Source organism: Actinomyces israelii (assembly GCF_030253495.1).
Lineage (GTDB): Bacteria > Actinomycetota > Actinomycetes > Actinomycetales > Actinomycetaceae > Actinomyces > Actinomyces israelii.
Map to the genome: position 1 here is coordinate 1,259,640 of NZ_CP124548.1, position 57,671 is coordinate 1,317,310.

Sequence of the window (57,671 nt, forward strand, 5' to 3'; positions counted from 1 at the left end):
GACAGATCGGGGACGACGGCGACCCGGAGAACGCCCGCGAGCTCTCCTTCGACGGCATGAGGTACCTCGACCGCGTCAGCGTCGAGGGCGTCGTGAGCCCCGAGGACCTGGCCGGATCCACGGGGGCGGCCGGATCCGGCGCCGCGAGCTGAGGGCGGCCCGGCCCCGGCGCGGCGGGCAGGGGCCGGGCCGCCCGGCGTCGGCACGCGGACCCGTATGACCGGGATTACATGGGCGGCGAAACCATCGTCCGGGTCATCACCGGTCCGCCACCGTAGGCTCGTGCCGTGGGCTGCGCCGCTCGCGGCCCGAGTGACACCTCATCCTCTAAGGAGTCTCCTATGGCCAACGCGCCCATTAACATCGCCGTCACCGGTGCGGCAGGAAACATCGGCTACGCCCTGCTCTTCCGCATCGCCTCCGGCGCCCTGCTCGGCTCCGACCAGCGCGTCAACCTGCGCCTGCTCGAGATCCCGCAGGCCGTCAAGGCCGCCGAGGGCACCGCCATGGAGCTGTTCGACTCCGCCTTCCCGACCCTGGGCAGCGTCGACATCTTCGACGACCCGAAGCAGGCCTTCGAGGGAGCCAACATCGCCTTCCTCGTCGGCTCCATGCCGCGCAGGGCCGGCATGGAGCGCAGCGACCTGCTGTCCGCCAACGGCGGCATCTTCGGCCCCCAGGGCGAGGCGCTGAACGCCGGTGCCGCCGACGACATCAAGGTCCTCGTCGTCGGCAACCCGGCCAACACCAACGCGCTCATCGCCGCCTCCCACGCCAAGGACATCCCGGCCTCCCGCTTCACCGCGATGACCCGCCTGGACCACAACCGCGCTCTGGCCCAGCTGGCCGCCAAGGCAGGCTGCCACGTCACCGACCTCGACAAGGTGACCGTCTGGGGCAACCACTCCTCGACCCAGTACCCCGACATCACGCAGGCCACGGTCAAGGGCGCCCCGATCACGGACATCCTCGCCGACCGCGCCTGGGTCGAGAAGGACTTCATCCCGACCGTCGCCAAGCGCGGCGCCGCCATTATCGCCGCGCGGGGCGCCTCCTCAGCCGCCTCCGCCGCCTCTGCCGCCATCGACCACGTCCGCGACTGGTGCCTGGGTGTCAAGGGCTATTCCTGGACCTCGGCCTCGGTCATGTCGGACGGCTCCTACGGCGTGCCCGAGGGGATTATCTCCTCCTTCCCCTGCGTCTCCGAAGGCGGGCAGTGGACGATCGTCGAGGGCCTGGAGATCGACGAGTTCTCCCGCACCCAGATCGACGCCTCCGTGGGCGAGCTCCTGGGCGAGAAGAAGACCGTCGCTGAGATGGGCCTGGTCTGACGGTCCCGAACGGGGCGGGCGCCGCCCTGCGCCGGTAGCTCGCTCGGCCGTCGGGGCGGCCGGGCGGGCTGCGCCCCCGGCCGCGGGGCCGACCGCCCCGACGTCGTCGTGAACGCGAAGAAGGCTCTCCCGGGGGCTGCGCCCTCCCGGGAGAGCCTTGCGTCGGTCCGGCTGCGGAACCCGGGCTGCCCGCACGACGTCGGCCGGGTGCGGCGGGGTCGGACTCGGATAGGGTCGGGCCATGGCACGACGCAGCTCCAAACGTCCCTATCGCGCCGGGCACCGTCCGCTCGACCCGGGGCGACTGGGCGCCATGCCGCGTACCCAGGTCGGCCCGGGAGGCGCCGACTTCACCGTGCGTCGCCTGCGCGGCAGCGACAAGCCCTACACCTGCCCCGGCTGCAATCGGAGCATCGCGCCGGGCACGCCGCACGTCGTCGCCTGGTCGAATGAGTCCCTCTTCGGGCCCGATCGCGGCCTGGAGGAGCGTCGTCACTGGCATACGGCCTGCTGGGAGCGCCGCCTGTGGTAGGCGCCTCACGAGGGCTCCGCCGGGCACCGTCACGGCAGAACAAGGAACTGCGGGGTCCCGAACGGCGGGGCTGGTTGACTTCAGCCGGACTTACTGACAACTTATGACCTGTCTCAGGATGCGGAAGCCAGTGATGAGGCGCACACTAGGAACATGGCCGTCCCTATCCGCCTGCGCATCACTTTGGACCCGGACTCCTCGGAGCCGGTCTTCGCACAGATCTGCTCCGCGATCCGTGTCGATGTCACCTCGGGCCGGCTGACCGCTGGGGTGCGTCTGCCGACCACGCGCGCCCTGGCGGCCGAGCTCGACGTCGCCGTCAACACGGTCGCCAAGGCATATCGCGAGCTGGAGCTCGAGGGAGTCGTCGAGGGGCGCGGCCGCCACGGCACCTATGTCATGGACCTCGCCGACACCGCTGCCGAGCGGGAGACCATGCGCTTCGTGACGACCATGCGCAACCTGGGCATGACTCGCGAGGAGACGCTGGCCCTTGTCCGCCGCGCCTGGTCGTGACGCGGCGGACAAGGGCCGCCGGCTCGGCTCAGCGGCGCTTGCGGCCGCCCATACCCATCAGGTCCTCCTGAAGGGACCTGGAGTCATCGCCGTCGGCGCTCGCCTCGGGGGAGCCTGCGCTCTGTGAGGACTCGGGGGAGCCGGCACTGCCCGCGCTGCCCGGGGTCACGTCGGACAGGCCGGCGGCCTGCGGGACGCCGGTTGCCAGCGCAGCGCTGATGACGTCGGAGAACTCCGGGGCCTGCGGCATGACATTGCCGAGCACGCTGCGCATCTCCTCGAGGTAGCTGGCGACCGAGTCGCGCTGCCGCTCGAGCTCCTTGATCTGGCGCATCATGGAGGTCTTCTCGACCTCGGCGTCGGCGCGGGCGTCCTCGAGCAGGGCGGTTGCCTCGAGGCGAGCCTGGTTCAGGGTGTCCTCGGCCAGGCGCGTGGCCTCCTCCTGGCGGGAGCGGAGGGTGTCGTCCACCTCGGAGCGGACGGCCTCCGCACGGGCGAGGGCCTCCTCAAGCCGGGCCTCGGCCTGCGCGGCCTGCTCCTGCGCCTGCTGGTTCATCTCCTCGATGTGCTGACGCGCGGCCTCGTGGGCGGCCGAGTCCTCCTCGGCCGCCGTCTCGTGCGCCGCGGCGATCTCGAGAAGCGCCTGCTGGCGCAGCTCCGTGGCCTCCGACCGGGCGGCCTCGGCCTCGGCCGTGCTCGTGCGCCGCAGCGCCTCCGCCTCGCTGCGAGCGGCGGACAGCAGGGAGTCGGCCTCGGCGCGCGCCTTGTCCACCGTGATGCGGGCCTCCTCGGCGGCGGTCGCCGTCACCGAGTCGGCCTGGTCCTGTGAGGAGCGCCGCAGCGCGTCGGCCTCGGACTCCGCCGCCTCCCTGGTCTCGCTCGCCTCGCGCTCTGCGGTCACGGTGAGCTCGGCGGCGGACTTCTTGGCCGCGGCCACCGTCAGCTGCGCCTCGCGATCGGCCGACGACCGGGCCTCGGTCGCACTGGCCTTGGCCTCGGAGACGATCTGGTCCGCCTTGCGCTGCGCGGAGGCGACGAGCTCGTCGGCCCGGGCCTGGGCGTTGGCCAGGATGGTGGATGACTCGGCCTCGCTGTGGGATCGCAGCTCGGCGGCCTCCCGTCGAGCGTCGGCGACCATGGTGGCGGCCTCGGAGGAGCTGCGCTCGGACAGGTGGGCGGCGTTGGCGCGCGTACGTGCCAGGAGCGCGTCGGCCTCGGCATTGGCCTTGGAGAGCACCGACGTGCTCTGCTCCTCGGCGCTGCGCAGCAGCTGCTCGATGCGCGAGCCGAGCCCGGCGTAAGTAGGCTTGTCCGCCTCGCGCAGGCGACGCTGAGCATCGGCAAGCTCGCCGGCGAGCGTCATAGCCCGCTGATCGAGACTGGCGACCTCACGTTTGGCATCTCCCAGCTGGCGGGATAGCGCCTTGATGCGTTGGTCGACCTGGGTACGGTCGTACCCGCGCATGGTGATGGCGAACTCCTCAGAAGACCCCTCGGCCACGTCACTCCTCCTTCTGGCGGGCCGCCACGGCCCGCTGTCACCCAATCGTAGCCATGAGGGTATCGCTCGCGCCTAGGTCCTGAGGACTTGATGGTGGGCGAATTATGCTTCGTTGGCGAAGAGAATCCGGTGCGACACGCCGGGGAGACGGCTCCTGCGCCGAAGGGACGGGAGTTCGCGGGGCGGCGTCGGCCCACAGCGCCCGCGATTTCCCCCCGACTTTGAGGAAGGTCACGTCGCGAGCCGGCGGCCGCCGAGCGCGATCGTCGTCGGCGGCCTGTCGCTGCGCCGGGTCGGCGCCGATACTCCGCCTACGACGCCGGTGCGGCATCGTAGGGGCGGGCCAGACCCGGACGCCGTCAGCCGCTGTCAGTCGCTGTCAGTCGCGGCTAGACGCTGCGAGATAACGCTGGGCACGGTTCTTCCGCTGAGGGCGCAGGACCTGTGATCTTCGGCGAGGCTCCTCGCACGGACGATAGGAACATGCGATTCTGGGCGACGTCTGCATCCAGGCTCTGTGGCACTCACACCTGGTGCAGAGGCCGGTGACAGCGGCGCCATGTCCACGACCTTGAGGAGAGTCACGTCGTGAACCGACGGATCTTGAGCGCGATCATCGCCGTCCTTGGCCTGGTCGCCATCGCCTTGGCCGTCTGCTCCGCCACGATCTGGCGGCCCGGCACGACCGCGGAGGCGACTCTCGCCTCGGCCCCCACCCAGAACTACGTCGTCACACAGCCGGGTGTCCTCAACCGGGTCGACTCCGAGACCACTATTACCGCGACGGCTGCCTCTGACGACCAGCAGGTGTTCATCGCCGTCGGGCACTCGGCCGACGTCAATGCCTGGCTCGCCAACGACCCTTACGTGTCCGTCACAGGCCTGGACAGCTGGACGGCGCTGTCCGCGACCGATGTGACGACCAGATGCGGTGACGAGGCCGCGCCTGCGTCGTCGTCGGCTCCCAGCGCCTCCGCCGAGGCGTCGCCGACGAGCGCTCCGAGCACCGACGAGAACGGCTGCACCGTCCTGGAGGCCTCCAGCGCCGATCCGAGCACATCCGATCTGTGGGTGGCCACCGCTACGGGCACGGGCACTGCCACGCTCAACTGGGACGTCAACGACACCGACCTGGTCATGCTGGCGGCCACCGACGGCTCCTCGCCGGCGCCGAACATCTCGCTGTCCTGGCCGCGCAAGGTCTCGACGCCCTGGCTCATTCCAGGACTCATTGTCGGAGGGCTCCTGCTTCTCGTTGGCGTCTTCCTCTTCCTCATCGACATCCAGATGCGTCATGCCGACCGGCAGCGGCGTGCCCGCTCTGCTGAGCGCGCCGCCCGGCTTGCGCAGGCCGACGGCGTGGCCACGGCGGGAATCCCGCAGATCGGCGACCCCAACCGGCCTCTGTCGCGCAGAGAGACGCGGGAGAAGGAACGGGCGGCCGCCGAGGGAGAGGAGTGGATCGACCCGCGCACCGGTCGCGTCTACCTCGGCGGCGTGGAGGCGCCCGATGTGCCTCAGGCCTCTGAGCAGGAGACGACCTTCTACGGCGAGTCGCCCGACTACCAGGACTATCAGGGAGGATCGGCCGACGAGGGCGTTTTCCCGTACGGCGGTGGTGTCGTGCCCGGGATGAACGCCGGTGCGACGTTCGAGGACACCGGCCAGTCCGAGACACAGACGCAGCAGGCCCTCTCCGACTTCTCCGGGTCGAGTTACCCGGACTATGACTACGGCGGCCGGCCCGAGGGGCAGCAGGGCTTCCCCGACACCAGTGGCCAGCAGCCCGAGGGGCGGCAGGGCTTTACCGGCCTGGGCTACCCGGACTACGGCACTCAGCCTGGTCAGCCCGAGGGGCAGCAGGGCTTTACCGGCCCGGGCTACCCGGACTACGGCACTCAGCCTGGTCAGCCCGAGGGGCAGCAGGGCTTTACCGGCCCGGGCTACCCGGACTACGGCACTCAGCCTGGTCAGCCCGAGGGGCAGCAGGGCTTTACCGGCCCGGGCTACCCGGACTACGGCACTCAGCCTGGTCAGCCCGAGGGGCAGCAGGGCTTTACCGGCCCGGGCTACCCGGACTACGGCACTCAGCCTGGTCAGCCCGAGGGGCAGGCGTTCTCCGGGTCGAGTTACCCGGACTATGACTACGGCGGCTGGCCCGAGGGGCAGCAGGGCTTCCCCAACACCAGTGGCCAGCAGCCCGAGGGGCAGCAGGGCTTTACCGGCCCGGGCTACCCGGACTACGGCACTCAGCCCGAGGGGCAGCAGGGCTTCCCCAACACCAGTGGCCAGCAGCCCGAGGGGCAGCAGGGCTTTACCGGCCCGGGCTACCCGGACTACGGCACTCAGCCTGGTCAGCCCGAGGGGCAGCAGGGCTTTGCCGGCCCGGGCTACCCGGACTACGGCACTCAGCCCGAGGGGCAGCAGGGCTTTACCGGCCCGGGCTACCCGGACTACGGCACTCAGCCCGAGGGGCAGCAGGGCTTCCCCAACACCAGTGGCCAGCAGCCCGAGGGGCAGCAGGGCTTTGCCGGCCCGGGCTACCCGGACTACGGCACTCAGCCCGAGGGGCAGCAGGGCTTCCCCAACACCAGTGGCCAGCAGCCCGAGGGGCAGCAGGGCTTTACCGGCCCGGGCTACCCGGACTACGGCACTCAGCCTGGTCAGCCCGAGGGGCAGCAGGGCTTTGCCGGCCCGGGCTACCCGGACTACGGCACTCAGCCCGAGGGGCAGCAGGGCTTTGCCGGCTCGGGCTACCCGGACTACGGCACTCAGCCTGGTCAGCCCGAGGGGCAGCAGGGCTTTGCCAGCCCGAGCCACCCCGACACCAATGGACAGTCCGATCCCTTCTTCCCGGCCCAGGGCTGGCCAGCGGAGCACAGACGGCTTGATGCCGCGCCTGAGACGCCCACCGGCTCCGAGTCCGACGAGGAGAAAGCATGATGACCAGCCGCCGAGCCTTCCTGACGTCCGCTGCTGCGACCGTCGTCGGTGCCACGCTCACGGCGTGCTCACAGGAGCTCCCGCCGGCGCCCGCGGTGGGGACTCCCACAGCGCATTCGGTCCTGGACAGCACGCGCTTCACCACTGTCCTCGAACGCATTCAGACCGGCCTGGACGCCGCAGACGCCGCAAAAGACGCCAAGCTCTTGTCCGGTTACCTCACCGGGCCGGCCCAGCGTGTGCGCACCGAGGAGTACACCCTGGCCTCGGCGGCAAAGGACGACAGCAAGATCGAGCACTTCACGACCCAGAGCCAGGCCGGTACCGCAGGGCTGACCACGGGCTTTCCCCGCATTGCCCTGGCGGTCACCGACGCTGAGGAGGACAAGGTCCCTTACCTGCTGGCGATGACCCAGAACGGGGCTCGCGACAACTTCGAGCTGTGGGCCTGGGTGCAGCCGTTCGTTCCCGTCAGCATCCCCGAGACAACGGCCGTCTCGGCGGGAAGCGAACAGGTGGATGGTGACACCGACGGGCTGCTCTCCACGCCCCAGCAGGTCCTGGACGCCTACATTGACGCGCTGAACAACCCCGATGGGGACAACGGGAAGACCTTCGCCGATGATCCTCTGCGCCAGCAACTGGCGTCGCTGCGCAGCAAGGACGTGTCCGTGGCCGGCGAGATCACGGTAGCTGCTCGCGGCGGCTCTGACGGCTTTCGTGGCGTGCGCACCAAGGAGAATGGTGCGATCGTGTTCACGACGATCACCTACGACGTCGTGTACAAGCGCACGGTTGCCAAATCCACGCTCAAGATGCCGGCGGACGTCGCCTCCCTGCTGGGGACGGGCACCGAGATCGCAGGAGAGGTGGCGACAACGAACGACGTCATGATGGCCTTCTCGATCCCGCCTGCCGAACCCACCGAGGCGTCCGGCAACCAGCCGGTGCTTCTGGGGCAGAGCCGCGTGCTGGCGTCGGCCTCCAAAGACGACTCCAAGTCACCCGGCTGAGCCAATAGACTCAGGACCCCGCCTGTCTCGCCACCACCCCACTGTTCCTTCCACCCATTAGCGGGCTGGCTCAGCCCGGGAAAGGCTCACCATGAGCATGTTCGGCGCCGTGGACCTGTCCACTCTTGCATCCCAACAGGGTGCTCCCGCCACAGGGAGCCCGTCGGGCGCCGGGAGACCCGCAGGGCGCCCTGCACCCGGCTCCGCGGGCTCGTCCTCGGTCTCGGCCACAGACTCTACGGTCTCGGCGCCGCTGGTGGTGGACGTCGACGCCGCCTCGTTGCGCAGTACCGCCGAGATCTCCATGCAGGTGCCAGTGGTGGTTGTCCTCCACACCTCACGCTCCCAGGCCTCCACGGCCCTTGCCGACCAGCTCGGGACACTGGCCCAGGAGTACGCCGGCCGCTTCCAGCTGGCGCGTGTGGACGTCGACGCCGCTCCGGAGGTCGCCCAGGCGCTCCAGGCCACAGCCGTGCCCACCGTCGTCGCCCTGGTCGCCGGACAGCCGGTGCCGCTGTTCCAGGGGGCGATCCCTGCCGGCCAGCTGCGGGAGCTGCTCGATCAGCTGCTCGAGCTGGCGGCTCGCAACGGCGTCGCCGGGCGTCTTGCGCCGCAGCCGGCGGATGAGGCCGAGCCGGCTGAGCCTGAGGAGACCGAGGTGGAGCGTCAGGCGCGCGAGGCCATGGAGCGGGGCGACTACGCGGCCGCCGAGAAGGTCTACGACCACGCCATTGCGCAGAACCCGGCGGATGGAGAGCTCAAGATCGCACGGGCCCAGATCCGCATGCTCGGGCGCATGGACGGCAAGGATCCGTACTCCCTGCTGACCGCCGCGGACGCTCCCGGGGCGAGCCTGGAGGATCAGCTCGCCGGGGCCGACGCCGCGGTGGCGCTGGGGGACGTGAATGTCGCGTTGGGGCGCGGTCTCGAGGCGGTGCGCTCGCACTCCGGCGAGGAGCGGGAGACCGCGCGGCTGCGGCTGCTCGAGCTTTTCGACGTTATTGGCTCCTCGGCTCCCGAGGTGGCCCGTGCTCGTCGCCAGCTGGCCAGCATTCTGTACTAACCGGGTCGACTGGCCCGTCCGCCCCTCGCGCACCGGTCCTTAGGTTTTCCGTAGATTGAATTAATGCGGACTCGACCAGCGGCTGGGTCTTCCGGGGCCTTGCAGGTTGTTTCACGCGCTGCAGGTGGATACGCGTCGTGCGTGCCGCGCCCCTGGGCCAAAGGCCATTCTGGCGATTTCGCATTGCCTGTGATAGGGGCGTGCGAATACAGATCTCGACGCGGAACTCGACCGATCTCGGCGAAGGAGGCATGGTGCGTCGTCGTCGGGTGCCGCGCCCCCTGGATGGCGCGCGGCGCCCCCCCACCTTGTCGGTGGGGGGCGCCGCGCCGGAGTACCAGGCGACTCGGCCTCAGGCGATCGGCTCAGGCTGGATGTTCCACATCTTGGCGTAGTCGCTGATCGTGCGGTCCGACGAGAAGCGGCCGGAGCCGGTGATGTTGACCCACACCTTGCGCTGCCAGGCGCGCTGGTCTGCGTAGTCGGCCGCCATGCGGTCCTTCGTCTCGCGGTAGGCGGGGAAGTCGCCCAGCACGTAGTAGACGTCGGCTGGCTCGTAGGAGGGCTCCAGGAGGCTGCGGCGCAGGTCTGCGAACCAGCCGGAGCCGTTGTCGTCCAGGGTGCCGTCGATGAGGGCGTCCAGGACCCGCTTGAGGCCGGGGACGGTCTCGTAGGCGGCGCGCGGATCATAGGTCGCGCGCAGGGCGGGGAGCTCGTCCTCCGTGGCGCCGAAGATGTAGGCGTTGTCCTCGCCGACCGCGTCCAGGATCTCGACGTTCGCGCCGTCGAGGGTGCCCAGCGTGAGCGCCCCGTTCATCATGAACTTCATGTTGGACGTGCCCGAGGCCTCCTTGCCCGCCATCGAGATCTGCTCGGAGACGTCGGCTGCGGGAATGATGTGCTCGGCGGGGGAGACATTGTAGTTGTGGATGAACACGACCTTGATCGTCTTGGAGACGACCGGGTCGTTGTTGACCAGGTCGGCGACCGTGTTGATCAGCTTGATGATCGCCTTGGCCCGCACGTACCCGGGGGCGGCCTTGGCTCCGAAGACGAAGACCCGCTCCGGCACCCTCAGGCCGGGGTTATCCTTCATGCGGAAGTACAGGTCCAGAATGTAGAGCGCGTTGAGCAGCTGGCGCTTGTACTCGTGGAGGCGCTTGATCTGGACGTCGAAGATCGCGTCCGGATTGATCTCGATGCCCTCGCGTGCGGCGATCCAGGCGGCGAAGTCGACCTTGTTGGCGTGCTTGATCTCGGTCAGCCGGTCGAGAACGGCGTCGTCGACTCGCGTGTGGCTCTCCAGGAGCGAGAGGTCCTTCACCCACGCGTCGGAGCCGGTGACCTCATCCAGCAGGGCGGACAGGCGCGGGTTGCACTCGCGCAGCCACCTGCGCGGGGTGACCCCGTTGGTCTTGTTGTTGAAGCGCTCGGGCCAGATCGCGTACCAGTCCTTGAGGGTGTCGCGCTTGAGGATATCGGTGTGCAGGGCGGCGACGCCGTTGATTGCGTAGGAGGCGTAACAGGCGATCCAGGCCATGCGGACCTTGGAGCCCGAGATCGGCGCCATGTAGTCGATCCTGGCCCCGTCGACGCCGCGGGCCGCGAGGTCCTCGCGGAAACGGCGGTCGATCTCCCGGACGATCTCCATAATGCGCGGGAAGAGCTGTTCGAAGATCGAGGTCTCCCAGGTCTCCAGCGCCTCGGCGAGCACCGTGTGGTTGGTGTACGCGAAGGTCCTGGACACGACGGCCCAGGCGTCGTCCCAGCCCAGATGGTGCTCGTCCATGAGCAGCCGCATCAGCTCGGGGATGGCCAGGACCGGGTGGGTGTCGTTGAGCTGGACGGAGTTGAACTCGGAGAAGCCGGTGAGGTCGTCCCCGTGGTGGGCCACATAGTTGTCGACGATCTCCTGCAGGGAGGCCGAGCAGAAGAAGTACTGCTGGCGCACGCGCAGGACCTTGCCCTCGTAGGTGGTGTCATTGGGGTACAGGACGCGGGAGATGTCCGCGGTGCGTTCGCGCTCGACGATGGCGTCGGTGAAGTGCTGGGAGTTGAAGGCGTCGTAGTCGAACTCCTCGGTGCTCTCCGCCCGCCACAGGCGCAGCGTGTTGACGTTCTTCGTGCCGTAGCCGACGATCGGCATGTCGTAGGGGACCGCGCGCACGACCAGGTCGTTGTAGCGCACGATCCGCTGCGCCTCCTCGCGGCGGATGACGAAGGGGTAGCCCTCCTCCATCCACGGGTCGGGGTGCTCGGTCTGGAAGCCGTCAGAGAAGAGCTGCTTGAACAGGCCGTAGCGGTAGAGAATGCCGTATCCGGCGACCGGGAGGTCGAGAGTGGCGCAGGAGTCGAGGAAGCAGGCCGCGAGGCGCCCGAGGCCCCCGTTGCCCAGGGCGGCGTCGGGCTCCTGCTCGAGGATGTCGGACAGGTTCTGGCCGAAGGCGCCCACGGCCTTCTCCGCCTCCTTGACCAGGCCGAGGTTGGTCAGGTTGTTCAGGAGCGCGCGCCCCATGAGGAACTCGGCGGAGAAGTAGTGCTCCATCCGGCCGGTCCGGTACGTCTGCTCGGTCGCGTGCCAGTTGTCCGCGATGGTGTCGACGACGGCGGCGGACAGGCCCTGCCACACCTCCATCTGAGTCGAGGCCTTGGCGGGGTGACCCGAGATGGACCGAACGTGGGAAGGCACGGTCTGGATCAGGTTCTGCGTCATCATTCTTCCCTTATCAGATTGCATGGAGCTGCTGTTGCAACGGGATTGCAACGGCCGCACGAGGTGTACAACGAGGGATCGGGCTGATCGGCGTGGGAGCACCGACGACCGGGCTCCTCCGCGGACGCCTTGAGCCTAGCGGTCCGGGTGTGGGCTCGCTCGTTGAGGCGGTGTCATTCCCGACACGGGAGGCGTCGCGATTCGGTCATGGAGCGCGGATGGGGCGATCTACCCCGGCGCCGGCAAAGGCTCGCTGATCTCGGCGCTTGGTGCGGAAGCGAACCGATCTCGAGCCGGAACTGGACCGATCTCGGTGCGGAATACGACCGATCACGGCAAAAGAATGGGCCGACGGCGGCCGGTAATCCGGTCGCCGTCGGCCCGCCCGGGCTGCCGCGGCTCTACGCCGTCCTCGTGCAGCCCGCGTCAGCCCCGCGCCCTCGTCAGTTCTGCGACGGGCGCAGGAACAGTGCGCCGAGCGGGGGCACGCGCAGCCGCACCGAGGCGGGGCGGCCGTTCCACGGCAACTCCTCGGCCTCGACGTGCCCCGAGTTGCTCACGCCGGAGCCGCCGTACTCGGGGTCGTCGGTGTTGATGATCTCGTCCCAGCCGCCGGCGAAGGGCAGTCCGACCCGGTAGCCCTCGTGGGGGGTGCCGGCGAAGTTGACGACGCAGACCACCAGGTCGGCGCGACCGTCGGGCCCCGTGCCCTTACGCAGGTAGGACAGGACGTTGTGGTCGCCGTCGCCCGCCTCGATCCACTCAAAGCCCCGGTGGGAGAAGTCGTCCGCCCACAGCGCGGGGGAGTCGGTGTAGAAGCGGTTGAGATCGCTCACCAGGTGGAGCAGGCCCTGGTGGCCGGGGTCGTCCAGGATCCACCAGTCCAGCGAGTTGTCCGCGTTCCACTCCGTGCCCTGGCCGAACTCCTGGCCCATGAACAGCAGCTGCTTGCCGGGGTGCGACCACTGGTAGGCGAACAGGGCGCGCAGGCCCGCCAGCTCCTGCCAGTGGTCGCCGGGCATCTTGGACAGCAGGGAGCCCTTGCCGTAGACGACCTCGTCGTGGCTCATCGGCAGGATGAACTGCTCGGAGAAGGCGTAGACCAGGGAGAAGGTCAGCTCGCCGTGGTGGTAGCGCCGGTTGATGGGCTCCTCAGCCAGGTAGCGCAGGGTGTCGTTCATCCACCCCATGTTCCACTTCAGCCCGAAGCCGAGCCCGCCGTACTCGGTGGGGGCGGTGACGCCGGGCCAGGCGGTGGACTCCTCGGCGATCATGACCGTGCCGGGGTTCTTCCGGTACGCCGTCGCCGTCGCCTCCTGGAGGAAGCTGATCGCCTCGAGGTGCTCCCGGCCCCCGAACTGGTTGGGGTGCCACTGGCCCTCCTTGCGCGAGTAGTCCAGGTACAGCATGGAGGCGACGGCGTCCACGCGCAGCCCGTCGGCGTGGAACTCCTCCATCCAGTACAGGGCGTTGGCCACCAGGAAGTTGCGCACCTCGTTGCGGCCGAAGTTGAACACGTAGGTGCCCCAGTCGGGCTGCTCGCCGCGCTGGGGGTCGGGGTCCTCGTACAGGGCCGTGCCGTCGAAGCGGGCCAGGGCCCACTCGTCCTTGGGGAAGTGGGCCGGCACCCAGTCCAGGATGACGCCGATGCCCGCCTGGTGGAGCTGGTCGACCAGGTAGCGGAAGTCGTCGGGGGTCCCGAAGCGCGAGGTGGGCGCGTAGTAGCCGGTGACCTGGTAGCCCCAGGAGCCCGCGAAGGGGTGCTCGGCCACGGGGAGGAACTCCACGTGGGTGAAACCGGCCTCCTTGACGTAGGGCACGAGCTCGTCGGCCAGGCCCCGGTAGCCCAGCCCCTGACGCCAGGAGCCGACGTGCACCTCGTAGATGCTCATGGGGCCCGCGTGGGGGTCGGTGGCGGCGCGCTTGGTCATCCACTCCTCGTCGCCCCACTCGTGGAAGCGGTCGGTCACCACGCTTGCCGTGGCCGGGGGCACCTCGGTGGCGCGGGCCAGCGGGTCGGCCTTCTGGTGCCAGGAGCCGTCGTTGAAGCACAGCTCGAACTTGTAGCGGGCGCCCACGCCCACACCGGGGATGAACAGCTCCCACACGCCGGATGACCCCAGGGAGCGCATAGCCGAGGCGGTGCCGTCCCAGTAGTTGAAGTCGCCGACGACGCGCACGGCGCGGGCGTTGGGGGCCCACACGGCGAAGGCGACGCCGTCGACCTCGCCCATGGGGCCGGAGTAGTGCTTCAGGTGGGCACCGAGAACCTCCCACAGGCCCTCGTGGCGGCCCTCGGAGATGAGGTAGGTGTCCATCTCGCCCAGGGTCGGCAGGAAGCGGTACGGGTCGTCGACCGTGGTGGTCTCCTCACCGTAGGTCACCTTGACTCGGTAGTCGGGGACGGAGTCGCCGGGTACCACGGCCACCCACACCCCGTCCTGCTCGTGCTCGGCGGGGAAGGCGCCCTCGGTGGTGACCACGGCGACGGCGTCGGCCAGGTGGCGTACTGTGCGGATGGTGACGCCGTCCTCGCCGACATGCGCGCCCAGGACCTCGTGCGGATTGTAGTAACGCGCATAGGCGATATCCGCGAGGACCCAAGGATCGACTTGGACAGGCGTGCGGGCGGGGACGGGCTCGGGTGCGGCGACATCGGTCATGGTCACACTCTTCCATGTGATGGGCGGGTGAGGGGAGTCTTTGTGCTGAGATTTATTGGGACGTGCTGGGAGTGGCGGGCGATGGGGTCCTTTCTCCCTCCACTCACGCCGTTGCGGGAGTGTCGAGGATGCGCTGCAGGCCCCGTAGGGGGATCTCGATCCAGTCGGGGCGGTTGCGGGCCTCGTAGACCGCCTCGTAGAGGGCCTTGTCCAGCTCGAGCGCGGCCAGCAGGGTGGTCGCGACGCGCCGACCGGTTCCATCGCGCTCGGGGGATGACTCCTCGTAGGCGCTGAGATAGGCCGCGCGCACGGCGTCGAGCCAGCCGCGGTCGGCGACCCCGCCGACCGCGGCCGCGTAGTCGAAGGAGCGCAGCATTCCGGCGACGTCGCGCAACGGCTGATCCGCACGGCTGCGCTCGGCCAGGGGGCGCAGCGGCTCCCCCTCGAAGTCCAGGACGAACCAGCGGCCCTCGCCGGCCTCGGGGCCCGCGACCTCGTGAAGGACCTGCCCGAGGTGGTAGTCGCCGTGGATGCGGGTGGCCGGGTCGAGCCGGTCGAGTCCGGCCACCCGGGCCGGGACCTCATCGACCGCCTCATGAAGGCCGGGCAGGCGCTCGGCCAGTGCCGGGACCTCCTGGAGCGCCCAGGCGGCGCGTCGGCGCAGGGCTCGTGCCAGCTCGGCCGGCGGCTGCGGCGCGCCCGCGCCCAGGGCCGCGGCGAGGTGCCGGTGCATCTGGGCGGTGGTCGTCCCCAGATCCGCCGCCAGGGCCAGTGCCCTGGCGCGCACCGGGCCGTGCGGCCCGTCGTCATCAGCGGCCAGGGAGCAGAACAGCTCGAAGCCGTCGTCGGCGCGGGGGATGAAGGTGCAGGCCACCGCCGAGTCGGTCGAGTTGCGGGCGCCGGTGGCCGGATCGTGCCACTCGAAGGCGGACCAGGCCACCGGCGCGGGCACCCGGTCCCAGCCGTCTCCGGCCAGCGCCACCGAGACCTCCACGTCGGGGTTGCGCCCCGGTGCCAGCACCCGCAGGAGCTTGACGATGAGTCCGCCCGTCGCGGCGTCCTCCGGGCCGCCCGCGTCCCGGTCGGATGCCGGGGCGGGCAGCACGACGCTGGTGTTCGACTGCTCGCCGGTGATCACCCGCAGGCGCTCGGCGCGCTGGGCGATGGCGCGCGCGCCGGTGCCGTCCAGGATGGTTCCCGCCTCCAGGACGGCCTGCGCCCAGGCCCGCCAGAAGGCGGGGTGGTGGGGGCCGTCGATGAGGGAGGTCTCGGCGCCGTCGGGCCCCGTGACGGTCAGCCCCTCGCCGCCGGGGGCCTCCCCGTCGACCCGGTAGCGGGCCAGCGCTTCGCCGGTCTCGAGCACCAGCGGCACGTGGACGAGCACGGACGGGGCCCCGGCGCGGGGAACGGCCACCAGCAGATCGCGCACACCCGGGGCCAGCTCTCGGTCGCCGATCAGGGTCAGGTCGCGGGGCTCGGGCGAGGAGCCCCCCTTGAGCGGGTACCAGCGCCGCCGCGCCATCCACGGGGCCAGCGCCGCCAGGAGCGACGCGTCGGCGGGCCAGACCGGGGCCGGGCCGGCTCCGCGCCGGACTGGTTGGGTGAGTTCAGGGGGATCAGTCGATTCGGTGGGTGTCATCGTCCATCGCCTCCTTGCGTTTCGGGATCGACAGTCAACCAGTAGTAGCCGCGGGCGCCCAGCGTGAGTGTCAGGCGGCCGTCCGGCCCGACCGCCGGGAACGCCGCCCCGCCCAGGACGTCGGCGGTGGTGCGGCCCGCCAGGTCGGGCAGCGAGATGCTCACGCAGCGGGGCGAGTCGGCCAGGTTCGCCACGCACAGCAGCGTCTCCCCGGGCTCTCCGCTGGGGCCCTCCGCCTCGTGGCGCGTGTGGGCCAGCACGGCGTCGTCGGAGACGTCCCGCAGGAGGAACTTCCCGCGGCCCAGCACGGGGTGGGCGCGGCGCACGTGGAGCATGCGGCGGGTCCAGTGTAGCAGCGAGTCGGGCCGCCGCAGCTCGGTGGACACCGTCATGTGCCGGTACCCCGGCACCTGGATGATCGGCAGGGTGAGCGCGCCGGGGTCGGGAACCGAGGAGAAGCCCATGTTGGGCGACTCGTCCCACTGCATGGGCGTGCGCACCGCGTCGCGGTCGTCCAGCCAGATGTTCTCGCCCATCCCGATCTCGTCGCCGTAGTACAGGCACGGCGAGCCCGGCAGCGACAGCAGCAGCGCCATGGCGAGCTCGGTCTCGGCCCGCGAGGCGTCCAGCAGGGGGGCCAGGCGCCGGCGGATGCCGATATTGGCGCGCATGCGGTCCTCGGGGGCGTACCACTGGTACATCATGGTGCGCTCGTCGTCGGTGACCATCTCCAGGGTCAGCTCGTCGTGGTTGCGCAGGAAGGTGCCCCACTGGCCGTGGGGCGGGATGTCCGGGGTGGCCGCCAGGACGTCGCGTACCGCCCGCGAGGAGCCCTCGCGCAGGGCGTAGTAGATCCGCGGCATGACCGGGAAGTGGAAGCACATGGTGCACTCGGGGACCTCGGTGGTGCCGAAGTACTCCACGACATCGACCGGCCACTGGTTGGCCTCGGCCAGGGTGATCGTGCCGGGGAACTCCTGGTCGAGCATCTTGCGGATTCCGGCGACGACGGCGTGCGTGTCCGGCAGGTTCTCGCAGTTCGTCCCCTCGCGCTCGGTCAGATAGGGGACGGCGTCCAGGCGGAAGCCGTCCACCCCGGTGCGCGCCCAGAAGCGGATGATGTCGTGCACGGCCTCGATGACGGAGGCGTTGTCGTAGTTGAGGTCGGGCTGGTGGGAGAAGAACCGGTGCCAGAAGAACTGGCCTCGCTCGACGTCGTAGGACCAGTTCGACTCCTCGGTGTCGATGAAGATGATCCGGGTGCCGGCGTAGCCGGAGTCGTCGTCGGCCCACACGTAGAAGTCGCCGAAGGGGCCCCCAGGGTCGCTGCGCGAGGCCTGGAACCAGGGGTGGGCGTCCGAGGTGTGGTTGAGGACCATGTCGATGACGATGCGGATGCCGCGCTCATGGGCCTGGTGCACCAGGTCGCGGAAGTCCTCCATGGTGCCGTAGCGCGGGTCGATGTCCGTGTAGTCGGAGATGTCGTAGCCGCCGTCGCGCATGGGCGAGGGGTAGAAGGGCGGGATCCAGATCGCGTCTATGCCCAGCCACGCCAGGTAGTCCAGGCGGGAGGTCAGCCCCTGGAAGTCGCCGATGCCATCGCCGTCGGAGTCCGCGAAGGAGCGCAGCAGCGCCTCGTAGAAGACGGCGGTGCGGAACCACTGCGGGTCCGGCGACAGCCCGGTCCGGGGCTGGGGAGGCAGGTCCGGCACGCCGGGGATGAATGCCGGTGGCGCATAGGGATTCCCCGTCATGGCGGGTACGCTCGATATGCCGGCGACGGGCGTTGCCAGTGGCGCGGGATGGGCGCCGAGACCGGGAGCGATGCCTGATGCCGGGGTGACGGGAACGGACACGGTGACCTTTCGAGAGTGACCTTTCGGGATGGGCGGTGGGCGGGGGCGGGCCGTGGGGCGTGGCCGGGGCGGGATGCCCCGGCCACGCGCCGGGCCGTCGTCAGAGGGGCTCGACGTGCAGGACGTGCGCGACCCGGCCGGCGAAGGGGTCGAAGCGCACGTAGTTGGTGCCACTCCACTCAAAGCTGTCACCGGTGAGCTCGTCGGTCACCCGCAGGCAGGGCAGCGAGCCGTCGGTGTCCGTGGGCAGCCCCAGCTGCGGCAGGTTGAGGTAGACCTCGCCCTCGCGGATGTTGTGCGGATCCAGGTTGACCACGGTCAGCACGATGTCGTCCCTGCCCGTGGGGGAGTGCGCGGCGTCGACCCGCTTGGAGTAGGCGATGAGGGTGTCGTCGCTCGTGCCGTGGAACCAGACGTCGCGCAGCTGGCGCAGGGCGGGGTGCGCGGCGCGAGCGGCGTTCAGGCGCGTGAGCAGGGCCGCGATGCCGTTGGCGCGCGCGGCGGCGAAGTCGCGCGGCTTGTACTCGTACTTCTCGTTGTTGAGCTGCTCCTCGAAGCCCGGGCGCGGGGTCGACTCGGCCAGCTCGTAGCCCGAGTAGATGCCCCAGGTCGGGGACATGGTGGCCGCCAGGACCGCGCGCAGCTTGAAGGCCGCCACCTTCCCGTTGGTCATGAAGGGGGTGAGGATGTCGTGGGTGGTCGGCCAGAACGCCGGGCGCAGCACGTGGGCTGTCTCCTGGGAGAGCTCGACCAGGTAGTCGGTGAGCTCCTGCTTGGTGTTGCGCCACGCGAAGTAGGTGTAGGACTGGTGGAAGCCGATCTTGCCCAGGGTGCGCATCATGGCCGGGCGGGTGAAGGCCTCGGCCAGGAAGAGCACCTCGGGGTTGGTGGAGCGGACCTCGCGGATGAGGCGCTGCCAGAACGTCAGCGGCTTGGTGTGCGGGTTGTCGACGCGGAAGATCGTCACGCCGTGGCTGATCCAGGTGCGCACGACCTCCAGGATCGCGGCGTAGATGCCCTCCGGGTCGTTGTCGAAGTTCAGGGGATAGATGTCCTGGTACTTCTTGGGCGGATTCTCCGCATAGGCGATCGAGCCGTCGGCCAGGACCGTGAACCACTCGGGGTGCTCCTTGACCCACGGGTGGTCAGGGGAGCACTGAAGGGCCAGGTCCAGGGCGACCTCCATGCCGAGCTCGCCGGCCCGGGCGACCAGGGCGTCGAAGTCGTCGAAGGTGCCCAGGTCGGGGTGGATGGCGTCGTGGCCGCCTTGCGGCGAGCCGATGCCGTAGGGGGAGCCGGGGTCGTCGGGGGCGGCGGTCAGGGCGTTGTTGCGGCCCTTGCGGTTGGTGGTGCCGATGGGGGAGACCGGGGTGAGGTAGAGGACGTCGAATCCCATGGAGGCGATGCGGTCGAGCCGCTCGGCGGCGGTGCGCAGGGTGCCGGTGTGCCAGTGGCCCTCGGAGTCGGAGCAGCTGCCCAACGAGCGCGGGAAGATCTCGTACCAGGAGCCGGCCAGGGCGCGGGAGCGGTCCACCTGGAGGGGGTAGGTGGCCGAGGGGGAGACGCAGTCGCGCAGCGGGAGCCGGTCCAGAGCGGTGACGACGGCGTCCGCCAGGCCGGCCTGCAGGCGCTCGTCCACGGAGTTGGCGGGGTTGCGCATCACCCACACGGCGGCATTGAGGGCCTCCACGCCCTCCTCGTCCCGGCCCGGCACCGCGGCAGCCCGGTCCAGGACGCGGGCGCCCTCCTCCAGCATGAGCTCGACGTCGATGCCGGCGGGGACCTTGATGCCGGCGGCGTGGGCCCACGTCGCGTAGGGGTCGGACCAGCCCTCGACCCGCAGGCCCCAGTCGCCGGGGGCGTCGGCGGCCAGGCGGGCTTCGTAGCGGTCCAGGCCGGGCATGATCTCCACCATGCGGGCGCTGGGGCCGTCGGTGCCGTCGGGGCGCACGAGCACGGCGGTGGCGCCGAAGCGGTCGTGGCCCTCGCGGAAGACGGTGGCGCGGATCGGGATCACCTCGCCGGGCACGGCCTTGGCCGGCCAGCGCCCGTCCTCGACGACGGGGAAGACCTCGGTCACTGGAATACGGCCGATCGGCGCATACGGCGCCGGTTGCGGCGCGGCTGCGGCGGTGGCGGGGGCAGGGGGCTGGGGCGCGGCGTTGCGCGTGGTGTTCGCGGTCACAGACCAAGCCTACGGGGTCATGCCGGTTCAGTCACTTCGGCCGGCGCATTCCCCGCCGAGATCGGTGGATCTCCGCGTCGAGATCGGTTCACCCCGGCGCCGGGAGCGATGCGGGAGCGAGCACGCAGTCGTAGCGCCGCCTGCCCGGCCAGCGCGGGTCCGCCGGGGCGGGGCGGTCGGCGAAGCCCGCCCGGCGGTAGAAGCCGATCGCGTCGTCGTCAGTGCTCGCCCGCACGGCGGCGCGCGGGTGGCGCCGCCGGATCCCCGCGATGAGCGCGCCGGCGAGCCCGGTACGCCGGCGCCCCCCGGCGGTGGCGAGGTACTCGATAGTCACCGCCTCCGGCCGCGGACCCCGCCCGGGGGCCACCGTCCGGTCTGGGGCCGGCGGGGGGGGCCGGCGGGGCGGGGCGTAGGCGGCCAGGGCGACGGGGACGCCGCTGTCGAGCGCCGCCAGGACCGTGAGCCGGGGCAGCACGTCGGACACGACCCGGTCCAGGCCGGCGTCGTCGAAGTCGGTAGCCAGGCGCAGCAGCTCGCGCACCTCGGGGCCCGTCAGCTCCGAGGCGGACAGGTCGCGCAGGACGACGTCGGTCACGGGCGGACGCCGGCGGCACTCAGTAGGTCATGCGCATGGCGGTGCGCACGGCGTCCAGCGTCCGGTCGGCCACCTCGTTGGCGCGGGCGTTGCCGGCGTGGAGGACGTCGAGCAGGTAGGCCTCGTCGGCCTCCAGCTCGGCGCGACGGGAGCGGATCGGGGCGAGGAACTCGTTGACGGCCTCGGTGGTGAGCCTCTTGAGCGCGCCCGCCCCGCCGTTGCCAATGCGCTCGGCGACCTCCTGCGGGGACCCGGCCCCGCACAGGGAGGCCATCATGAGCAGGTTGGCGACCTCCGGGCGGGCGGCGGGGTCATAGGTGATGTGCCGCTCGGAGTCCGTCTTGGCCTTCCTCAGGGCCCGGGCGGTCTCGTCGGCGCTCATGCGCAGCTCGATGGTGTTGCGGCGCGACTTGCTCATCTTCTCCCCGTCCAGGCCCAGCAGCACCGGCGCCTCGCCCAGCAGCGCCTCGGGGCGGCGGAAGACCGGGTGCTCCTCGACCGCGCGCCCGTAGCGCCTGTCGAAGCGCTGGGCGATCAGGCGCGCCTGCTCCAGGTGGGGGAGCTGGTCCTTGCCCACCGGCACCAGGTTGGCCTGGCAGAAGAGGATGTCGGCGGCCTGATGGACCGGGTAGGTCAGCAGCAGCCCGCTCATGGCGCGCCCGTCGGTGGCCTCCAGCTCGGCCTTGACGGTCGGGTTGCGGTGGAGCTCGGCCTCGGTGACCAGCGACAGGAACGGCAGCATGAGCTGGTTGGCCGCAGGCACGGCCGAGTGGGCGAAGACGGTGGAGCGCCGGGGGTCCACGCCGACCGCCAGGGTGTCCGCCACGAGGGACAGGACGCGCTCGCGGAGGGGGCCCACCCCGTCGCGGTCGGTGATGACCTGGTAGTCGGCCACGAGGATCCAGGTGTCGACGCCGCGGTCCTGGATTCTCCGCCAGGAGTCCATCGTCCCGAAGTAGTGGCCCAGGTGCATGTTGCCCGTGGGGCGCACGCCGGTGAGCATGCGGTAGCGGCCCGGGTGCACGTCCAGGTCCGCCTCGATCTCGGCCGAGCGGGCGATCGAGCGGGCCAGGGAGGCGTCGTCGGCGGCGTTGGCCAGGGCCTCCTCGGCCGCATTGGGGGTCTGCGTCATGGCCTCATCCTAGATGACCGGTTCCGACCGGTTCCGACCGATTCCGACAGGGCGCGGGCCGGGCCCGGCGGGGCGTCAGTCGTCCGCGGGCTGGGCGGCCAGGGCGCGCTCGACCTCCTGACGCGCCTGCGCTACGCGCCCGGCGGTGAAGGCGTCCTCATGGGCCACCAGGGCCAGGCCGTCCAGGATCTCGGTGCCGTAGTGGTGCCCGTGGCCGTGGGGGACGTTCATGGCCCGCGGCAGGTCGGCGCTGACCTGGAAGAAGGTGATGTAGGGCATCCAGCGCATGGCGGGGGAGCGGTCGGTGCCGGCCCGCTCCCGCAGCCAGTCGGGCTCCGGGGCGCGCACGAGCCGGGGGGACCACCACACCACCGGGTCGCTGGGGTGCTGGATGTAGAGGATGCGTTTCTCGCCCCAGGTGCCGTCCCCGAAGAAGGTCTCCATCTCGTCGCGGTCCTGGGCGAAGCGGACCGTCAGCCCCGCCGAGTAGGTGGGGTCCACCTCCCGGGTCCCCGGATCCCGGCGGGTCACGAGGTCGCTCCACAGCCGCGAGGAGTTGGGCGGCCCCACCCACAGGACGCCGTCGACGCTGCCCAGGACGTCGGACAGGTCGGAGAAGGCGGCCTCGCCCGCCACGACGCCGAGGGACTCCCCGTACAGCAGCAGCCTGGGGCGGTCGTCCTGCGGCAGGGTCCGCCACCAGTCGACGACGGCCCTCACCAGCTCCCTGCCCGAGGCGCGCGCCTTGTCGGTGTCGGCGATGAACTGCACGCTCGAGGGCAGGTAGGAGTACTGGGCGGCGGCGATGGCCGTGTCACCGTCGTAGAGGACCTCCAGGGACAGGGCCGCGATCGGGTCCACCCAGCCGGTTCCGGTGGTGGGGGCGATCATAATGGCCGAGCGGGAGGCCGCCCCGGTGCGCTCCAACTCCTCGACCACCAGGGCGGCGCGCTCGGCGTCGGTGCCGGCGCTCTTGAGGCCGGCGTAGACGCGGATCGGCTCGGCGGCGGGTCGGGAGGTGACCTCCTCCAGGCCCTGGGCGCTCAGACCGCGCCCCACGAAGCGCTTGCCGTAGGCGCCCAGGGTCTCCCACGGCACCAGCGAGTCCGGCGACCCCGAGCGCTCGGCGGCCGCGGGCCGGTCGGCGTTGGGGGGATCGGCGTCGTTGCGCACGGAGAAGACCGCCTCCGCGCCCCCGATGATCAGGCCCGGGATGGCCTGGTGGATCAGGGTGAAGACGAGCACGATCACAACGATCCAGGACGACACCGAGCGCACCGGCAGCGGCAGGCGCTGGGGGAGGCGGCCGCGCAGCCAGATCTCCAGGTGCAGGAAGCAGCGGCCGATCGCGACCAGCAGCATCCACAGCCCGAAGCCGACGGGGAAGACCAGCAGGTACTGCGCCGGCGTATAGGCCCGGGAGCCCGTCAGGGCGGCGACCTCCTGCTGCCAGCGGACCGCGCGCAGCAGAATCCCGTTGAGCGCCAGGATCACCACCAGGCTCAGGGCGATCTCGACGCGCCGCCTCCACCTGGGCCACCACGCGGGCAGGCTCAGGCCGCCGGCCTCCCACAGGACCCGGACTACCTTGCGGATCCAGGCGCGCCAGTTCCAGGACACCCAGACCCCCAGCAGGTAGCCGGTCCCCGCGCACAGCCCGCAGGCCGCCCCCTGGAAGAGCAGGTCGCGGGGGAGCAGTGAGGGCGTCAGGGCCAGGACGAAGAACACGGCGCCCAGGACGAGCCCGGTCGGGTCGGGGCGAAGGCGGTCCCAGACGCGCGTGACGAGCAGCGGTCTGGACGGTGTCGGCGGTGTCGGAAGCTTCACGGATCGAGGTCCTCAGGGGTCGGCGGCTGAGGGCTGGGGGCCGGTGCCAAAGATATACGCGTCGCTCCGGGTTCTCCCTGATGCGACTCAGGGTGGCGCCTGTGAAAGACTCCCGCCATGCCCAGGCACGTGCAGGACGACGCTCCCCCCGCCGCAGGCCCCGACGAGGCCGCTTCGGGGCAGCAGCGCCAGGACGGCCCCTCGCGCGGTCGGGGCGGTCGCGGGGGCGCCGGCCTGGTCGAGCACGGTCCTGTCCCGACCCCGTCGTCACGGCGCGCTCCCTGACCAAGGTCTTCGGCCGCGGGGAGAACGCCGTGACCGCGCTGGACGGCGTGGACGTCTCCATCGCCCGTGCTCGTTTCACCGCGATCATGGGGCCCTCGGGATCGGGCAAGTCCACGCTCATGCACTGCCTGGCCGGCCTGGAGTCAGCCGCCTCCGGGACGATCGCCCTGGACGGGCAGGAGATCACCTCCATGAGCCGGCGGCGCCTGACCAGGCTGCGCCGCGAGCGCATCGGCTTCGTCTTCCAGTCCTTCAACCTGGTGCCCTCCCTGACGGCCGGGGAGAACATCACCCTGCCCCTGGACGTCGCCCGCCGGAAGGTCGAGCGCAGTCGCTTCGACCAGGTCGTCGAGGCGGTGGGGCTGTCCGATCGCCTGTCCCACCGGCCCGCCGAGCTCTCCGGCGGCCAGGTCCAGCGCACCGCCTGCGCGCGCTCCCTCGTGGGACGCCCCGCCGTCGTCTTCGCCGACGAGCCCACCGGGAACCTCGACTCCCGGGCCACCGAGCAGGTCCTGAAGGTCCTGCGCTCCAGCGTCGACGACTTCGACCAGAGCGTCGTCATGGTGACCCACGAGGCCGAGGCGGCGGCAGCGGAGTCCTGACGGAGAAGATCGACGGGTCGGCGGCCGAGCAGATCGCCCAGGTCGACGGCGTCCGCGTCGCCCACGCGGCCTCCTCGCTGAGCGGGACGCTCGTGGGGGCCGACGGCGCCGACACCGCTGCCGTCCGCCAGCAGATCACGAACCTGCTTCCCGACTCAACGCGCCTGCAGACCCGCGCCGGGCGCATCGACGAGCAGAACGCCCACGTCGAGTCCATCCTCGGCTACGTCCAGACCTTCCTGCTGGTCTTCGTGGTCCTGGCGATGTTCGTCGGCTCGTTCATCATCATGAGCACCTTCGCCATGAGCGTGCGCCAGCGCCAGAAGGAGTTCGCCCTCCTGCGGGCGGTCGGGGCCTCGCCCGCGTCCGTGTTCGCCACGGTGCTGTTCCAGGCCGTCGTCATCGGCCTGCTGGTGACCTTGGTGGGCGCCCTCCTGCCCGCGCGGGACGCCGCCCTCACCCCGCCGGTGGAGGCCATGCGGGGGACCGCGGGGGCGCGAGAAGCCCCTGCGGGTCCGCGGCGTCCTCGGGGCGCTCCTGGCGGCGGCGGGCCTGGCGGGCGTGGTCGCCGCCTGGGTTGGCGACGACCTGTCCCGCCGCACGACCGTGCTGGGCGCGGGTGCGGGCGCCCTCATGCTCGGGCTGCTCGTCTGCTTCCCGGTGCTCGCCCACCGCACCATCGCGGTCCTCGCCATGCCGCTGCGCCTCCTGCGCCCAGTCGGGCGCCTGGCGGCGCGCAACCTCGCGGCGGCGCCCCGCAGGACGGCCGCGACCTCGGCGGCGCTGGTGATCGGCATGGCGCTCGTGCGCGCCAGAACGATCATCGCCTCCTCCGTGCGGGCCTCGATCGCCGACATCGTCAACGACTCCATGCGGGCCGATCTCCTGGTGCGGGCGCCCGCGACATTGGGACTGCTCACCCCTCTTCCCGCCGAGATGACCGAGCAGATCAACGCGCTCGACGGCGTGAGGGAGACCACCGGCCACACCGTGGCCTCGGTGGCCACCACCACGCCGGACGGCGGCGAGAGCGTGGGCTACATGGTCGCCGTCGACCCGCAGCGCTACCCCGACTTCTACGACCCGAACGTGACCGCCGGCTCGCTGGACTCCCTGGACGACGCGCACGTGGCGGCCTTCGCCGACTCCGGCCCGCAGATCGGCGACCAGGTCGCGGTCACCGAAGCGGCCGGCTCCGTGACGGTCACCGTCTCGGCGGTCGCCGACTCCAAGGGGCTCACCGGCGTCCTCTACGCCACCCCCGAGGTCGCGGCCGCCGTCGGCTCGTGGACCGCTCCGGCGCCGACCGACCCGAACGAGGTTCTGGACTCCCCGCAGGGCCTGCTCACCTCCCTGGCCGACGGGGCCGACAGGGCCGACAGGGACGCCGTGCAGTCCCAGGTCCAGGAGATCGTCGCTCCGGCGTACGTCTTCGAGGTCCTGGACGCCGGTGAGCTCTCCGACCAGGTCGGCCATCTGGCCGACCAGATGCTCGCCGTGGCTCTACGCGCTGCTGGGCCTGTCACTGGTCACCGCCGTCTACGGCACCTTCCTGGGCGGGGCCACCGGTGTGCTGCTGGCCGGGGCCCTGCGCGCGATCCTCCGACCAGGGCCTGACCGAGCTGGCCATCCCCTGGCCCCAGCCGGCGATCATGCTCGTGGCGGCCGTCGTCGTCGGGGCTCTCGCCGCCCTGCGGCCGGCGCCGGGCCGTCCGGCTGCCTGTCCTGAAGGCCATCGCCGCCGAGTGAGCACTGGATGAGCGATTCCAACGGGGGTGCGGAGCTCGCCGGTCGGAGCGCGTTCACGTTCCGGCTCGACACCGGTCGGCAGGGCCCGGCGGCCCGCGCCTGCCGGACCGGCAGCCGATCGTCTCACTGACCAACTGGCTCCGGGGCGCAGCGACACACAGCGGGCCGTCAGACCAGCGGACCGGGCTCCCCTGGGTGGACAGGTGGAGCAGACCCTCGATAATCGGCTCCGATGGGGCGTGAGCCGGGAGGGCGCTGCGCCCGCTCGCGCCTTCCGCCTCTCCCCGCCCGACCCGCACCACGGAATCCTGGAATCCCGGAATCACGCCGATTCCCGTCGTGCCCGAGATCGTAGGCCGTCGTGGAGGTGCGTGGGGTGACCACGTCTCCCACCCGCCCGGACAGGGCCGGGTCGGAGGGGCTGCCTACCATGGGTCCCGCCATCGGGAAGAAGGAGACCGGCATGGACGACGAGGCGGCACCGTGAGCGAGCGCGAGCTGATCGCCCTGGGCACCGGCAGCCTGGCACCCACCCGAGAGCGCAACCAGTCCGGCCACCTCCTGCGCTGGGGGGCCGCCGGCGTCCTCTTCGACCCCGGCGAGGGCACCCAGCGGCAGATGACCCTCGCGGGCGTCCCGGCGCGGCGCATCCGCATCATCTGCCTGACCCACCTGCACGGCGACCACTGCCTGGGGCTGCCCGGGGTTCTCCAGCGCCTGTCCCTGGACCGGGCGCCCCACCCGGTGACCCTCGTCTACCCGGCATCCGGCCAGGAGTACGTGGACCGGCTGCGCGCGGCCAGCATCTACCACGACGAGCTCGACCTGCGCCCGCTGCCGGTCGAGGTCGGCAGCGAGCCGGCCGAGGTGCTGCGCGCGCCCGGCCTCATCCTGTCCGCCGCCGCCCTGGACCACCGGGTCGACGCCATCGGCTACCGGGTCCAGGACCCGCCCGGCCGGGTCTTCGACCCCGGCGCCCTGGCGGAGCGGGGCATCACCGGGTCCCTTGTGGGGCGGCTGCAGCGCGAGGGGCGCCTCGAGACCGACGGCGCCGTCACCCGCCTGGAGGACGTGACCCGCGAGCGCATCCCCGCCTCCTTCGCCCTGGTCCAGGACACGCGGCCCTGCGAGGGCGCCCGGCGCCTGGCCGACGGCGTCGACCTGCTGGTCATGGAGGCGACCTACCTGTCCGACCTGGCCGACAAGGCCCGCGAGTACGGGCACTCCACCGCCCTGGAGGCCGGGCGTCTCGCCGCGGCGGCGGGCGCCAGCAGGCTGGCCCTGACCCACTTCTCCTCCCGCTACCGCTCCACCGAGGCGCACGCGGCCGAGGCGGGGAGGGCGCACGGCGACGTCGTCGCGCTCGCGGACCTGGACCGGGTGCGGATCCGCTGAGCCGCGGGCGCCCCGAGGGGCCGGACCGATCTCGACGCGGAAGTGAACCGATCTCGAGCCGGAATACGACCGATCTCGGCGTCAGGGGCGGGGCGGGGGCAGCGGGTCGGCCTCCACGGGCTCGAGCACCTCGCCCGACAGGTAGATCCGCATGCTCAGCGCGTCCAGGGTCGTCGTGTCCCCTGGGCGGTCGTGGCGGCACTCGGCGGAGCGCCGCGGCCTGTCCTTCGTGGGCCTGACGACGCGGGTGCGGGCCGCCCCGCGGCTGACCCGGTGGGCCAGGGCGAAGGCCGAGGTGTGCGGGCGCGGCACCGCCCAGGTGGAGTCCCAGGACAGGTGCCAGTCCGTGCCGTGGCCGTCGGGCAGCGTGACATCGACCTGGTCCAGCCAGCCGTTGATGACCACCAGCAGGTCGTTGTCCGTCAGCGGCCCGCCGTTGCGCAGCATCTGGACCACGCGCGTCCACGGGTCGTGCCAGGCGTTGGTGCTCATGGGGACGCCGTCGGCCCGGTACCAGGACAGGTCGGGCAGCGTGTCGCCCTCCGGCACGGTGCCGGTGGCGAAGTTCTCCGGCCGCAGCACGGGGTGGGAGCCGCGCAGCCCGATGAGGAACCGGGCGGTGGCCAGCAGGTCGTACTGCCACGGGGCGAGGTCCCAGTCGTACCAGGAGATGGGGGAGTCCTGGCAGTAGGAGTTGTTGTTGCCCTCCTGGGTGCGGCCCATCTCGTCGCCGCCCAGCAGCATCGGCATGCCGGCGCTGATGAACAGGGTGCCCAGCACGTTGCGGGTGGAGCGGCGCCGCAGCATCTCGATCGGCCCCCCGCCCATGCCCTCCGCCAGCGGCCCCTCGAAGCCGTGGTTCCAGGAGCGGTTGTCCTCGGTGCCGTCGCGGTTGTCCTCCCCATTGGCGAGGTTGTGCTTGTAGTCGTAGGAGACCAGGTCCCGCAGGGTGAAGCCGTCGTGGGCGGTGACGAAGTTGACGCTGCCCAGCGGGCCGCGCCCGCCGGGGCACTCCCCGTAGCTGAAGGTGTCGGCGCTGCCCGACAGGCGTGTGGCCAGGTCGCGCAGGTCGGAGCCCGGCCGCCCCCTGGACATCTCCGAGGCGTCGCGCAGCCAGAAGGAGCGCACCGTGCCGCGGTAGCGGTCGTTCCAGTCGTGGAAGGGCAGGGGGAACTCGCCGGTGCGCCAGCCGCCCGGCCCTATGTCCCACGGCTCGGCGATGAGCTTGACGGAGCGCAGGACCGGGTCGGTGGCCATGCCGATGAGCAGCGGGTGCCGGCTGTAGAACTCCGAGGCGTTCCGGCCCAGGGCGACCGCCAGGTCGAAGCGGAAGCCGTCGATGCCCATGCTGTCGGCCCAGTACCGCAGCGAGTCCAGCGCCAGCTGGACGGCGCGCGTGGAGCGGAAGTCCACCGTGTTGCCGGTGCCTGTGACGTCGATGTACTGGGCGGGGCGGTGGGGGGCGTGAAGGTAGTACTCCAGGTTGTCCAGGCCCCGCAGGGACAGGCTCGGCCCGCCCACCCCCGACTCGCAGGTGTGGTTGTAGACCACGTCCATGATCACCTCGAGGCCGGCCTCGTGCAGCAGGGAGACCATGCCGCGTACCTCGTCCAGAACCGCCTGGGGCCCGGCGGCCTGCGCCGCGGCGGTGGCGTAGGTGGGCTCGGGGGCGAAGTAGGACAGCGTCGAGTACCCCCAGTAGTTGGTCAGGCCTCGCTGGAGGAGGAAGGCCTCGGAGAAGGAGGCGTGGATGGGCAGTAGCTCGACGGTGGTCACGCCCAGCGAGCGAAGGTGCTCGATCGCGGCGGGATGGGCCAGGCCCGCGTAGGTGCCGCGCAGCTCGGGCGGGATGCCGGGCATGTCGTGGGTGAAGCCCTTGACGTGCGTCTCGTAGACGACGGTGCGGCCCTCGGGCACTCGGGGGCCGGGCACGACCGTGAACTGCTCGCCGGTGACCACGCCGAGGGCGACGTGCCCGGCCGAGTCCAGCTCGGAGGGGACGAAGGGCACATAGGCGGGGGAGAGGTCGTCCTCGACGGCGTGCGCGTACAGTTCGGGCCCCAGGGACGGCTTCCCGTCCAGGGCGCGCGCGTAGGGGTCGAGCAGGAGCTTGCGGGGGTTGAACAGCAGGCCCTCGGAGGGCTCCCAGGGACCGTGGACGCGGTAGCCGTAGCGCTGCCCGGCCCTCACGCCGGGCACGTGGGCGTCCCATATGCCGAGCCTGGGGCCGCGCAGGCCGATTCTTTGCTCCGAGACGGCGGTGCCGGTAGCATCGGTGTCGGTCAGGCACAGGTCGACGGCGGTCGCGTGCGGCGCGACCACGGCGAAGTCGGCCCCGTCCCCGCTCAGGGTGGCGCCCAGGCGGGTGCGGTCCGATGCGCCGGAGGCTGCTCGGGTGGCCGGCTGAGGCTCTGACAAGGACGACATGGGCTCCATTGTCGACGTACATCCGCCGGGCGGCCACTCGAGGCAGACGTGGGACACGCCTCGCCGCCCGGGCCGGGGGAGCCGCACGGGCCAATGCGCGTGACCCAGCGCTCACCGGCGCGGCTGGCCGGGTATGGCAATCTTGGACGCATGAAAATCGTGGTCTGCATCAAGCACGTTCCCGACGTGCAGTCTGAGCGGCGCATCGAGGACTCCCGCCTGGTCCGGGGCGAGGACGACGTCCTCAACGAGCTCGACGAGAACGCCGTCGAGGCCGCCGTGGCCCTGGTCGAGGGGCTCGGCGGGGAGGTCGTGGCCCTGACCATGGGCCCTGAGGACGCCGAGGACGCCATCCGCCGCGCCCTGCAGATGGGGGCCGACTCCGGCGTCGTCGTCAGCGACGACGACCTGGCCGGCTCCGACGTCGTGGCCACCGCGCGCGTGCTGGCCGCCGCCGTCGGACGCATCGGCGGGGCCGGGCCGGGCGACGGCGGCACCGGGGACGTGGACCTGGTGGTCACCGGCATGGCCTCCCTGGACGCCATGACCTCCATGCTGCCCGGCGCGCTGGCCGCGGCCCTGCACGTGCCCGCCCTGACGCTGGCGAGCTCCCTGGAGGCGGGCGCCGGGGAGGTCACCGTCACCCGCACCACCGGTACGCTCAGCGAGGTCCTGTCCGCCCCCCTGCCCGCGCTCGTGTCCGTGACCGACCAGGCCAACGAGCCGCGCTACCCCAACTTCGCCGCCATGCGCGCCGCCAGGAGGAAGCCCGTGGACACCTGGGACCTGGCGGACCTGGGCCTTCAGCCGCGTCCCGCCGCCGTCGAGGTCGTGGACGCCGAGTCCCGGCCCGCCCGACAGGCCGGCACCATCCGCACCGACGCCGGTCAGGCCGGGCGCGAGCTCGCCGCCTGGCTCGTGGACTCCAAGCTCGTCTGAGCGCGCGCACAAGACGTTGAAACCCCGCGCATGCGGGGATGACCGCCCCCAAGGAGAAGATCATGCCTGCCATGTCCGAGGCTCTTGACGCCCCCGTCCTCGTGCTCGCCGACCTCGACGGCGACCGCCCGGCCGACACCGCCCTCGAGCTCGTCACCGCCGCCCGGGCGCTGACCGCCGGCGACGTCATCGCCCTGACCCCGGGGCCCCTGGAGGCCGGCGCCCCCGCCCTGGCCGCCGCGGGCGCCACCCGCCTGCTGGTCGCCGACCTGGGCGGGGAGCGGGCCCAGGCCGCTGCGGCGGCCGACGCCGTCGTCGCCGCCGTCCACCAGACCGCCCCCGGAGCCGTCCTGGTCTCCGGCGACTACCGCGGCAGGGAGGTCGCCGGGCGCGCCGCCGTCCTCCTGGACTCCGCCTGCGTCGGCGACGTCGCCGACCTGCACGTGGCCGGCGGCGCCATCCGCGCCTCCCGGCTTGTGCTGTCCGGCTCCTGGTCCACCACCATGGCGGTCGCCGCGAGCGCCGGGCGCCCCCCGGTCCTCGCCGTGCGGCCCGGGGCGGTCGAGACCGCCGACAGCGCCGCCGACGGCGCCGCGCCGCTGACCGCCGAGGCCCTCGACGTCGCGGTGAGCCCGGAGGCGGCCGCCGTCCGCCTCGTCTCGCGCGAGCGCACCACTGCGGCCGCCGGGCCGGACCTGGCCGGGGCGCGCACCGTCGTCGTGGGCGGACGCGGCGTAGACGGCGACTTCGACCTGGTGCGCTCACTGGCCGAGCCGCTGGGCGCGGCCGTGGGTGCCACCCGCGTGGCCTGCGACGAGGGGTGGATCGAGCGGTCCGCCCAGATCGGCCAGACCGGCGTGTCCGTCGCCCCGCGCCTGTACATCGGCCTGGGCGTGTCCGGGGCCGTCCACCACACCAGCGGCATTCAGGGCGCCGGCACCATCGTGGCCGTGTGCGACGACTCCGAGGCCCCGATCTTCGAGATGGCGGACTTCGGGGTCGTCGGCGACGTGGCCGAGGTCGTTCCCCAGCTGGTCGACGAGCTCGCCCGTCTGCGCGGCTGAGCGCCCGGCGCCAGTCACCGGTCAGCTGTTTGTCCAAGGAGAGCAATGACCGCCAGGCCCGCCGCCACCGAGTCCTCCCAGCCCGACGACCCGGGGCCCGAGGGATCTGCGGCTCCGACCGCCGAGCTGCGCCCGCCCGCCGAGGACCGCTGGGCGGCCGAGCTGGCCGCCCTGGCCGACTCCGACGCCTCCTGCGGCGCCGAGATCCCCGACGGCTGGCGGCTGTCGCCCCGCTCGGTGCGGGCTTTCATCGTGGGCGACGAGCGGCTCGGGGTGACCCGCAAGTTCTACGGCGACGACCCTCTGGTCGATCGCGCCGTCGTCACGCTGCTCGGGCGCCAGGGGCTCATGCTCGTGGGCGAGCCGGGCACCGCCAAGTCCATGCTCTCCGAGCTGCTCGCCGCGGCGGTCAGCGGGGCCTCGACCCTGACCGTCCAGGGCTCGGCGGGCACCACCGAGGACCACATCCGCTACTCGTGGAACTACGCCCTGCTCATCGCCGAGGGCCCCTCGCGCCGGGCCCTGGTCCCCTCCCCGGTCTACCAGGCCATGGAGTCCGGCCGCCTGGTGCGCTTCGAGGAGATCACCCGCTGCCCGCCCGAGATCCAGGACACCCTCGTGTCGGTCATGTCCGAGAAGCAGCTCATGGTGCCCGAGCTCGGCGACGGCTTCCGCGTGGCCGCCGCCCGCGGATTCAACGTCATCGCCACCGCGAACCTGCGCGACCGCGGCGTCCACGAGATGAGCGCCGCCCTGAAGCGGCGCTTCAACTTCGAGACGGTGCGCCCCATCGCCGACCGCGCCTTCGAGGCCGAGCTCATCACCCGGGCCCTGGAGGCCGAGCTCGGCCCCGACCGGGCCCCCATGAGCCCGGAGGTCCTCGACGTGCTGGTCACCGCCTTCGCGGACCTGCGCACCGGCGCCACCGCCTCCGGCTCCCCGGTCAAGCGCCCCGACGCAGTCATGTCCACCGCCGAGGCCGTCAACGTGGGGGTGGCCGCCTCCATGAGCGCCTGCTACTTCGGCGACGGCACCGTCCGCGCCGCCGACGTCGCCCGCCAGCTGGTCGGCGTCGCCCTCAAGGGGGAGGCGGAGGACGCCCGGCGCATGCGCTTCTACGTCGACTCGGTGGTGCGCGAGCGCGCCCGCGCCTCGGCGCACTGGAAGGAGTTCCTCGCCGCCTCCCAGGGACTGTGGGAGTGACGGCCCGCGCGACCGGACCCGCCCCCGCGGCGACGGCCGCGGGGCCGGGCCGCGCGGGCGTCCCGCCCCGCCTGCGCCGCGCCCTGCGCTCCCAGCGGGCCTGGGGTGAGGCGGGCGTCCACCTGGTCCCCGTCCGCCATCACTCCCCGGCCTGCGCCCTGGCCCTGTCCGCCCTGCTGGAGGAGGTCCGCCCCGCCGTCGTCCTCATCGAGGGGCCGGCCGAGTACACCGCCCTGCTGCCCGCCCTCCAGGACCCGGACACCGTCCCCCCGGTCGCGCTGCTCTCACTGGCCGACCGCACCGCCTTCTACTACCCGCTCGCCGAGTTCTCCCCCGAGTGGGTCGCTTTGCGCTGGGCCGGCGAGCACGGCGCCGAGGCCGCCTTCATCGACCGTACCCCCGGCCCGCACGGCGACACCGATAACGCCGACGACGCCGGCGCCGCCGCCCGCACCCTGCAGGCCGAGTACCACCTGGCCCGCTCCGCCGCCCTGGACGCCCTCGCCCGGCGCCTGGGCTGCCGCGACCACGACGAGGTCTGGGAGCAGCTCTTCGAGGACCGCGCCACCGCCGACATCCGCGCCTGGCGCGACTTCTTCGCCGACACCCTGGCCTGGTCCGCCCTGGCCCGCCTGGACGCCGAGCGGGAGGTCCTCGACACCGACGGGACCCACGCCCGCGAGGCCGTCATGGCCGCGGCCCTGCGCCGGCGTGCGGAGGAGCGCGGGGAGGAGAAGGCCGGCCTCAGGGGCGGGCCCCTGGTCGTCGTCACCGGCGCCTTCCACACCCCGGCCCTCCTCGACGCGCTCGACGCCGCCCCCGAGGCCGCCTGGCTGCCCGAGCCCGAGACGCAGCCCGACCCGCGGGACCGCCCGGAGAGCTGGCTCATCCGCTACGACTTCGCCCGCCTGGACTCCCTGAGCGGCTACGGGGCGGGCATGCCCTCCCCGGGCCTGTGGCGGCGCGCCTGGCGGGCCCGCACCCGCGACGCCCGCCCCGGCCGGGCGGCCCCCGCACCCGCCGGCGCCCGCGGCTTCGCCACCGGGGTGGTCCTCGACGTCGTCACCGCCCTGCGCGAGAAGGGGGAGCCGCTGGGCACGGCCCAGGCGCGCGCCGCCGTCGAGCAGGCCCTGGGCCTGGCCGCGCTGCGCGGACGCGCCTGGCCCGGGCGCACCGACATCCTGGACGCCCTGACCAGCTGCCTGGTCAAGGACGACACCGGCCTGTCGGGCAGACTGGGCGCCGCCGTCGCCACCGTCTTCGCCGCCTCCGACCTCGGGCGGGTCCCCCCGGGCACCGTCGGCCCGCCCCTGGTCGCCGAGGTGCGCGAGCGGATGATCGCCCTACGCTTCACGCTCGATACCGCCGTGGAGCGGCGCGTCAGCCTGGACACCGCCCGCAGGCCCCGCCACCGCCGGCGCCGAGAGCTGCTCGCCCGCCTGCGCTTCGCCGGGGTCGGCCTGGCCCGCCAGGTCGGCGGCGCCGACCTCGTGGCCGGCACGGGCCTGGGGCAGTTCGTCGAGGAGTGGGCCTACGTCTGGACGCCCGTGGTGGAGGCGGCCCTGGTACGCGCCGCCCAGGAGGCCCCCACCCTCGACATCCTGGTCGCCACCCGCCTGGCCGAGCGGCTGGAGGCAGAACCGGCCGCCGGAGCGCTGGCCCGGCTCCTGACCGAGCTGGCGGTCATGGGAATGGGCGAGGCGGCCGCGCAGGTGTGCGACACTCTCGAGGCCGCCATGAGCGGCCTGAGTGACCTGTCCGAGCTCGCCGACATCCTCCACCGCCTGGCCGCCCTCGTGGAGGGCTCGGGCCGCCTGCGCCTGGACGGTGCCGGCAGCACCGGCGGCACCGCCCCGCGCCTGCGCTCCATGCTGGAGCGGGGCACGGCCGCCGTCGCCCGCCTGGTGGCCGAGCTGGTCGGGCTGAGGGACGACGAGGCCGCCGAGGCGGTGGGCGCCCTCATCGCCGTGCGCGACCTGCTCGTGCGACTCACCGGAGCCGACTGCGAGGCCGGGGCCGGCCGCGAGGCCGTCCTGCGCGAGATCGACGCCCTGCGCCGCGCCCGGGCCACCGCGCCGGTGCTCGCCGGCTGCGCCACCGGAATCGCCTCGACCACCGGGTCCCTGAGCCGCCAGGAGGTGTCCGACGCCGTTGTCGCCCGCCTGAGCCCGGGGGCGGACCCGGCCGTCCTGGCCGACTTCCTCGTGGGACTGGTCCGCGCCGCCCCGGAGGCGGTCCTGCGCGCCCCCGACACCCTGGCGGCGGTCACCCGCACCCTGACCGCCCTGGAGGAGCCCGGCTTCCTGGCCATCCTGCCCGACCTGCGGCGCGCCTTCACCGCCCTGCGCCCCACCGAGACGCACCGGCTGGCCGAGCAGGTCGCCGCGCTCGCGGGCACCGACGCCTCCCAGATCGACGTGGTGCTGAACGTCGCCCCCGCCCAGGCCGCGCTCGGGCAGCGGATCGAACGGGACCTGGTCGCCTCGCTGGTGCGCGACGGCCTGGGGCGGTGGGCGGGCCGATGACCGCGCCCCCGCCCCCCGCGAGCCCCGACCGGGGACCGGACGACGACCGGGATCGTGACCTGGACCGCGAGCTGGCCGTGCGCCGCTGGCGCATGGTCCTGGGGCGGTACGCCGAGTCGGCCCTGCCGCGGAGCCCCGGCGACGCCGGCCTGGACGACACCCTGGCCTACCTCTACGACCGCGAGTACACCGGGCGCGGCCACCTTCTGGGCGGCGCAGGCCCCGGAGCGCCGGGCGGGTCCGGACGCGGCGGCGGACTGGGGCCCTCGGCGCTGCGGGCCGTGGACTGGCTCGACGGCGCCCGCCGCCTGTTCCCCGACTCCACCATTGAGCGCCTCGAGAGCGACGCCCTGACCCGCTACGGGCTGACCGGCCTGCTGGCCGACCCCGGCTCGGTGGACTCCATCCGGACCAGCCCCGGGCTCGGCGCGGCCCTGCTGCGTATCAAGGGCACGATTCCGCCCGCCCTGGCCGACGGGCTGCGGGCCCTGATCGCCCGCATTGTCTCCGACATCGTCGAACGGCTGCGCCGCCCCATGACAACGGCCCTGACGGGCGCGCGCCGGCGCCACGCCCGCAGCCCCCGCGCCTCGGCGCGCAACTTCGACTGGCGCCGCACCATCGCCGCGAACCTGGGCAACACGGACCCGGCCACCGGGCGCATGCTCGTGGAGGACGTGCGCTTCATGTCCCGCCAGCGGCGCCGCAACGTGGCCTGGGACGTCATCATCCTGGTGGACCAGTCCGCCTCCATGGCCTCCTCCCTGCTCCACAGTGCTGTCATGGCCTCGATCCTGGCCAGCTTGCCGGGGATATCGGTGCGCCTGATCCTGTTCGACACCGCCGTGGTGGACGTCAGCCACCTGGCCGACGACCCCGTCGAGGTCCTCATGACCTGTCAGCTGGGCGGCGGGACCGACATCGCCAACGCCGTCGGCTACGCCGCCGCCCAGGTCGCCCAGCCCACCCGCACGGTGCTGGCCCTCGTCTCCGACTTCGAGGAGGGCGGGTCGGTCTCCGCTCTCGTGGCCCGGGTGCGAGAGCTCGCGGGCTCGGGCGTGACCATGCTGGGGCTGGCCTCCCTGACCGACGAGGGCGCGCCCTGGTTCGACCGGGCGGTTGCCGAGGAGCTCGCCGGGGTCGGCATGCGGGTGGCGGCCATGAGCCCCGACCGCTTCGCCGACTGGCTGGCCGAGGTGACCGCATGAGCGGCCTGCCCGCCTGGAGCGCGGTCTACACCGCTTTCGACGACGCCGCCCTGGCGGCCCTGGCCAATCGCGGGCTGGTGCGGCGCGGACGCGCCGCACTGGCCGCGGGGCGCGTCGAGGCGCGGGACATCGGCCAGGACGGCGCGACGATCGCGGTGACTGCCGCCGGACAGCCGGCGATCCCGGTGGTGCTGGGCGACGGCGGCCCGGGGCGGGCGCGCTGCCCCTGCCCCGTCGCCGGGGTGTGCGTGCACGTGGTCGCCGCCTGCCTGTGGATGCGCGAGGCGGCTGCCGGGAGCGGAACCGGTGCCGAGGCCCCCGCTCCGCCCGGCACCGCCCGGGCCGGGGCCGAGGAGCCGGACGCCCCCGGGCCCGCTGCGTCTTCAGGGCTCGGCGCCCGCCCGGAGGTGCCACTCGAGCCGCACCCCGGTATCGCCGGCGAGGACGACCCGGTCCTGGCTGAGGTGCTCGCCTGGGAGCCCGCCGCCGTCGAGAAGGCCCTCGGCGTGGCCGCGCTGCGCCGGGTCGCCGCCGCCGACGCGGGCGCCGACCCCGCCCGGCTCGCCGCCGAGACCCGTCTCTCCCGCGCGCCGGGGCGCCTGAGCGTCACCTGGCCCGGCGCCCCCGAGGTCGTCGTGATCGCGGGCCTGGGCCCGGGCGGGATGGTCGTCGCCGGCCGCCATGCCCGTCTCGCCCACGCCGCCTGGCGCCTGCGGGCCGTTGTGCGCCTGTTCGCCATCGCGGGCAGGTCCTGGCCGTGGAACGTCCGGGAGGTCTCCCTGAGCGCCGACCAGCGACGCCTGCTCGCCTCGGCCACGGCCGTCGTCGAGACCGTTATCGCCGCCGGGATCTCCCACGCCGGGCCCCGCAGCGCCCACGAGCTCGATCGCCTCGCCCGGGCCGCCCGCCTGGAGGAGATCCCGCGCCTGTCCCGGCTCCTGTCATCGGCCGCCGGGGTCGTGGGCGCGGTCGCCCGCCGCGACGACGGGGTGGACGAGGCCGCCGCCCTCAGCGCCCTGGCCGCCGCCTGGTCCCTGACCCGGGCGCTGGATACCGCCGGGGCCGCCCCCGACCCCGCCCTGCTCGGGCGCGCCGAGGCCCAGCAGGCCCGGCCGGGCCTGCTCGTGCCCCTGTCGGCCACCTGGTGGCTCACCCCCTCGGGCAGCCGCGGCCTGACCGCCCGCTTCTGGGACCTGGACAACCGCCGGCTGGAGTCGGTGACCACCGGCCGAGCCGCCGGCGCCGACCCCGCCTTCCAGCGCTCCGAAGACGCTCCACTGGTGTGGGGCGCCCCCGTCAGGACCCTGCTGTCCGGCCCGCTGCGCCTGAAGGGGGCCACCCGGCGCGGCGATGGCGCCCTGGCCCCCTCCACCCGCACCGCGGTGACGCGCTGCGGCGGCTACGACGACATCGACCTGGCCGCCCTCGCCGATGAGCTCGGCTCTCTGCGGCGCGGTCCCCGGGCCGCGGGCTTCGAGGCTCCGGCCCCGCCGGTCCGCCTGCTCCTGCCCGGCGCGTCGGGCCTGGGCAGGATCGACGTGGACGAGATCCACCAGCAGTACGTGTGGCCCGTGCACGACGCGGCGGGCCGGGGGCATCTGCTCCGCCTCGCCCCCGACGGCGCGGAGTCCTGCCTGGTGGCCGCCGTCCTGGCCCGCAGCCTCCCGGTGGTCGCCATCACCGTGGAGGGGGACCGGCCCGCCGGGATCTATGTGCGCAGCGAGGGCGCGCTCGCCCTGCTGTCGCCCACCATCTCCTCGGTGCGCGCGGACGCCCCCGGCTTCTACCGCCGTCTGGCCGAGCGTCTGAAGCGGTTGCGCGCCGGGGCGAGCGTCCTGGCGCCGCCCCGGGAGGCGGGGCCGATCGAGTCCCTGTGCACTGACGTGCACGAGGCGCTGACGGCGCTGGCGGCCTCCGGCGCCCTGCGGGCGGAGGGGACGACCGCGCACGTACTGGCCACCCGCACCCGCGCGGCCCGCGACCTCCAGCTGCAGACCCTGGCCGCGGCGCTGACCGAGGTCGAGCAGCGCCCCGGGCCGGGGGCCGTCCTGCGCTCCTGCGCGGTGGTGGACCGGGTGCGGGCGCTGGCTCGCTGAGGGGCCCGCGGCGGCGGGCCGGCTCAGGCGAAGGCGCGTCCGATGTCGACCACCTGGTACTTCCCGGTCTCGTCGGCGCGCAGGATGAGCCAGGAGGCGTAGGCGCCCCGGCCGGGCCCGCCGTCGGGCCTGGGATGCAGCCAGGGCATCGTCGGGTCGTCCGTGGTCACCGGGCAGATGATGTCGCCCGGCGCCGAGGCCCGGCCGCTGCCGTTCGTGCTGTAGGGGCTCCCGCTGGGACCGGCGAGCGCGCACCCCACGACCCTGCCGCCCGTGGGGAACTGGACGGCCCGCGCCGTCGAGCTGCGGTTCTGACCGGCGCCGAGGTGCTGGTCGAGGGCGTTGAGGGCCTTCGGCTCCACCAGCTCGTCCTCGACCGCCCGGTCGTCGGAGGCGATGGCGTCGTAGGCGGTCTGGACGTCCTGGGCTGAGGGTATCCGCACCGCTCCCGAGGGCAGGCGGTAGAGGACGTCGGTGATCTCCAGGGAGTCCCCGTCCCACTGGTCGGTGACCGTGGCCTCGGCGCTGCCCTCGCAGGCGTGGCAGGCGGCGTCGCCGGCCACCTTGATGCCGGGCACGGTGTAGACCAGCGTGTTGCCCACCGAGCGCAGGTTCTTCACGACGAGGTCCGGGGACTCGCCGATGTCGTCCTTCACCACGTGGTCCACGGATCCGATGAGCGTCTTGTCGGAGTCGTAGGCGGCGACCACGTCGAACACCGTGTTGCCCCCGCCGTAGCACCTCAGGACGGTGATGGCCACCGGCGAGCCGTCGAAGACGCCCGGCCGCAGCGCGGTCATGGTGGCGGTCGGCGGCGCCCCCACGGCGGAGGAGCCGGTGGCCACGCCGTCGACGAAGGCGGCCATGGTCTTTCCGGTGGCCGGGTCCTGGCTGCCGGCGGTCTTGCACAGGTCGGGGACCTCGAGGGTGGAGCCCTTCATGTCCTCCAGGTCGGGCGCAGGCGCCGTGTCCCCGGTCGGGGCCGACGACGGCAGGGCGGTCGCGGTCGCGGGGACGGAGCCCTTGCCGAAGGACAGCAGGGAGGCCGTCGAGCCGTTGACGACGACGATGGCGTCGCCGGAGGCGGACCAGGAGGTCACCGTGCCGTCGGCCTGCCAGACGGTGCTGCCGCTCATGGGGTCGATGGCGACGATCGCGTCCGGGTGGGCGATGACGATCGCCCCCTTGGCCACCAGCCACCGCGGCGGGTCCTGGGCGCCCAGGCCGTTGAGAGCGGCGACGCCGTCGGGCAGGGTGCCGGACCACAGCAGGGAGGAGCCGTCGAGCCCCGCCATGGTCGCGCCGTCGCTGACCACCCACACTCGGCGGGTCATGGGCAGGGTCATGCCGGCGAACGTGCGGGGCATGTCGATGCGGGCCGCCCACACCGGGCCGTCGAACGTGAGCTCCCTGATCGTCTTCCCGCCGGCGGTCAGGGAGCCGTCCGGGCTCACGGCCAGTGGCGTGTCCTCGGAGGCGGACTCGCCCAGCTGCACGGAGGCCGTCGGGGGCGCGGGGAAAGCCGAGTCGGGGGCGGGCGGCTGGCCGCCCGCGGCGCCGGGAGTGGCGTCCGGGGACGCGGGGGCGGCGGCCGGCACCGTGACGGGCCCGGCCGTATTGACGCCGGTCGACGGGTCGATGCTGAGCAGGTCCCCGCAGTCGATGGCCTCCTGCGTGTACTGGCAGCTCAGGGCCCGGCCGGCGAGCTCGTCGGGGACGGGCACCTGCCACACCGGGTAGCCCGAGGCCGAGGAGAGGTCGACGCCGACCAGCGCCTCCCGGCCGTCCTCGACCACTCGCAGCACCCGCATCTGTCCGGAGGCGAGGACGACGGAGCCCCCGGAGTCGATGGGGGCGGGCGCCAGATGCTCGCCGAGGCCCGACAGGTCGAGGGTCGCCTGGACGGCCGGCGGCCTCCTGTGCGTCCGGGAGCCCCCCGAACGGGCCAGGGCCCAGGCGCCGACCCCGGCGAGCACGATCACCAGCACCAGGACCGCGGCGACGGCGGCGCGGCCCCGGCGGCCGAGGCGGGGGCGGCGGAGAGCGCGCGATGGAGGCGGTGGGGCGGGCCGCCCCTGGGCGCCGGCGGCGACGAGGTCTGGTGCGGTAGAGGAGGGGGAGGCCCCGTCGGGCGGAGGAGGGGGAGGCCCCGGCTCGTCGGGCGGAGGCGGGGGCGGCTCGGCGGTCATAGGACCAGCGTAGAGCCGGCCGGCGGTGTCGTACGCAGGATGGGCGCTGCGCGCCAATGGGGAGGCCTGCCCTTCGCAGGCGGGGGTGCGGGGAGGGCGGGCCGTGACGCTCCGATCAGCCCGGCCCGCTCAACCGGGGCGAATTCATGTCGCACCCGGTCGTTACCCTTCATCCCGTAAGAATCGATATCACCGAGGGGGCCCGGGGAGAGCCGATGACGACGATTGACGACGCAAGGAGAATGCCGTGACCGAACCTGTAGTCCGCGACCTCGTCGACCGGGCGCTGCTGCCGCTCAAGGCGGTTGACGCGGGCCTGTACCACCGTGCCGTCGACTACGTCGTCGACGACGGCGACCCCGAGGTCCTGCTGGAGATCGCCGCCTTCGGGGACGGCCCCATCGGTTGCCTGCTCCTGGCGACCTCGAACGCCTCCTACACCCACTGGTACGGCCGGACCTGGCGCAAGCGCCTGCAGGAGGCGGGGATCAGCTGGAGGAAGGGGGACGGCTCGGCAGGCCCGGTCCTGGTCAGGCGCGACGCCCTCTACCGCAGTGACGCCGTGATCCCGGCCCAGTGGGTGCGGCTCGGCCGGCTCCTGGCCGCCGTCCTCCAGACCGACCCCACGTACGACCCGCCGGCTCCCGAGCAGGTACCCGGCTGGGTGGACGCCCTGCTCATGGATGTCATGTTCACCGTGGACGCTCAGGGCGCCGGCTCCACACCCGAGTCCCAGGCGCGCAGGCTCAGGCAGAGGCGGCTGTTCTGGGACGCCGGGCGTCTGGCGGCGCTGCTGAGGCAGGGGGGCGTGGAGGAGGCCGACGCCCCCGCCGTCGTCCTCCTGGCCGCCCACTCCAACTCCGCCGGGCAGCCGTCCTGGCGCAGGCGGCTGTCGGCCGCTGACCTGCCCGGGGTCACCGACTACCTCACTGAGCACGCGACCGCCCTGCCCGGCCCGCTCCTGGACGGCCTGCGCCGGCAGGAGCGTCATGACGTGCTCACACGTATGGCGGCCAACCCGCGGTGGGCCGCCGCGGGCGCCCACCTGGTCGCCGCCGTGGCCGCGGGGGTCTCCAAGGAGCTGCGCCGGGAGGCGATTGAGCTTCTCGAGGGCCTGGACGCGGCTACCAGGGCCGGTGCGCTGGCCCCCGTCCTGGCCCAGGCCCCGGCGTCCCGCTGCCGGGAGCTGGTGGAGTTCCTGGCCCGGACCCCCGGCGGCGCCCACGTGCTCACCCGGGCGGCCGAGGAGAACCGGAGGCTGGCAGACCTGGTCTCCGCAACCCGGGCCCGCCACGAGACGCTCGACGCCGTGGGGGTCGATGAGCCCCTCGACCTCCCCCCGTTCACGCCCCTGGAGGTGGGCCCGGACGCCGCCCCCGTCAAGGACGAGCTGCGCCCCGTCCTGGGGCAGGCCATGGAGCGCGCCGCCGCCTCGCAGAACTCCTCGTCCCGCACCCGGGCAGAGGGAGTGCGCCAGATCACCGAGGCGGATCTGGATGAGCTGGTGGCGGTCGCCAACGGCAGGAGCCGCGCCCGGCCCGCGCTCCTGCGCCGGTTCAACGTCATCTGGGTCGTCAGGAACGCCCCGAGCCTGACCCTGGCGCACGCGCTGCGGCTCCATGCTGTGGAGACGAGCCCCTGGTGCCGGCTGGCACTGAGCCACTACACGGGGCCGGAGACCGACCCGCGAGCCATTGAGGACCTCATGGCGCGCCTGGGCGGCGGCCCCGACGCCGTCGAGCGCTTCTGCGACTTCCACGACTACGTCTTCTTCACCGTCGACCCGGAGGCGTCCTGGCCGTGGTACGCCGAGCACCTCGACCTGCTGCGCGAGCGGCTCATGGACGCCGCCACGGCGCAGCGGGCCCTGGAGATCCTGACGGCCTTCCCCCGCGTCCCCGCCGAGCTGCTGCCCGCGGTCGCCGACGCCGCAGTGGGCCCCTCCAAGGTGAGCCGCCCGCTGGCCCAGGCGGCGCTGCGCTCCCACCCGCGGGTGCGCGAGCTGGCCGAGCAGGGGCTTGCCGCCAGGACGACCGAGGTGCGCATCTCGGCGGCGGCCTGGGTCGGCTCCCTGGCGCGCCCCGAGTCGGTCCCCGCGCTGCGCACGGCCCTGGGGCGGGAGAAGAGGGACGTGGCGCGGGCGGCCCTGCTGGTCGCCCTGGAGGACTGCGGCGGCGACATGACGGAGTTCCTGTCCCCCCGGGCCCTGGGGGCCGAGGCCGCCAAGGGCCTCAAGGGGAAAGTGCCCGCCTCACTGTCCTGGCTCGACCCGCAGTCACTGCCGGCCGTCCGCTGGAAGAACGGCGACGCCGTCGACTCCCGCACGCCGTGGTGGTGGGTGGTGCTGGCCGACAAGATGAAGAACCCGTCGGGCCGCGGGCTCATCAACCTCTACCTGTCCCTACTGGAGCCCGCCGACGCCGCGGCGCTGGCCGCGCACGTGACCCGGGCCTGGATCGCCCAGGACACCGCCCACCCGAGCGCACAGGAGAGCCGGGCGCACGCCCAGGCCGCCGGTCGGCAGCGCTACGACCACGCCCAGCGGTGGCTCGCCGACTGCCGCGCGGCTCCCAGGATGGCAGGCTTCCTGAGCCGGGCCGAGGCCGAGGCCGCTGTCCCGCTGGAGGAGCGCGTCGCCCAGGCCTACGCGGAGCACCAGCGCACCTACGTGGGCTCGGCGATCGCCGACAAGGGGCTGCTGGCCTTCGCGGTGAGGATGGACGGCGGCGAGCTGGCAGGGCTGGTGCGCTCCTACATGCGCGACAACCCGGGGCGGCGGGCCCAGTTCGAGGCCCTGGTCCACGCCCTGGCCGCCAACGGGAAGGACACCGCGCTCCAGGTGCTCCTGAGCATTGCGCGCCGCCACAAGATGGCCGGCATCCAGGCCGCTGCCGCCGCCCTGGCCCAGGAGGCGGCCGATGAGCGGGGCTGGAGCGCCGACGAGCTGGCGGACCGCACCATCCCGACCGCGGGCTTCGACCCCGACGGACTGCTGCACCTGTCCTATGGGGACCGGGAGTTCACGGGCCGCCTGGCCCCGGACTTCAAGATCGTGCTCTCCGATGCCGGGGGCAAGGCGCGCAAGTCCCTGCCGGCGCCGCGGGTGAATGAGGACCCCGAGGTCGTCAAGGAGGCCAGGAAGCAGCTGAGCGTCGCGCGCAAGGACGCCAAGGCGGTCCTGACTCTCCAGTCGGCCCGACTGTACGAGGCCATGTGCGCGCCGCGCACCTGGCGGGGTGCCGACTGGCGGGCGCTGCTGGCCGCGCACCCCCTGGTCGGCCGCCTCGTCAGCCGGCTGATCTGGACCGCCGCCCCGGGCGGCGGCGGGGAGGTGGTTACATTCCGTCCCACCGAGGACGGGGCGCTCATCGGGGCCGACGACGCCGAGGTGCCCCTGGCCGATGACGCGGTGGTGGGCCTGGCCCACGGCACCGCCCTGAGCGGGGCGCAGGTCGCGGCCTGGCGGGCGCATCTGGCCGACTACGAGGTGGAGCCCCTCTTCGATCAGCTGACCGCCGCCGTCCCGAGGATCGACGAGGGGCAGAAGGCCCTCTCCGACCTCCAGGGCCATGTGACCGACACCTTCACCTTCCGGGCCGCGGCCGCCAGGCGCGGCTACCAGCGTGGGGACGTGGTGGACGCGGGCACCTTCCACGACTACGTCAAGGAGTTCTCCTCATCGCGCCTGACCGCGGTGCTGGGCTTCACCGGCTCCTGGGTGCCCGAGGAGAGCATGCCGTGCGCCACCACCAGCCTCTCCTTCCGGCGCAGGGGCCGTGAGGTCGAGCTCGCCGACGTGCCACCCGTCCTGCTGGCCGAGTGCTACGCCGACTACCGGGCCATGGCGGCCCTGGGGTCCTTCGACCCCGACTGGAGGAAGAGCGCCAGCCCGTGGTGAACGCGGGCCCGCCTCGCCCCCGGCCGCGGACCGGGGCCGATTCGTGTCGTACCCGATCGCTACGCTCATGAGCCATGAGGGCCGCCCCGCAAGGCCGGGCGGTCGGTGAGAGACAAGAAGAGCGCCGTGACCGATCCCGTAACCCGCCGGCTCGTCGAGCGCGCCCTGCTGCCGTTGCGCGCCGTCCTCGCCGACCTGCATGCCCCCGTCGGCCACATGGCGCCCGCGGGCCACAGGGACACCGGCTCCAGGCCGTCGGTGTCCGAGTGCTGGAGCCCGGCGGCGGTCGCGGCCCTGTTGCGGGCGACGGGCACGGCCGCCGAGCAGATCCCCGCCGTCGTACTCCTCGCCTGGTTCGCCGAGGAGGCCGGGGTACCCACCTGGCCCGACAGCCCCGAGCACTGCCTGCCGGGCCTTGACGGCTGCCTGGTCGAGGTTCCCGCCAGCGCGCTCACGGCACCGTCCGCGCACACCAGGGCGGTCCTGGTCAGGCGCCTGGGTGACCACCCGCAGGCCGCCGCGGCCTGCTCCCGGCTGCTGGCGGCCCTGGTGGTGGACAGCGCCGCCACCGTGCGGCGCGCCGCGATCGCCGTCCTGGACGTCTGGACGTCCAGACGCGCCGGCTGTACGAGGCCATGTGCGCCGGGCGCACCTGGCCGCTGGCCCAGTGGCGCGAGCTGCTGGCCGCCCACCCGCTCGCCGGGCACCTGGTCGCCCGACTGGTGCGGCTGGCGAGCGACGGTCGGGACGTTCCTGAGCCCAGCGCCCCAGACGGCAGTCCGGCACGGCTGCGAGCCTTTCGCCCCACCGAGGACGGCGAGCTTCTCGGGGCCGACGACGTCGCGGTCCACCTGCGCCGCCCCACGCCAGCTCCTGACCGGTGCCCAGGCCGGGGCCTGACGGGCATACCTGTCCGACTACGAGGTCGAGCCGCTGTTCGACCAGCTGTCGGCCCGCGCCCCCGGCCTCACCGCCGGTCAGACGACCATCCGGGACGCAGCCGGGCGGCGCACCGTCGCCCGCGAGCTGCGCAGGGCGGCCGAGTCCCGCGGCTACGAGTGCGCCTCGACCAGGTACCGGTACAGCGAGTTCTCCAAGGACTTTCCGACCCTGGGTCTGCGCAGCATTATCGACTTCGCGGGCGCCGACGCCTGGGACGAGGACGAGGAGACCGCCACCGGCGGCCTGAGCCTGCGCCGCGGCCGCCGGGACGTGCCCCTGGCGCAGGTTCCGCCCGTCCTGCTGGCGGAGTGCTACGCCGACTACCGCGCCGTGACGGATGCCGCCGAGGAGGCGCCCCTCCGCAAGGACCGATCGGCGGGCCTGACCGGCGCCCCGGCCGGTCCGCGCGCCCGTCCGGTGAGCGGTCTCTCCTCGCCTTCGCGGGGCTGCCAGGCTAGCCTTACTTCAACGATCTCTGGCGATGGGGAAGGGGAACCGTGACGTACACCGATGAGAGGCGCACGCCGCAGGCCGCCATCGCCTCGCGCCGCATGGCGCGCCGTCTCCTGTCCGGTGCCGGCTGCGCCACCCTGACCGCCTACCGGCTCGACGCCGGCGCCCCCTCCCAGCTCGTCCTCCACGCGCTCGACGTCACCGGGAGCATTATCGTGGCCGCCCATCCGGCGGCGGACCACCCGATGGCCGACGTGCCGTGCGAGTCTCCGGTCGAAGTGCGCCTCGACGTCGCGCTTGAGGCGGCCGAGCCCGGCCTGCGCATCACCACCGCCACCGTCCATCTCCTGGGCGTGCTCACCTGGCTCGACGACGTCGGGAGCAACGCCGTCCTGTCCGGCTCGGTAGCCGGGTGCCACTGTGCGATCACGGGTGAGGACCCGCTCACAGACCTGGCCGGGCTCGCCGATACGCCGGGCGGGCGCCTGGGCGTCATCGAGACGAACCGGGTCATGGTTCATGACGCCATGGGCGTCAGCGGACACACCATGGAGGAGGTGCTCGACCCCGATGCCAAGGGCGTGCGGCCCCTGCTGTGGTCGGCCTTCGAGACCATCAGCGCGCAGGAGGAGGTCAAGGCCCTTGGCGAGGGCGCGCTCGAGGTGCTGTGCGACGGAGTGGGGCAGGGCAGCATTCCCGGGATCCTCTGCTCCAGGCGCCCGTCCGAGGGACTGTGCGCGGCCCTGTGGGGGAGGGTGCTGTGCGTGGACGTGTCCCCGTACGCCGTCACGCTTCTGCGGCTGCGGCGCGAGACCACCGACACCTTTCAGATCTTCCTGCCGGCGGGCACGACCCGCGCCCACGAGGCCGGGCGCCATCTGCGGCACCTCGTCCGGGAGACCCTGGTCGGCGGGCTGCTTCCGTGAGCGGCCGCGCGGCCGCGCGGAGACGATGATGGGGAGGCCCGGTTACGGGCCTCCCCATCGCTGTACCTGTGAGGCGTGTTCTCCTGCCGCGGAAGCCATGGCTCGCTGGGCGGGCGCCTCAGCGGGCCTCGTAGGACAGGCAGGTGGCCGTGTCCGCACCGATGGCGATGGCGTCGGCGGTGCACATGAGGTCGGTGTTGTGGACGCACTCCAGGCGCTGGCAGGCGCCCACGTGGCCCTCGGCCACCGGCAGGCCGCCGCGGGCGTCGAGGCTGACGAAGGTGGAGCAGGCCGGGGCGGCGGCGTCGCCGCCGACCGTGATGGCGAAGGCGGTGCAGCCGCCGTGGTTGTAGGCGCAGGCGGTGGTGGCGCAGGACTTGATGGCGGTAACGGTCGACATGATGAGTGCTCCTTCGGTGAGGTGCGATCACTGACGTAATTCACGGTAGGAGTGCGCGGCAGAGCTGGCAACATCTCTCCGGCAGGTTCTGCGCCGGTGGTGAGGGAATGGTGTTATCGCAATGAAAGATGGATGTTGTGGCGGGGTGCGGAACGTCGGGTCGGGGCGCGTCCGGGAGGCTTCTTACACGCGTTCGGAATTCGCTTAACAGGTGAGCCGAGCCTGCGCTGAGGCCGTTGGGGCGGCGGGCGGGACGGGGCGGCGCGAGTCTTCCGGCTTGACGGCGGCGCTCACCTGTGTCACTGTATTAGTGCAGTAATACAGGCGGTTCGGTGAGGCCGCTCGGCTGTGCTCATGAGCTGTGTCGTATTCACGTCCTATTCACCCATGCAAGGAGGGCCTGTGCCGATCGATGACTCCCGTCCGATCTGGATCCAGCTCGTCGATGACTTCTGCATGCGGATCGTGACCGGCACCTGGCCCGCCGGAACCCGGATACCCAGCGTGCGCGACCTCGCCGCGCAGGCCGGCGTCAACCCCAACACCGTCCAGCGCGCCCTGGCCGAGCTCGACCGCAGCGGCCTGACCGCCGCCGAGCGCACCGCCGGACGCTTCGTCACCGCGGACGACGCGGCGTTGGCCGCCGTTCGCCGCGACCTCGCCGTCGGCGCCGCAGACGCCTACATCGCCGCCGTCGCCGCCATCGGCATGGACCTCGCCCAGGCGGGCGAGATCCTGGCCGAGCGGTGGCCGGCCCACCCCGCCCAGAAACCAGGAGAGACCTCATGAGCACCTCGCCGACGACGCCGTCGGACGCACAGGGCCCCGACGCGCGCCCCCGCCCTCACGCCATCCCGTCCCTGGACGGCGCCCCGCCGCTGGTGGTGGTGCGTCGCCTGACCAAGGCCTACCGCGGGCGGCCGGCCCTGCGCGACCTCAGCCTGACGCTGCCCGCCGGGCGCATCGTCGGCCTCATGGGCGCCAACGGCTGCGGCAAGACCACCCTGCTGAAGATCCTCGCCGGCCTCCTGGCCGACTACGACGGCCAGGTGCGCATCGCCGGACATGCCCCCGGGCCGGCCTCCAAGGCGCGGGTGGCCTTCCTCCCCGACGCCGACTTCCTGGCCGCCGGCCTCACTCCGCCCCGGGCCATCGCCCAGTTCTCCCGGCTCTTCGCCGACTTCGACGCCGACAAGGCCCACCGGCTCGTCGACTTCTTCAACCTGCCCCTCGATCACTCCCTGAGAGAGATGAGCAGGGGCATGGGGGAGAAGCTGCGCGTCGCCCTGGTGATGAGCCGCCGCGCCCGGGTCTACCTGCTCGACGAGCCCATCTCCGGCGTCGACCCCGCCGCCCGCGAGATCATCCTCGACGGCGTCCTGCGCGACTTCGACCCGGACGCCCTCATGCTCATCTCCACCCACCTCATCGCCGACGTCGAGCCGGTCGTCGACTCCGTCGTCTTCCTCAAGGACGGGCGCCTGCTTCTGGCCGGCGATGCCGACGACCTGCGCCAGACCCGTTCCACGAGCCTGGACGCCCTGTTCCGGAAGGAGTACCGCTGATGTTCCGCACGCTCTTCACTGAGGAAATCCGCACCCAGCTGCCGCGCAATATCGCGGTCCTGGGGGTCTGCGCCCTTGCCCTGCTCGGGTTCCTCGGGCTGTGGCGGCTGCTGGTCGGCGTCGTCCTCCTGGCGGGCCTCATGCAGGTCGCCGCCATGGGGGTGATCGTCGTGACTCCGGTCGTTGTGATGATCCAGGTGGCGGTCGAGTACTGGCGGTCCATGTACGGCCGGCGCGGCTACCTCACCCTGGCGGTGCCGGTGCGCGGTCGGGTGCACTTCGCGGTCAAGGTGCTCTACGCCTGCATGATGGCGCTGGTCGTGGGCGGGGTCTGTCTCGTCGGTCTTGTCGCCTGGCTCGTCGTGTTCGCGCGCAGCATGGGTACCACCCTCGGCGGGCTCCTTGAACCGCTGCGAGTGGCTGCCGATGCGGCCGGACCGGTCAAGGTGATCATTTTCGTCACGGCCGTCCTGATCGGGATCGTCACGCTCGTTATCGAGGTCGGCGCTGTCATGAGCATTGGCGCGCAGGGGGGCTTCAACCACCTCGGGCTCGGGGCGCCTGCGATCGGGTTCGTCCTGCTCTACGTGGTCAGTCAGCTGCTCGGGCTGGTCGCTACCCTTTTTCTCCCTGTGAGCGTGGACGTCACGACTGGTGACGTCACGACTCAGGTGATGTGGCCGCAGTTCCTTGAGGTGATCCGTACCGGTGCCGAGGCGAGGAACGTCGGGGTGGGCGCGGTGGCTGTCGGCCCCCTGCTCGCCGGGGCGCTGGCCTGGTGGGCGGTGCGTGCCATCGAGCGGCACACGTCCTTGCGCTGAGGGGACCCGTCATGCCACCTGGCTCTCTGGTCCGTTCACGACAGTCGGCCACCGGCTCGCAAGCCCGGCTCACCGGCCCCGCACCCGAGCTGGAGCGGATGCGCGAGCGGCAGGCGGAGCGTCCCTTCCGTCTGGCCGCCATTCGCCTGGGCGGCCTCGTGACCCTGATCTTCCTCGGCTACGGCGGCCTCAGGGGCCGCTGGGGCGGGTGCCGGCTTCCCGCCCCAGCGGCCCTTCACCCCGGCTCTGCTCACCGTACTCAGTGGCTGGGCTGTGCGCGGTGAGCTGCTCAGGGCGGGGGGCTGTCGGAACCTACCTCGGCGCCTCACGGGCGTGGCTGCGCCGGGATGGGGTGCCGTCCTCCTGACCTGTTGAGCGGCATGAGGCGCCTGCGGGAGGCTGCGCGCCTCGGAGGGCTTCGACCACCGAGGAATGCCGGCGTTTCGTGGCACGCGGTACGCGCGGCTCAGGCCACGAGGGGGCTGCGCAGCCGGGCCCGGACCGATGGGCCCTCGCCGATGAGGCCCGTGGCCTCGTCCGCTCTTTCGTCGGCGTCGCGGACCAGTGACAGCGTTCGGGCCAGGTGGGCGACGACCTCCGCGTCGGACCACCCGGCCCGCTCATCGATCGTCGGGACCTCCCTCTCGTCGCCGGCCATCGCGTACGCGCTGGCGGCGTAGTCCTGGGCGAGGCCCTCGGGCGGGGTGCCGGCGTTCGCGAGCAGGAGCATCAACACCATGCCCGTCCGGTCCCTGCCGTGCAGTGGACGGGAGTTCCGGGTCCGGCTCGGCGACCGCCTCGAGGGCTCTGCGGGTCAGGTGCGGCTGGAGCCGTCAGGCGTGCCACCACACGGGGGAATCCAGGATCGGGAAGTAGACGCGCTGGAACTCCAAGTCCGAATGGTCCTCGATGGGGGCGCCCAGAATCCATACCCGAGACGGTGGGTCGCTCGGGGCGCCTCGCATGCACAGCGCAGGTCCACCACGGTGCGCAGCCCCAGTCGAGGGCCCGGCGCCAGCCCCGCTCCGTGAGACATGCGCGGCGTGGGCCGCGCGCCGCGCATCCGGGAGTCGTGAACCTCCCGGACGACGTCGGGAGACCGCCCAAGTTACGGGCGCTGGTGCAGCTGTCCCACCGCAGTAGGCGCACCCGCCTAGGGGGAGGACTCCGCTCCGGCATCGGCGCCCGGCCAGTGGGAGCGGTCCGACGTTCCCGGCGCCCGGCGTCAGGTCACGGTCGCCTGGGCCAGCACCTGGTCGCCGGACTCGCCGCCGTAGACGACGACGGACTGCCCTGCCGCCAGGCCCCGCAGGTGCTGGTGCAGCCGCGCCCGCAGCGTTCCGGTCTCGGCATCGACGGCGACGTCGGCCGGGACGGGGCGACCGTGGGCGCGCACCTGTACGGTCACGTCTCGCCAGCCGGCCCCGCCGTCGTCGAGCACAGTGGGCTCGGCCAGGAGGACCAGGGCGCTGCCGCTCACGGCACTGCGGCGGAGGAGCTCCTCGGGGCCGACGACCACCTCGTTGGAGCTCGGCCGGGTTTCGATGACGTAGCGAGGCCGTCCGTCGGCTGCCGGGCGGGTCAGGCCCAGGCCCTTGCGCTGGCCGACGGTGAAGCCGAAGTAGCCGTTGTGGGTGCCGAGCACCTCGCCGTCGGGGGAGACCAGGGCGCCCTCACGGACGCCGAGGCTGCGGGTGAGGAATCCGCGGGTGTCGCCGTCGGCGACGAAGCAGATGTCGTAGGAGTCGGGCTTGGAGGCCACCGGCAGGCCGCGGCGCTCTGCTTCGGCGCGCACCTCCGCCTTGGAGGGGGCGTCACCGAGGGGGAAGAGTGCGCGGGACAGGCCCTCGCGGCCCGAGACCGCCAGCACGTAGGACTGGTCCTTGGCGGTGTCGGCCGCGCGGCGCAGCTCCAGGCCGGCGGTCTGGCCGGGGCGCCCGGAGGAGGCACCGCCGGTCAGGCGGGCGTAGTGGCCGGTGACGACGGCGTCGAGGCCCAGGGCGAGGGCGCGCTCGAGCAGGGCGTCGAACTTGACGCGCTCGTTGCAGCGCACACAGGGGTTGGGGGTGCGGCCAGCGCGGTACTCGGCGAGGAAGTCGGCGACGACACGCTCCTCGAACTGTTCGGACAGGTCCCACACGTAGAAGGGGATGCCGAGGATCTCGGCGGCCCAGCGGGCATCGGACGCGTCCTCGATGGAGCAGCAGCCGCGCGAGCCCGACCGGGTCTGGGCGCGGCTGCGGGTCAAGGCCATGTGCACCCCGACGACGTCGTGCCCTGCGTCGGCGGCGCGCGCGGCGGCGACGGCGGAGTCGACTCCGCCGGACAGCGCCGCGAGCACGCGCATGGGGTCTCCTTCGATCGGATTCGGTCTGGGCCGGGCAGGGGCGCAGGCAGACTATCGCGGCCTGCCCCGGTCGGAGTGAGGCATGAAGAGGGGCGTCGGGGGGTGTCAGCGGACGGCCGGCCCTTCGGAGCCAGCAGAGGCGGCGAATCTGTACATGGCGGCGCCCCGCGCGCGGGCTGCAGGTAGCCTTCCGGCATGCCCGCTTCTGAGCTGTCCGCGTCCAACCAGGAGTACCTCAAGACGATCTGGACCCTGGGGGAGTGGGGCGACGGCCCCGTCACCCCGAGCCGTCTGGCCGAGCGCATCGGCGTGCGGCTCTCCTCGGCCTCCGACGCTGTGCGGAGGCTGGCCGCCAGCGGGCTCGTTGAACACGTTCCGTACGGCGCCGTCGCTCTCACTGCGGAAGGGCGGAAGGCGGCTCTCATCCTCGTGAGACGGCACCGGCTCCTGGAGACATTCCTCGCCAAGGTGCTCGGCTACTCCTGGGACGAGGTGCACGCTGAGGCCGATGCCCTCGAGCATGTCGTCTCCGAGCTCATGGTTGAGCGCATCGACAAGTTTCTGGGGCGTCCTGAGCGGGATCCCCACGGCGATCCGATCCCCACTGCGGACGGCGTCGTGGCCGCTCCCCGCCATATCGCCCTGGAGGCTCTGCCAATCGGGTGCCGCGGTCGCCTCGAGCGTGTCCTTGACGCGGATCCGGATCTGCTTCGGCACCTCGACAGTGCCGGTCTCAGACTGGATGACGAGGTCGAGCTTCTCCCCTCCGCACCCTTCGCCGAGCGAGTGACGCTCCGCTTCGGGGGCGCCGGCCGGACCGTGCGTGTGAGGCGATCCCAGTGCCGTTTCCTCAGGATCTCTGTGCCGACGCGTCCTGGTCCGGACGTCTGAGGCTCGGCAGCCGACAAGACCCGCCCCGGCGTCTGCAGACGGCGTGTCGGGTGTCTGACAGGCACTCGCCCATCAGACTACGCCATGACGTATCTCATAGTATGTCATGACGTAGTTTATGTGAGATTACTGCTACTACTACATAGCCGCTACTTGCAGGCATCGGACCACAAGATCTTGTGGTCGCATGAGTGACGAGCAGTACAGGAGGTTCTCGTATGCCCCTATCCGCAACCTTGGCCGTGCTCCCGTCAGGGCCGCAGGCGCGCTCGGTCACCGTTCTGGAGGGCGAGGTCTCGACTGACCTGGTCTACTTCTCTTCGGCATCGGGCAACACGCGCCGATTCGTCGAGAGACTCGGCAGACCTGCCACTCGCATCCCTCTGCGTCCTCGGACCGAAGGGCGTATCCGGGTTACACGGCCCTACGTCCTCATCGTCCCCACCTACGGGGGCGGGGACATCTCAGGGGCGGTGCCTCGCCAGGTTGCCCTTTTCCTCAACGATCCCCACAATCGCGCCCTGCTGCGCGGGGTCGTCGCCTCGGGCAATACCAACTTCGGTCAGGCCTACTGCCTGGCCGGTCCGGTTATCGCGGGCAAGTGCGCCGTTCCCGAGCTCTACCGCTTCGAGCTCTTGGGCACCGAGCACGACGTCGAACGGGTGCGCGAAGGGCTCGACCGGTTCTGGCAGGACCATGACGAGAGCGCCCGGACCACCTTCTCCGAGCTGTCCCAGATGGACGGCGCGCCGTCATCCTGACGGCCCTGGCGCTCCTGTGCTTAGAACGGCCCACCCACAATGAAAGACCATGGTATGAACGATCTCACCATCCCCTACATCGAGCTTTCCGTCACGCCCCAAGGCTTCCGTCACGACCCCACCGCCCGCTTGCGCCCCGTTAACTGGAATCTTGTTCAGGATGACAAGGACCTTGAGGTCTGGAACCGACTCACCTCCAACTTCTGGCTCCCCGAGAAGGTGCCTCTGTCCAACGACATCCCCTCGTGGCGCTCCATGGAGCCCGAGGAACGGATCCTCGTCATGCGGGTCTTCACCGGCCTTACCCTCTTGGACACCGTCCAGGCCACCGTCGGGGAGATCAGTCAGATCCAGGACGCGCGCACCGAGCACGAGGAGGCCGTTTACACCAATATCGCCTTCATGCAGGCTGTTCACGCCCGATCCTATTCCTCAGTGTTTTCCACCTTCTGCTCCACACCCGAGATCGACGAGGCCTACCGGTGGGCAATAGGCAACGATGTTCTGCAACAGCGGGTCAGGAAGGTTATCGTCCACTACTACGGGGAGGATCCTCTCAAGCGGAAGGTCTCCTCCACCCTGCTGTCCTCCTTCCTGCTTTACGCCGGCTTTTACCTCCCCTTGCGCCTCTCCGTCCGCGCCACCTTGACGAACACCGCTGACATGATCCGCCTTATCCTGCGGGACAAGGCGGTGCACGGGTACTATTCCGGCTACAAGTATCAGCGCAGCCTGGAGACGAAGAATCCCGGACGGCGCCAGGAGATGGAGGACTTCGCTCTCGGCCTCCTCGAGGAGCTCCACGACCTTGAGATGGTCTATTCCGGGGAGCTTTACGATCCCTTCGGGCTCATGGATGATGTTGCCGCCTTCGTCCGCTACAATGCGAACAAGGCACTCATGAACCTTGGCTACCCGGCTCGTTACGCACCTGAGGAGACCGTCGTCAGCCCCGCGGTCCTGGCCGCGCTCTCGCCGGGATCCGAGGAGAATCACGACTTCTTCTCCGGCTCCGGATCTTCCTACATCATTGGACGTGCTGAAAGCACTAGCGACGAGGACTGGGAACTGTGAGCACGAACGGCACAACAGGACAGGGCGCAGCCGACACCGAGATCGCCATCATTATCGGCAGTCTGCGTCGTTCCGCGCGCTCGCGTGATATCGCTCGCCATGTCATTAGCTACCTGCCTCAGGGCTGGCGCGGAAGCGTCGTCGAGATTGGCGACCTGCCCCTCTACGACGCCGACTACGACGACCCGGCCGTTCCGGATAAACCGCTGCCCTCGCAGTACGCGCGTTTCCGTCAGGCTGTGCGCGCCGCCTCAGGGGTTCTGTTCATTACCCCTGAGAACAACCGGACGATCCCGGCCTGCGTCAAGAACGCCGTCGACATCGGCTCCAAGCCGGGTGGTGAGCAGGTCTGGACAGTTCTTCCTGCGGGAGTCATCAGCCACTCGGTGGGCTCTCTCGGCGGCTACAGCGCCAATAAGAACCTACGGCTGGCGCTGTCCTATTTCGACATGCCCATGCCAGGCCAGCCCGAGGTGTTCCTGCCGCGCACTGGAGAACTGCTCGACGAGCGCGGTGAGTTCCGCAGCGCGAGAACGGAGGAGTTTCTGAGAGACTACGTCGAGAGATTCGCCCGCCTCGTCGTCCGGCGCGGCCGATAGTCGGAAACTGTGGAAGATCGTCCGTCGAGGCTGGGTGTCTTAGACCCAGGCTCTTGTTCTGTCCAATGGTGAAGTTGAAATGTGGAGCCTGGCGTTGTTCAGGACGACCGCGGTCCTCTTGTTCCTCATCGGTCTCGCGTGTCGGGCGACCCGTCATGGGGGCGGGTCTGCTCGGCGTCCTGGTTACCCTTGATGGGGTGGGTCCTCATCCTCCTGGTTGTCAGGCCCAGCGCCCTGAGGAACGACTGGCTCGCCTTCTCGCGGTCCGCGTACAGCCTTGCTCTCCTCCCCCTTGGGGAGCCGCATCCGTCTGGTCATGGCCTCCTCGTCAATGCGCCTCTCGAACGGGTCGGGCAGCATAGACTCATACTCGACAAGGCGCAGGAGCAGCCGGTCAGGAGGAGTCCGACCCGCACCGGGCACCGAACCTGATCAGACGCGACATCCTCAAGAGCCGCGTAACTGGATTGCCGGGGTTTTTCGGACTGTGGTTGATTGTGCTGAGCTGAGCGGCCTTGTTCTGGTTCGGCCGCTCGCGTTCGACCTCGCCCTGTGTCCGGTGCCCGGGCGTCCGCGTGGAGACGTGTCTGACTTGTGTACCGGGCTCGGCCCAGGAGGCAGTATCGTTGATGGTCTTACTCTTTGCGGGGGTGGACCATCGGCGTGCGCCCTACTCGTTCCTTGAGGGACGCGCCCGCCGGCTTCCGCCCGGGCGCCCGCTCAGCGCACCCCGGTCCTCTCCGCCGAAGGATGAGTACCCTAATCCTTCAGGTGCCAGGCGGAGTTGCTCGGCGGCGTGCCGGGGTGCCGCGGCGCGGGGGTGGGGTGGATCGTCTTCCTTCTCCTCGTCGGGCGGCTGCGGGGCGCCATGTCGATTGCCTCGTGCCAGGACCGGTGCCGCGTGCGGTCGCCCCAATCGCACAGCCCACGACCTTCTTGGTGCAGCAGCCCGGGGGCGGTCGCAAGGTACACGAGCCCTTTCCCAGGTGCGGATATAGGTGATATCGCCGGCCAGCCTGTCTCCAGAACGTTTGGTGGCGGGATCCCGCATCGGAGCAGATCGGGGCGCGAGCCCCAGGACGACCGCCGGGATGATGGTGCGGACCTTGCGGAGGGGTTGTGCGGCCTCCAGGTCTTAGGCGCGCGCGGGCGGGTGCGCACCGCCTCCCGGTCCACTACCACGTCTCTGCTCGCGCGGGGTTTACAGAAGCAGCTCAATGCGCTTGAGGACGTCGGTAGGATCATCCCCGCTCGCGCGGGGTTTACGAGGCCAGCATTCACGAGAGCGGCTACGGCCCCGGATCATCCCCGCTCGCGCGGGGTTTACAATCGGCTAAGGAGAAAACAAATGCCGACCACAGGATCATCCCCGCTCGCGCGGGGTTTACGTCGAGCCACGCACAGAGCGCGTCCGCGGAACAGGATCATCCCCGCTCGCGCGGGGTTTACACGACGATAAGCATCATGCAGGCCTCGGTCTCAGGATCATCCCCGCTCGCGCGGGGTTTACCACCGGCAAGAGGTACCGGCTTGCCTTCAAGCCGGATCATCCCCGCTGGCGCGGGGTTTACACCTCCTTAGCTCCCACGAGCACCATGCGAACAGGATCATCCCCGCTCGCGCGGGGTTTACGTCCACCAGACCGCAGGATTCATCGACCCCGGCGGATCATCCCCGCTCGCGCGGGGTTTACGCTGGGAGTAGCCGATGCAGTCATTCTGGGTAAGGATCATCCCCGCTCGCGCGGGGTTTACGTGAAGGCCGACAAGACTACGGGAGAGGTCGTCGGATCATCCCCGCTCG

General features: G+C 72.0%; 41 protein-coding genes, 1 pseudogene and 1 CRISPR repeat array (2 of these 43 cut by a window edge). Of the genes and pseudogenes, 28 read left to right on the forward strand and 14 right to left on the reverse strand.

Annotation, left to right across the window (positions count from 1 at the left end; all coding sequences use genetic code 11):
- The 4 genes from AIF0345_RS05185 to AIF0345_RS05200 form a co-directional block, all read left to right on the forward strand.
- Positions 1–152 carry the end of a dicarboxylate/amino acid:cation symporter gene (locus AIF0345_RS05185; protein WP_285297892.1) on the forward strand. 1,171 nt of this gene lie to the left of the window's left edge, so the window shows 152 of its 1,323 coding nt (coding positions 1,172–1,323); its start codon lies beyond the left edge, outside the window; its stop codon occupies positions 150–152.
- A gap of 189 nt (positions 153–341) precedes the next feature.
- Complete coding sequence (locus AIF0345_RS05190) at positions 342–1,331, forward strand: malate dehydrogenase (RefSeq protein ID WP_268918566.1); 990 nt, start codon at positions 342–344, stop codon at positions 1,329–1,331.
- Positions 1,332–1,572: 241 nt separating this feature from the next.
- Positions 1,573–1,863 carry a hypothetical protein gene (locus AIF0345_RS05195; protein ID WP_043563458.1) on the forward strand — a complete coding sequence of 97 codons (291 nt, stop codon included), beginning with the start codon at positions 1,573–1,575 and terminating at the stop codon, positions 1,861–1,863.
- A gap of 153 nt (positions 1,864–2,016) precedes the next feature.
- A complete protein-coding gene (locus AIF0345_RS05200; RefSeq protein WP_043563456.1) occupies positions 2,017–2,379 on the forward strand; it encodes a GntR family transcriptional regulator in 363 nt (120 codons plus the stop codon).
- A gap of 28 nt (positions 2,380–2,407) precedes the next feature.
- On the opposite strand, the gene AIF0345_RS05205 is transcribed toward AIF0345_RS05200, so the two are convergent.
- Complete coding sequence (locus AIF0345_RS05205; protein WP_043563454.1) at positions 2,408–3,880, reverse strand: hypothetical protein; 1,473 nt, start codon at positions 3,878–3,880, stop codon at positions 2,408–2,410.
- A gap of 588 nt (positions 3,881–4,468) precedes the next feature.
- On the opposite strand from AIF0345_RS05205, the gene AIF0345_RS05210 reads away from it, so the two are divergent.
- The 3 genes from AIF0345_RS05210 to AIF0345_RS05220 all read left to right on the forward strand — a co-directional run bounded on the left by AIF0345_RS05210 (position 4,469) and on the right by AIF0345_RS05220 (position 8,899).
- The gene (locus tag AIF0345_RS05210; protein ID WP_285297527.1) at positions 4,469–6,823 is read left to right on the forward strand and encodes a hypothetical protein; all 2,355 of its coding nucleotides are present in this window, start codon (positions 4,469–4,471) and stop codon (positions 6,821–6,823) included.
- Complete coding sequence (locus AIF0345_RS05215; RefSeq protein ID WP_285297528.1) at positions 6,820–7,836, forward strand: hypothetical protein; 1,017 nt, start codon at positions 6,820–6,822, stop codon at positions 7,834–7,836. The genes AIF0345_RS05210 and AIF0345_RS05215 overlap by 4 nt, the downstream gene beginning before the upstream one ends.
- 91 nt (positions 7,837–7,927) lie before the next feature.
- Positions 7,928–8,899 carry a tetratricopeptide repeat protein gene (locus AIF0345_RS05220; RefSeq protein WP_268918564.1) on the forward strand — a complete coding sequence of 324 codons (972 nt, stop codon included), beginning with the start codon at positions 7,928–7,930 and terminating at the stop codon, positions 8,897–8,899.
- Positions 8,900–9,251: 352 nt separating this feature from the next.
- Here the strand turns inward: AIF0345_RS05220 and AIF0345_RS05225 are convergent, their stop codons facing one another.
- The 8 genes from AIF0345_RS05225 to AIF0345_RS05260 all read right to left on the reverse strand — a co-directional run bounded on the left by AIF0345_RS05225 (position 9,252) and on the right by AIF0345_RS05260 (position 23,509).
- Entirely contained in the window at positions 9,252–11,612 is a 2,361-nt protein-coding gene (locus tag AIF0345_RS05225) for a glycogen/starch/alpha-glucan phosphorylase (protein WP_285297529.1), read from the reverse strand.
- Positions 11,613–12,055: 443 nt separating this feature from the next.
- Entirely contained in the window at positions 12,056–14,275 is a 2,220-nt protein-coding gene (gene glgB, locus AIF0345_RS05230) for a 1,4-alpha-glucan branching protein GlgB (protein WP_285297530.1), read from the reverse strand.
- Between the two features lie 103 nt (positions 14,276–14,378).
- Entirely contained in the window at positions 14,379–15,914 is a 1,536-nt protein-coding gene (locus AIF0345_RS05235; RefSeq protein ID WP_285297531.1) for a 1,4-alpha-glucan branching protein, read from the reverse strand.
- Positions 15,911–17,668: a maltose alpha-D-glucosyltransferase gene (gene treS / locus AIF0345_RS05240; protein ID WP_285297532.1), complete on the reverse strand. Its 1,758-nt coding sequence runs from the start codon at positions 17,666–17,668 to the stop codon at positions 15,911–15,913. The genes AIF0345_RS05235 and treS overlap by 4 nt, the downstream gene beginning before the upstream one ends.
- Positions 17,669–17,870: 202 nt before the next feature.
- Positions 17,871–19,955 (reverse strand): alpha-1,4-glucan--maltose-1-phosphate maltosyltransferase, encoded by a 2,085-nt coding sequence (locus tag AIF0345_RS05245; protein ID WP_285297533.1) that lies wholly within the window; start codon positions 19,953–19,955, stop codon positions 17,871–17,873.
- An 88-nt stretch (positions 19,956–20,043) separates the two neighbouring features.
- Positions 20,044–20,550: a GNAT family N-acetyltransferase gene (locus AIF0345_RS05250; RefSeq protein WP_285297534.1), complete on the reverse strand. Its 507-nt coding sequence runs from the start codon at positions 20,548–20,550 to the stop codon at positions 20,044–20,046.
- 19 nt (positions 20,551–20,569) lie between these two features.
- The gene (gene trpS / locus AIF0345_RS05255) at positions 20,570–21,682 is read right to left on the reverse strand and encodes a tryptophan--tRNA ligase (RefSeq protein ID WP_285297535.1); all 1,113 of its coding nucleotides are present in this window, start codon (positions 21,680–21,682) and stop codon (positions 20,570–20,572) included.
- A 75-nt stretch (positions 21,683–21,757) separates the two neighbouring features.
- Positions 21,758–23,509 (reverse strand): alpha/beta hydrolase, encoded by a 1,752-nt coding sequence (locus AIF0345_RS05260; RefSeq protein ID WP_285297536.1) that lies wholly within the window; start codon positions 23,507–23,509, stop codon positions 21,758–21,760.
- A gap of 117 nt (positions 23,510–23,626) precedes the next feature.
- Here AIF0345_RS05260 and AIF0345_RS16810 point away from each other — a divergent pair, with 117 nt between their 5' ends.
- From AIF0345_RS16810 to AIF0345_RS05280, 5 genes and pseudogenes are all read left to right on the forward strand, one after another.
- Positions 23,627–23,794, forward strand: a complete 168-nt coding sequence (locus tag AIF0345_RS16810; protein WP_404975978.1) for a hypothetical protein — start codon at positions 23,627–23,629, stop codon at positions 23,792–23,794.
- A 29-nt stretch (positions 23,795–23,823) separates the two neighbouring features.
- Entirely contained in the window at positions 23,824–24,396 is a 573-nt protein-coding gene (locus AIF0345_RS05265) for an ABC transporter ATP-binding protein (RefSeq protein WP_404975979.1), read from the forward strand.
- Positions 24,397–24,698: 302 nt separating this feature from the next.
- Positions 24,699–24,773, forward strand: a pseudogene (locus AIF0345_RS16535) (hypothetical protein); the annotation flags it as partial.
- Between the two features lie 184 nt (positions 24,774–24,957).
- A complete protein-coding gene (locus AIF0345_RS05275; RefSeq protein WP_285297537.1) occupies positions 24,958–26,013 on the forward strand; it encodes a hypothetical protein in 1,056 nt (351 codons plus the stop codon).
- A gap of 615 nt (positions 26,014–26,628) precedes the next feature.
- Positions 26,629–27,540, forward strand: coding sequence for a ribonuclease Z (locus AIF0345_RS05280; RefSeq protein WP_285297538.1), 912 nt, complete (start codon positions 26,629–26,631; stop codon positions 27,538–27,540).
- Positions 27,541–27,621: 81 nt separating this feature from the next.
- Here AIF0345_RS05280 and glgX read toward each other — a convergent pair whose 3' ends face one another.
- Positions 27,622–29,967, reverse strand: coding sequence for a glycogen debranching protein GlgX (gene glgX, locus AIF0345_RS05285; protein WP_268917801.1), 2,346 nt, complete (start codon positions 29,965–29,967; stop codon positions 27,622–27,624).
- Positions 29,968–30,117: 150 nt separating this feature from the next.
- Here glgX and AIF0345_RS05290 point away from each other — a divergent pair, with 150 nt between their 5' ends.
- The 6 genes from AIF0345_RS05290 to AIF0345_RS05315 all read left to right on the forward strand — a co-directional run bounded on the left by AIF0345_RS05290 (position 30,118) and on the right by AIF0345_RS05315 (position 39,002).
- Complete coding sequence (locus tag AIF0345_RS05290; protein ID WP_268917800.1) at positions 30,118–30,906, forward strand: electron transfer flavoprotein subunit beta/FixA family protein; 789 nt, start codon at positions 30,118–30,120, stop codon at positions 30,904–30,906.
- Positions 30,907–30,977: 71 nt separating this feature from the next.
- On the forward strand, positions 30,978–31,970 hold the full coding sequence (locus AIF0345_RS05295) for an electron transfer flavoprotein subunit alpha/FixB family protein (RefSeq protein WP_268917811.1): 993 nt from the start codon (positions 30,978–30,980) through the stop codon (positions 31,968–31,970).
- 45 nt (positions 31,971–32,015) lie between these two features.
- Entirely contained in the window at positions 32,016–33,173 is a 1,158-nt protein-coding gene (locus tag AIF0345_RS05300; protein ID WP_268917799.1) for an ATP-binding protein, read from the forward strand.
- Positions 33,170–35,698, forward strand: coding sequence for a DUF5682 family protein (locus AIF0345_RS05305; RefSeq protein ID WP_285297539.1), 2,529 nt, complete (start codon positions 33,170–33,172; stop codon positions 35,696–35,698). Before AIF0345_RS05300 ends, AIF0345_RS05305 begins: the two co-directional genes overlap by 4 nt.
- A complete protein-coding gene (locus tag AIF0345_RS05310; protein ID WP_285297540.1) occupies positions 35,695–36,906 on the forward strand; it encodes a VWA domain-containing protein in 1,212 nt (403 codons plus the stop codon). The genes AIF0345_RS05305 and AIF0345_RS05310 overlap by 4 nt, the downstream gene beginning before the upstream one ends.
- Complete coding sequence (locus tag AIF0345_RS05315; RefSeq protein WP_285297541.1) at positions 36,903–39,002, forward strand: hypothetical protein; 2,100 nt, start codon at positions 36,903–36,905, stop codon at positions 39,000–39,002. The genes AIF0345_RS05310 and AIF0345_RS05315 overlap by 4 nt, the downstream gene beginning before the upstream one ends.
- Positions 39,003–39,025: 23 nt before the next feature.
- Here AIF0345_RS05315 and AIF0345_RS05320 read toward each other — a convergent pair whose 3' ends face one another.
- Positions 39,026–41,191, reverse strand: coding sequence for a hypothetical protein (locus AIF0345_RS05320; protein ID WP_285297542.1), 2,166 nt, complete (start codon positions 41,189–41,191; stop codon positions 39,026–39,028).
- A gap of 247 nt (positions 41,192–41,438) precedes the next feature.
- Between AIF0345_RS05320 and AIF0345_RS05325 the strand changes: the two genes are divergently transcribed.
- The 3 genes from AIF0345_RS05325 (at position 41,439) to AIF0345_RS05335 (ending at position 47,410) form a co-directional block, all read left to right on the forward strand.
- Positions 41,439–45,089, forward strand: a complete 3,651-nt coding sequence (locus AIF0345_RS05325) for a DUF4132 domain-containing protein (RefSeq protein WP_285297543.1) — start codon at positions 41,439–41,441, stop codon at positions 45,087–45,089.
- A 635-nt stretch (positions 45,090–45,724) separates the two neighbouring features.
- Positions 45,725–46,489, forward strand: coding sequence for a DUF4132 domain-containing protein (locus AIF0345_RS05330; RefSeq protein ID WP_285297893.1), 765 nt, complete (start codon positions 45,725–45,727; stop codon positions 46,487–46,489).
- A gap of 39 nt (positions 46,490–46,528) precedes the next feature.
- On the forward strand, positions 46,529–47,410 hold the full coding sequence (locus AIF0345_RS05335; RefSeq protein WP_285297544.1) for a hypothetical protein: 882 nt from the start codon (positions 46,529–46,531) through the stop codon (positions 47,408–47,410).
- A gap of 118 nt (positions 47,411–47,528) precedes the next feature.
- Here the strand turns inward: AIF0345_RS05335 and AIF0345_RS05340 are convergent, their stop codons facing one another.
- Positions 47,529–47,810 carry a DUF1540 domain-containing protein gene (locus AIF0345_RS05340; RefSeq protein WP_268917791.1) on the reverse strand — a complete coding sequence of 94 codons (282 nt, stop codon included), beginning with the start codon at positions 47,808–47,810 and terminating at the stop codon, positions 47,529–47,531.
- A 402-nt stretch (positions 47,811–48,212) separates the two neighbouring features.
- Between AIF0345_RS05340 and AIF0345_RS05345 the strand changes: the two genes are divergently transcribed.
- From AIF0345_RS05345 to AIF0345_RS05355, 3 genes are read left to right on the forward strand one after another with little or no spacing between them, the layout of a single operon-like run.
- Positions 48,213–48,599, forward strand: a complete 387-nt coding sequence (locus AIF0345_RS05345) for a GntR family transcriptional regulator (RefSeq protein ID WP_285297545.1) — start codon at positions 48,213–48,215, stop codon at positions 48,597–48,599.
- The gene (locus AIF0345_RS05350; RefSeq protein ID WP_285297546.1) at positions 48,596–49,375 is read left to right on the forward strand and encodes an ABC transporter ATP-binding protein; all 780 of its coding nucleotides are present in this window, start codon (positions 48,596–48,598) and stop codon (positions 49,373–49,375) included. The genes AIF0345_RS05345 and AIF0345_RS05350 overlap by 4 nt, the downstream gene beginning before the upstream one ends.
- Positions 49,375–50,196, forward strand: coding sequence for a hypothetical protein (locus tag AIF0345_RS05355; RefSeq protein ID WP_285297547.1), 822 nt, complete (start codon positions 49,375–49,377; stop codon positions 50,194–50,196). Before AIF0345_RS05350 ends, AIF0345_RS05355 begins: the two co-directional genes overlap by 1 nt.
- A 466-nt stretch (positions 50,197–50,662) precedes the next feature.
- On the opposite strand, the gene AIF0345_RS05360 is transcribed toward AIF0345_RS05355, so the two are convergent.
- Positions 50,663–50,959 (reverse strand): tyrosine-protein phosphatase, encoded by a 297-nt coding sequence (locus AIF0345_RS05360; protein WP_285297894.1) that lies wholly within the window; start codon positions 50,957–50,959, stop codon positions 50,663–50,665.
- Between the two features lie 462 nt (positions 50,960–51,421).
- A complete protein-coding gene (gene mnmA, locus AIF0345_RS05365) occupies positions 51,422–52,543 on the reverse strand; it encodes a tRNA 2-thiouridine(34) synthase MnmA (RefSeq protein WP_285297548.1) in 1,122 nt (373 codons plus the stop codon).
- Between the two features lie 195 nt (positions 52,544–52,738).
- On the opposite strand from mnmA, the gene AIF0345_RS05370 reads away from it, so the two are divergent.
- The 4 genes from AIF0345_RS05370 to AIF0345_RS05385 all read left to right on the forward strand — a co-directional run bounded on the left by AIF0345_RS05370 (position 52,739) and on the right by AIF0345_RS05385 (position 55,868).
- Positions 52,739–53,434: a metal-dependent transcriptional regulator gene (locus AIF0345_RS05370; RefSeq protein WP_285297549.1), complete on the forward strand. Its 696-nt coding sequence runs from the start codon at positions 52,739–52,741 to the stop codon at positions 53,432–53,434.
- Between the two features lie 218 nt (positions 53,435–53,652).
- The gene (gene nrdI, locus AIF0345_RS05375) at positions 53,653–54,195 is read left to right on the forward strand and encodes a class Ib ribonucleoside-diphosphate reductase assembly flavoprotein NrdI (RefSeq protein ID WP_084682678.1); all 543 of its coding nucleotides are present in this window, start codon (positions 53,653–53,655) and stop codon (positions 54,193–54,195) included.
- A gap of 54 nt (positions 54,196–54,249) precedes the next feature.
- A complete protein-coding gene (gene nrdF, locus AIF0345_RS05380) occupies positions 54,250–55,269 on the forward strand; it encodes a class 1b ribonucleoside-diphosphate reductase subunit beta (protein ID WP_285297550.1) in 1,020 nt (339 codons plus the stop codon).
- Positions 55,266–55,868, forward strand: coding sequence for an NADPH-dependent FMN reductase (locus AIF0345_RS05385; RefSeq protein WP_285297551.1), 603 nt, complete (start codon positions 55,266–55,268; stop codon positions 55,866–55,868). Before nrdF ends, AIF0345_RS05385 begins: the two co-directional genes overlap by 4 nt.
- Before the next feature lie 1,238 nt (positions 55,869–57,106).
- Positions 57,107–57,671: a CRISPR direct-repeat array (repeat unit 28 nt; unit sequence GGATCATCCCCGCTCGCGCGGGGTTTAC); it runs 11,982 nt beyond the window's last position.

Bases quoted from the DNA above. Each gene is read 5' to 3' on its own strand.
- AIF0345_RS16810 (WP_404975978.1), top strand. From the start codon at position 23,627: ATGCCCAGGCACGTGCAGGACGACGCTCCCCCCGCCGCAGGCCCCGAC.
- AIF0345_RS05320 (WP_285297542.1), bottom strand. From the start codon at position 41,191: ATGACCGCCGAGCCGCCCCCGCCTCCGCCCGACGAGCCGGGGCCTCCC.
- AIF0345_RS05290 (WP_268917800.1), top strand. From the start codon at position 30,118: ATGAAAATCGTGGTCTGCATCAAGCACGTTCCCGACGTGCAGTCTGAG.
- AIF0345_RS05225 (WP_285297529.1), bottom strand. From the start codon at position 11,612: ATGACGCAGAACCTGATCCAGACCGTGCCTTCCCACGTTCGGTCCATC.
- mnmA (WP_285297548.1), bottom strand. From the start codon at position 52,543: ATGCGCGTGCTCGCGGCGCTGTCCGGCGGAGTCGACTCCGCCGTCGCC.
- AIF0345_RS05340 (WP_268917791.1), bottom strand. From the start codon at position 47,810: ATGTCGACCGTTACCGCCATCAAGTCCTGCGCCACCACCGCCTGCGCC.
- glgX (WP_268917801.1), bottom strand. From the start codon at position 29,967: ATGTCGTCCTTGTCAGAGCCTCAGCCGGCCACCCGAGCAGCCTCCGGC.
- treS (WP_285297532.1), bottom strand. From the start codon at position 17,668: ATGACGGGGAATCCCTATGCGCCACCGGCATTCATCCCCGGCGTGCCG.
- AIF0345_RS05220 (WP_268918564.1), top strand. From the start codon at position 7,928: ATGAGCATGTTCGGCGCCGTGGACCTGTCCACTCTTGCATCCCAACAG.
- AIF0345_RS05315 (WP_285297541.1), top strand. From the start codon at position 36,903: ATGAGCGGCCTGCCCGCCTGGAGCGCGGTCTACACCGCTTTCGACGAC.
- AIF0345_RS05190 (WP_268918566.1), top strand. From the start codon at position 342: ATGGCCAACGCGCCCATTAACATCGCCGTCACCGGTGCGGCAGGAAAC.
- nrdI (WP_084682678.1), top strand. From the start codon at position 53,653: ATGCCCCTATCCGCAACCTTGGCCGTGCTCCCGTCAGGGCCGCAGGCG.
- AIF0345_RS05200 (WP_043563456.1), top strand. From the start codon at position 2,017: ATGGCCGTCCCTATCCGCCTGCGCATCACTTTGGACCCGGACTCCTCG.
- AIF0345_RS05195 (WP_043563458.1), top strand. From the start codon at position 1,573: ATGGCACGACGCAGCTCCAAACGTCCCTATCGCGCCGGGCACCGTCCG.
- AIF0345_RS05215 (WP_285297528.1), top strand. From the start codon at position 6,820: ATGATGACCAGCCGCCGAGCCTTCCTGACGTCCGCTGCTGCGACCGTC.
- AIF0345_RS05310 (WP_285297540.1), top strand. From the start codon at position 35,695: ATGACCGCGCCCCCGCCCCCCGCGAGCCCCGACCGGGGACCGGACGAC.
- AIF0345_RS05330 (WP_285297893.1), top strand. From the start codon at position 45,725: ATGTGCGCCGGGCGCACCTGGCCGCTGGCCCAGTGGCGCGAGCTGCTG.
- trpS (WP_285297535.1), bottom strand. From the start codon at position 21,682: ATGACGCAGACCCCCAATGCGGCCGAGGAGGCCCTGGCCAACGCCGCC.
- AIF0345_RS05295 (WP_268917811.1), top strand. From the start codon at position 30,978: ATGTCCGAGGCTCTTGACGCCCCCGTCCTCGTGCTCGCCGACCTCGAC.
- AIF0345_RS05350 (WP_285297546.1), top strand. From the start codon at position 48,596: ATGAGCACCTCGCCGACGACGCCGTCGGACGCACAGGGCCCCGACGCG.
- AIF0345_RS05300 (WP_268917799.1), top strand. From the start codon at position 32,016: ATGACCGCCAGGCCCGCCGCCACCGAGTCCTCCCAGCCCGACGACCCG.
- AIF0345_RS05235 (WP_285297531.1), bottom strand. From the start codon at position 15,914: ATGACACCCACCGAATCGACTGATCCCCCTGAACTCACCCAACCAGTC.
- AIF0345_RS05370 (WP_285297549.1), top strand. From the start codon at position 52,739: ATGCCCGCTTCTGAGCTGTCCGCGTCCAACCAGGAGTACCTCAAGACG.
- nrdF (WP_285297550.1), top strand. From the start codon at position 54,250: ATGAACGATCTCACCATCCCCTACATCGAGCTTTCCGTCACGCCCCAA.
- glgB (WP_285297530.1), bottom strand. From the start codon at position 14,275: ATGACCGATGTCGCCGCACCCGAGCCCGTCCCCGCCCGCACGCCTGTC.
- AIF0345_RS05355 (WP_285297547.1), top strand. From the start codon at position 49,375: ATGTTCCGCACGCTCTTCACTGAGGAAATCCGCACCCAGCTGCCGCGC.